The 45,621-nt window shown below is 66.1% G+C and carries 49 protein-coding genes and 2 tRNA genes (1 of these 51 running past the window's edge); 21 read left to right on the top strand and 30 right to left on the bottom strand.

Annotated features, from left to right (window positions below):
* The 7 genes in view from cobF to cobS are tightly spaced (at most 25 nt apart) and all read left to right on the top strand, a layout consistent with a single transcriptional unit that may run on beyond the window.
* A protein-coding gene (gene cobF, locus ACP7BL_RS14240; RefSeq protein WP_426258640.1) for a precorrin-6A synthase (deacetylating) crosses the window boundary here: on the top strand, positions 1 to 405 show its 3' portion. 360 nt of this gene lie to the left of the window's left edge; 405 of the gene's 765 nt are visible here — the last part of the coding sequence; its start codon lies off the left edge, out of view; its stop codon occupies positions 403 to 405.
* Positions 395 to 1,021: a cob(I)yrinic acid a,c-diamide adenosyltransferase gene (gene cobO, locus ACP7BL_RS14245; protein WP_426258641.1), complete on the top strand. Its 627-nt coding sequence runs from the start codon at positions 395 to 397 to the stop codon at positions 1,019 to 1,021. The genes cobF and cobO overlap by 11 nt, the downstream gene beginning before the upstream one ends.
* A complete protein-coding gene (bluB, locus tag ACP7BL_RS14250) occupies positions 1,018 to 1,665 on the top strand; it encodes a 5,6-dimethylbenzimidazole synthase (RefSeq protein ID WP_426258642.1) in 648 nt (215 codons plus the stop codon). The genes cobO and bluB overlap by 4 nt, the downstream gene beginning before the upstream one ends.
* Before the next feature lie 25 nt (positions 1,666 to 1,690).
* The gene (locus ACP7BL_RS14255) at positions 1,691 to 2,098 is read left to right on the top strand and encodes a DUF1636 domain-containing protein (protein ID WP_033966163.1); all 408 of its coding nucleotides are present in this window, start codon (positions 1,691 to 1,693) and stop codon (positions 2,096 to 2,098) included.
* Positions 2,095 to 3,111 (top strand): nicotinate-nucleotide--dimethylbenzimidazole phosphoribosyltransferase, encoded by a 1,017-nt coding sequence (gene cobT, locus ACP7BL_RS14260; protein WP_426258643.1) that lies wholly within the window; start codon positions 2,095 to 2,097, stop codon positions 3,109 to 3,111. The genes ACP7BL_RS14255 and cobT overlap by 4 nt, the downstream gene beginning before the upstream one ends.
* Positions 3,108 to 3,677, top strand: coding sequence for a histidine phosphatase family protein (locus tag ACP7BL_RS14265; RefSeq protein ID WP_426258644.1), 570 nt, complete (start codon positions 3,108 to 3,110; stop codon positions 3,675 to 3,677). The genes cobT and ACP7BL_RS14265 overlap by 4 nt, the downstream gene beginning before the upstream one ends.
* Complete coding sequence (cobS, locus tag ACP7BL_RS14270) at positions 3,674 to 4,393, top strand: adenosylcobinamide-GDP ribazoletransferase (protein WP_426258645.1); 720 nt, start codon at positions 3,674 to 3,676, stop codon at positions 4,391 to 4,393. The genes ACP7BL_RS14265 and cobS overlap by 4 nt, the downstream gene beginning before the upstream one ends.
* Here the strand turns inward: cobS and ACP7BL_RS14275 are convergent.
* The 3 genes from ACP7BL_RS14275 to ACP7BL_RS14285 are packed head-to-tail and all read right to left on the bottom strand — an operon-like array spanning position 4,373 to position 7,744.
* Positions 4,373 to 5,833 carry a cobyric acid synthase gene (locus ACP7BL_RS14275; RefSeq protein WP_426258646.1) on the bottom strand — a complete coding sequence of 487 codons (1,461 nt, stop codon included), beginning with the start codon at positions 5,831 to 5,833 and terminating at the stop codon, positions 4,373 to 4,375. The two genes, cobS and ACP7BL_RS14275, sit on opposite strands and share 21 nt — an antisense overlap.
* Positions 5,821 to 6,762, bottom strand: a complete 942-nt coding sequence (gene cbiB / locus ACP7BL_RS14280) for an adenosylcobinamide-phosphate synthase CbiB (protein ID WP_426258647.1) — start codon at positions 6,760 to 6,762, stop codon at positions 5,821 to 5,823. Before cbiB ends, ACP7BL_RS14275 begins: the two co-directional genes overlap by 13 nt.
* The gene (locus ACP7BL_RS14285) at positions 6,755 to 7,744 is read right to left on the bottom strand and encodes an aminotransferase class I/II-fold pyridoxal phosphate-dependent enzyme (RefSeq protein WP_426258648.1); all 990 of its coding nucleotides are present in this window, start codon (positions 7,742 to 7,744) and stop codon (positions 6,755 to 6,757) included. Before ACP7BL_RS14285 ends, cbiB begins: the two co-directional genes overlap by 8 nt.
* Before the next feature lie 105 nt (positions 7,745 to 7,849).
* On the opposite strand from ACP7BL_RS14285, the gene cobU reads away from it, so the two are divergent.
* Positions 7,850 to 8,371 (top strand): bifunctional adenosylcobinamide kinase/adenosylcobinamide-phosphate guanylyltransferase, encoded by a 522-nt coding sequence (gene cobU, locus ACP7BL_RS14290; RefSeq protein ID WP_426258649.1) that lies wholly within the window; start codon positions 7,850 to 7,852, stop codon positions 8,369 to 8,371.
* Positions 8,372 to 8,383: 12 nt separating this feature from the next.
* On the opposite strand, the gene ACP7BL_RS14295 is transcribed toward cobU, so the two are convergent.
* The 7 genes from ACP7BL_RS14295 to ACP7BL_RS14325 all read right to left on the bottom strand — a co-directional run bounded on the left by ACP7BL_RS14295 (position 8,384) and on the right by ACP7BL_RS14325 (position 13,930).
* Positions 8,384 to 8,459 (bottom strand) — tRNA-Val (locus tag ACP7BL_RS14295).
* Between the two features lie 85 nt (positions 8,460 to 8,544).
* Positions 8,545 to 9,549, bottom strand: a complete 1,005-nt coding sequence (locus tag ACP7BL_RS14300) for a hypothetical protein (protein WP_426258650.1) — start codon at positions 9,547 to 9,549, stop codon at positions 8,545 to 8,547.
* 161 nt (positions 9,550 to 9,710) lie between these two features.
* Positions 9,711 to 10,613, bottom strand: coding sequence for a hypothetical protein (locus ACP7BL_RS14305; protein WP_426258651.1), 903 nt, complete (start codon positions 10,611 to 10,613; stop codon positions 9,711 to 9,713).
* A 54-nt stretch (positions 10,614 to 10,667) separates the two neighbouring features.
* Positions 10,668 to 12,128 carry an NAD(P)(+) transhydrogenase (Re/Si-specific) subunit beta gene (locus ACP7BL_RS14310; RefSeq protein WP_426258652.1) on the bottom strand — a complete coding sequence of 487 codons (1,461 nt, stop codon included), beginning with the start codon at positions 12,126 to 12,128 and terminating at the stop codon, positions 10,668 to 10,670.
* Between the two features lie 109 nt (positions 12,129 to 12,237).
* Positions 12,238 to 12,549, bottom strand: a complete 312-nt coding sequence (locus ACP7BL_RS14315) for an NAD(P) transhydrogenase subunit alpha (protein ID WP_033965836.1) — start codon at positions 12,547 to 12,549, stop codon at positions 12,238 to 12,240.
* Positions 12,550 to 12,671: 122 nt separating this feature from the next.
* A complete protein-coding gene (locus ACP7BL_RS14320) occupies positions 12,672 to 13,799 on the bottom strand; it encodes an NAD(P) transhydrogenase subunit alpha (RefSeq protein ID WP_426258653.1) in 1,128 nt (375 codons plus the stop codon).
* Between the two features lie 2 nt (positions 13,800 to 13,801).
* The gene (locus ACP7BL_RS14325; protein ID WP_086010570.1) at positions 13,802 to 13,930 is read right to left on the bottom strand and encodes an aa3-type cytochrome c oxidase subunit IV; all 129 of its coding nucleotides are present in this window, start codon (positions 13,928 to 13,930) and stop codon (positions 13,802 to 13,804) included.
* 212 nt (positions 13,931 to 14,142) lie between these two features.
* On the opposite strand from ACP7BL_RS14325, the gene ACP7BL_RS14330 reads away from it, so the two are divergent.
* Together ACP7BL_RS14330 and ACP7BL_RS14335 are read left to right on the top strand one after the other, a co-directional pair.
* The gene (locus ACP7BL_RS14330; RefSeq protein ID WP_341204242.1) at positions 14,143 to 15,567 is read left to right on the top strand and encodes a sigma-54 dependent transcriptional regulator; all 1,425 of its coding nucleotides are present in this window, start codon (positions 14,143 to 14,145) and stop codon (positions 15,565 to 15,567) included.
* An 89-nt stretch (positions 15,568 to 15,656) separates the two neighbouring features.
* The gene (locus ACP7BL_RS14335) at positions 15,657 to 15,992 is read left to right on the top strand and encodes a hypothetical protein (RefSeq protein ID WP_033965839.1); all 336 of its coding nucleotides are present in this window, start codon (positions 15,657 to 15,659) and stop codon (positions 15,990 to 15,992) included.
* Between the two features lie 35 nt (positions 15,993 to 16,027).
* Here ACP7BL_RS14335 and ACP7BL_RS14340 read toward each other — a convergent pair whose 3' ends face one another.
* The 7 genes from ACP7BL_RS14340 to glmM form a co-directional block, all read right to left on the bottom strand.
* On the bottom strand, positions 16,028 to 16,912 hold the full coding sequence (locus tag ACP7BL_RS14340; RefSeq protein ID WP_033965840.1) for a bestrophin family protein: 885 nt from the start codon (positions 16,910 to 16,912) through the stop codon (positions 16,028 to 16,030).
* A 42-nt stretch (positions 16,913 to 16,954) separates the two neighbouring features.
* Positions 16,955 to 18,013 (bottom strand): dihydropteroate synthase, encoded by a 1,059-nt coding sequence (gene folP, locus ACP7BL_RS14345; RefSeq protein ID WP_426258654.1) that lies wholly within the window; start codon positions 18,011 to 18,013, stop codon positions 16,955 to 16,957.
* Positions 18,014 to 18,119: 106 nt separating this feature from the next.
* On the bottom strand, positions 18,120 to 19,259 hold the full coding sequence (locus tag ACP7BL_RS14350) for a site-specific DNA-methyltransferase (protein WP_033965847.1): 1,140 nt from the start codon (positions 19,257 to 19,259) through the stop codon (positions 18,120 to 18,122).
* Between the two features lie 228 nt (positions 19,260 to 19,487).
* The gene (locus tag ACP7BL_RS14355) at positions 19,488 to 20,099 is read right to left on the bottom strand and encodes a ribonuclease HII (protein ID WP_426258655.1); all 612 of its coding nucleotides are present in this window, start codon (positions 20,097 to 20,099) and stop codon (positions 19,488 to 19,490) included.
* The gene (locus ACP7BL_RS14360; protein WP_426258671.1) at positions 20,092 to 21,414 is read right to left on the bottom strand and encodes a bifunctional hydroxymethylpyrimidine kinase/phosphomethylpyrimidine kinase; all 1,323 of its coding nucleotides are present in this window, start codon (positions 21,412 to 21,414) and stop codon (positions 20,092 to 20,094) included. The genes ACP7BL_RS14355 and ACP7BL_RS14360 overlap by 8 nt, the downstream gene beginning before the upstream one ends.
* A gap of 85 nt (positions 21,415 to 21,499) precedes the next feature.
* Positions 21,500 to 21,745, bottom strand: coding sequence for a DUF1272 domain-containing protein (locus tag ACP7BL_RS14365; RefSeq protein ID WP_126846027.1), 246 nt, complete (start codon positions 21,743 to 21,745; stop codon positions 21,500 to 21,502).
* Positions 21,746 to 21,860: 115 nt separating this feature from the next.
* On the bottom strand, positions 21,861 to 23,201 hold the full coding sequence (gene glmM, locus ACP7BL_RS14370) for a phosphoglucosamine mutase (protein WP_126846025.1): 1,341 nt from the start codon (positions 23,199 to 23,201) through the stop codon (positions 21,861 to 21,863).
* Positions 23,202 to 23,274: 73 nt separating this feature from the next.
* Between glmM and ACP7BL_RS14375 the strand changes: the two genes are divergently transcribed.
* Together ACP7BL_RS14375 and ACP7BL_RS14380 are read left to right on the top strand one after the other, a co-directional pair.
* Positions 23,275 to 24,561 (top strand): dicarboxylate/amino acid:cation symporter, encoded by a 1,287-nt coding sequence (locus ACP7BL_RS14375; protein WP_426258656.1) that lies wholly within the window; start codon positions 23,275 to 23,277, stop codon positions 24,559 to 24,561.
* Positions 24,558 to 25,553 carry an aldo/keto reductase gene (locus ACP7BL_RS14380; RefSeq protein WP_426258657.1) on the top strand — a complete coding sequence of 332 codons (996 nt, stop codon included), beginning with the start codon at positions 24,558 to 24,560 and terminating at the stop codon, positions 25,551 to 25,553. Before ACP7BL_RS14375 ends, ACP7BL_RS14380 begins: the two co-directional genes overlap by 4 nt.
* Here the strand turns inward: ACP7BL_RS14380 and ACP7BL_RS14385 are convergent.
* Positions 25,550 to 26,245, bottom strand: coding sequence for an NnrU family protein (locus ACP7BL_RS14385; protein WP_426258658.1), 696 nt, complete (start codon positions 26,243 to 26,245; stop codon positions 25,550 to 25,552). The genes ACP7BL_RS14380 and ACP7BL_RS14385 overlap by 4 nt on opposite strands.
* Positions 26,246 to 26,255: 10 nt before the next feature.
* Positions 26,256 to 28,049: a peptide MFS transporter gene (locus ACP7BL_RS14390; RefSeq protein ID WP_426258659.1), complete on the bottom strand. Its 1,794-nt coding sequence runs from the start codon at positions 28,047 to 28,049 to the stop codon at positions 26,256 to 26,258.
* Positions 28,050 to 28,165: 116 nt separating this feature from the next.
* Here ACP7BL_RS14390 and ACP7BL_RS14395 point away from each other — a divergent pair, with 116 nt between their 5' ends.
* Both ACP7BL_RS14395 and ACP7BL_RS14400 read left to right on the top strand, forming a co-directional pair.
* Positions 28,166 to 28,744, top strand: a complete 579-nt coding sequence (locus ACP7BL_RS14395; RefSeq protein ID WP_426258660.1) for a nitroreductase family protein — start codon at positions 28,166 to 28,168, stop codon at positions 28,742 to 28,744.
* Positions 28,745 to 28,783: 39 nt separating this feature from the next.
* On the top strand, positions 28,784 to 29,140 hold the full coding sequence (locus ACP7BL_RS14400) for a GntR family transcriptional regulator (RefSeq protein WP_010406195.1): 357 nt from the start codon (positions 28,784 to 28,786) through the stop codon (positions 29,138 to 29,140).
* A 150-nt stretch (positions 29,141 to 29,290) separates the two neighbouring features.
* On the opposite strand, the gene ACP7BL_RS14405 is transcribed toward ACP7BL_RS14400, so the two are convergent.
* Both ACP7BL_RS14405 and ACP7BL_RS14410 read right to left on the bottom strand, forming a co-directional pair.
* Positions 29,291 to 30,127 (bottom strand): arylamine N-acetyltransferase family protein, encoded by an 837-nt coding sequence (locus tag ACP7BL_RS14405; RefSeq protein ID WP_426258661.1) that lies wholly within the window; start codon positions 30,125 to 30,127, stop codon positions 29,291 to 29,293.
* Positions 30,124 to 31,845, bottom strand: coding sequence for an acyl-CoA dehydrogenase (locus tag ACP7BL_RS14410; RefSeq protein WP_426258662.1), 1,722 nt, complete (start codon positions 31,843 to 31,845; stop codon positions 30,124 to 30,126). Before ACP7BL_RS14410 ends, ACP7BL_RS14405 begins: the two co-directional genes overlap by 4 nt.
* A 48-nt stretch (positions 31,846 to 31,893) precedes the next feature.
* Here ACP7BL_RS14410 and ACP7BL_RS14415 point away from each other — a divergent pair, with 48 nt between their 5' ends.
* Positions 31,894 to 32,952, top strand: coding sequence for an L-threonylcarbamoyladenylate synthase (locus tag ACP7BL_RS14415; RefSeq protein ID WP_426258663.1), 1,059 nt, complete (start codon positions 31,894 to 31,896; stop codon positions 32,950 to 32,952).
* Positions 32,953 to 33,016: 64 nt separating this feature from the next.
* On the opposite strand, the gene msrA is transcribed toward ACP7BL_RS14415, so the two are convergent.
* Positions 33,017 to 33,562, bottom strand: a complete 546-nt coding sequence (msrA, locus tag ACP7BL_RS14420; protein WP_426258664.1) for a peptide-methionine (S)-S-oxide reductase MsrA — start codon at positions 33,560 to 33,562, stop codon at positions 33,017 to 33,019.
* 66 nt (positions 33,563 to 33,628) lie between these two features.
* Here msrA and galE point away from each other — a divergent pair, with 66 nt between their 5' ends.
* Both galE and ACP7BL_RS14430 read left to right on the top strand, forming a co-directional pair.
* The gene (galE, locus tag ACP7BL_RS14425) at positions 33,629 to 34,621 is read left to right on the top strand and encodes a UDP-glucose 4-epimerase GalE (RefSeq protein WP_426258665.1); all 993 of its coding nucleotides are present in this window, start codon (positions 33,629 to 33,631) and stop codon (positions 34,619 to 34,621) included.
* Positions 34,622 to 34,692: 71 nt separating this feature from the next.
* The gene (locus ACP7BL_RS14430; protein WP_137902453.1) at positions 34,693 to 35,460 is read left to right on the top strand and encodes a helix-turn-helix domain-containing protein; all 768 of its coding nucleotides are present in this window, start codon (positions 34,693 to 34,695) and stop codon (positions 35,458 to 35,460) included.
* A 41-nt stretch (positions 35,461 to 35,501) separates the two neighbouring features.
* On the opposite strand, the gene ACP7BL_RS14435 is transcribed toward ACP7BL_RS14430, so the two are convergent.
* The 3 genes from ACP7BL_RS14435 to ACP7BL_RS14445 all read right to left on the bottom strand — a co-directional run bounded on the left by ACP7BL_RS14435 (position 35,502) and on the right by ACP7BL_RS14445 (position 39,303).
* Positions 35,502 to 37,664 carry a TonB-dependent receptor gene (locus tag ACP7BL_RS14435; RefSeq protein ID WP_137902454.1) on the bottom strand — a complete coding sequence of 721 codons (2,163 nt, stop codon included), beginning with the start codon at positions 37,662 to 37,664 and terminating at the stop codon, positions 35,502 to 35,504.
* A gap of 152 nt (positions 37,665 to 37,816) precedes the next feature.
* Positions 37,817 to 38,314, bottom strand: a complete 498-nt coding sequence (locus ACP7BL_RS14440) for a phosphatase PAP2 family protein (RefSeq protein ID WP_033966791.1) — start codon at positions 38,312 to 38,314, stop codon at positions 37,817 to 37,819.
* A 92-nt stretch (positions 38,315 to 38,406) separates the two neighbouring features.
* Positions 38,407 to 39,303 (bottom strand): LysR substrate-binding domain-containing protein, encoded by an 897-nt coding sequence (locus ACP7BL_RS14445; RefSeq protein ID WP_033966793.1) that lies wholly within the window; start codon positions 39,301 to 39,303, stop codon positions 38,407 to 38,409.
* Positions 39,304 to 39,410: 107 nt separating this feature from the next.
* Here ACP7BL_RS14445 and ACP7BL_RS14450 point away from each other — a divergent pair, with 107 nt between their 5' ends.
* Positions 39,411 to 40,196 (top strand): SDR family NAD(P)-dependent oxidoreductase, encoded by a 786-nt coding sequence (locus ACP7BL_RS14450; RefSeq protein WP_033966802.1) that lies wholly within the window; start codon positions 39,411 to 39,413, stop codon positions 40,194 to 40,196.
* A gap of 78 nt (positions 40,197 to 40,274) precedes the next feature.
* Here ACP7BL_RS14450 and ACP7BL_RS14455 read toward each other — a convergent pair.
* Positions 40,275 to 40,350, bottom strand: a tRNA-Lys gene (locus ACP7BL_RS14455).
* A 36-nt stretch (positions 40,351 to 40,386) separates the two neighbouring features.
* On the bottom strand, positions 40,387 to 40,863 hold the full coding sequence (folK, locus tag ACP7BL_RS14460; RefSeq protein WP_137902455.1) for a 2-amino-4-hydroxy-6-hydroxymethyldihydropteridine diphosphokinase: 477 nt from the start codon (positions 40,861 to 40,863) through the stop codon (positions 40,387 to 40,389).
* Positions 40,864 to 40,886: 23 nt separating this feature from the next.
* Between folK and ACP7BL_RS14465 the strand changes: the two genes are divergently transcribed.
* Together ACP7BL_RS14465 and ACP7BL_RS14470 are read left to right on the top strand one after the other, a co-directional pair.
* On the top strand, positions 40,887 to 41,549 hold the full coding sequence (locus ACP7BL_RS14465; protein ID WP_033966803.1) for a uracil-DNA glycosylase: 663 nt from the start codon (positions 40,887 to 40,889) through the stop codon (positions 41,547 to 41,549).
* 45 nt (positions 41,550 to 41,594) lie between these two features.
* Complete coding sequence (locus ACP7BL_RS14470; RefSeq protein WP_137902456.1) at positions 41,595 to 41,846, top strand: hypothetical protein; 252 nt, start codon at positions 41,595 to 41,597, stop codon at positions 41,844 to 41,846.
* 6 nt (positions 41,847 to 41,852) lie between these two features.
* Here ACP7BL_RS14470 and ACP7BL_RS14475 read toward each other — a convergent pair whose 3' ends face one another.
* Together ACP7BL_RS14475 and aguB are read right to left on the bottom strand one after the other, a co-directional pair.
* Positions 41,853 to 42,419, bottom strand: coding sequence for a DUF4337 domain-containing protein (locus tag ACP7BL_RS14475; protein WP_426258666.1), 567 nt, complete (start codon positions 42,417 to 42,419; stop codon positions 41,853 to 41,855).
* A gap of 31 nt (positions 42,420 to 42,450) precedes the next feature.
* Entirely contained in the window at positions 42,451 to 43,302 is an 852-nt protein-coding gene (gene aguB / locus ACP7BL_RS14480) for an N-carbamoylputrescine amidase (RefSeq protein WP_426258667.1), read from the bottom strand.
* A gap of 143 nt (positions 43,303 to 43,445) precedes the next feature.
* Here aguB and ACP7BL_RS14485 point away from each other — a divergent pair, with 143 nt between their 5' ends.
* On the top strand, positions 43,446 to 44,675 hold the full coding sequence (locus tag ACP7BL_RS14485; RefSeq protein ID WP_426258668.1) for an NRAMP family divalent metal transporter: 1,230 nt from the start codon (positions 43,446 to 43,448) through the stop codon (positions 44,673 to 44,675).
* 71 nt (positions 44,676 to 44,746) lie between these two features.
* Here the strand turns inward: ACP7BL_RS14485 and ACP7BL_RS14490 are convergent, their stop codons facing one another.
* A complete protein-coding gene (locus ACP7BL_RS14490) occupies positions 44,747 to 45,559 on the bottom strand; it encodes an IS110 family transposase (RefSeq protein ID WP_426258672.1) in 813 nt (270 codons plus the stop codon).
* Positions 45,560 to 45,621: the final 62 nt, after the last annotated feature.

Consider the following 45,621-nt stretch of genomic DNA (forward strand, 5'->3'; position numbering starts at 1 on the left):
ATCGCGGAGCGGTTGCGGGCGAGCGGCCTGCCGCTCCGCGTGCGCGTCGTGCCGGGACTGACCAGCCTGCAGCTGCTCACCGCCGCGCACGCCATCCCGCTCAATGCCCTCGCGGGTGCCGTCACGATCACCACCGGGCGGTTATTGCGCGCCTGTGGCTGGCCCGACGCGGCCGACACGGTTGTGGTTATGCTCGACAGCGGCTGCGCGTTCGAGGTGCTGGAGCCGGACGGCATTTCGATCTGGTGGGGTGCCTATGTCGGGATGCCACAGGAAACGCTGATCCACGGACCGCTCGCCACCGTCGCGCCGCGCATTGCCGCCGCGCGAGCCAACCTGCGCGCGCGCAATGGCTGGATCATGGATATCTATCTCTTACGAAAGAACCGCGCCGATGTCGCTTGACCCCGAAGACGCTGCGTCGGCGAACGAAGCGCGGCACACCGAGAAGATGCGCAAAAAACAGGCCGCGCAAGCCAGGATCGTCGCGGGGAAGACCCGCGAAAAGGGCCTCCTGATCGTCCACACCGGCAAAGGCAAGGGCAAGACCAGCGCCGCGCTGGGCATGGTCGTGCGCGCGATCGGGCACGGCATGAAGGTGGGCGTCGTCCAGTTTGTGAAGGGCGCGATGCAGACCGGGGAAGCGCGCGTCTTCGCCGCCTTTCCCGACAATGTCGAATTCAAGCCGATGGGCGAGGGCTTCACCTGGGACACGCAGGACCGCGCGCGCGATATCGCCGCCGCGCGCCGTGCGTGGGACGAAGTGCAGCGCATGATCGCGGACCCCGCCTATCACATGGTGCTGGCCGACGAGATGAACATCGCGTTGCGTTACGAGTATCTGCCGCTCGACGAGGTGCTGGCGGTGCTCGCTGCCAAGCCCGAGAGGAAGCACGTCATCGTCACCGGCCGCAATGCGCCCGAGGCGCTGATCGACGCAGCCGATCTCGTCACCGACATGACGATGGTCAAGCACCCGTTCCGCGCGGGCGTAAAGGCGCAGGCGGGGATCGAATTTTGACCGAAGGACCGCCCGCCTTCGATGTCGCGTTTCAGGCGCGCTTCGGCAACCTGCTGCGCTGGCGACGCGATGTGCGCCATTTCGATCCGCGCGCGGTGGCGGAAGCGGACATACGCGCCATCCTGCATTCGGCCGCTTTCGCGCCGTCGGTCGGCAATGCGCAGCCGTGGCGCTTCGTGCGGGTGCGCACGCGTGCACTGCGCGACGCGCTGGCCATCCATGTCGATGCGCAAAAGGCCGAAGCGGCAACGCGTTATCGCGGCACCGAACGGTACGATCGCTATCAGGCGCTGAAGCTGCACGGCTTGCGCGAGGCCCCCGAAGTGCTGGCGGTCTTCTGCGACGAGCAACCCGCCGCCGGGCACGGCCTCGGCGTCGCGACCATGCCCGAAATGCTGCGCTATTCGTGCGTCATGGCGATCCACACGCTGTGGCTGACGGCGCGGCTGCGCGGCATCGGCATGGGCTGGGTATCGATCGTGGATCCGCTGGAGGTTCAGGCGCTGCTCGACGTGCCGACGGACTGGTCGCTGATTGCAGTGTTGTGTGTCGGCTACCCGAGCGAGGCCTCCCTTACGCCCGAACTCGAACGGCACGGCTGGCAGGCACGCGAACCCATGGACGACCGGATTTTTGAACGATGACCGCCACAGGAAAGACCCCGACCTTATGCTGACCCCCGTCGAGGATGGCCCCGCCATCGTCGCCTGCAACACCTGTCGCCACAGCGCCGATGCGAAAGAGGATGCGGTCGGCCTGCGCGGCGGCGCGCGGCTGGTCGCGGCGTTACGCGAAGCACAGGCTGGTGACCCACGCTATGCAGGCATCGCCGTGCAGGAAATGCCGTGCCTGTTCGCCTGTGCCGAATTCTGCACCGTGCATCTGCGCGCGCCGGGCAAGGTCGGCTATGTGCTGGGCCGGTTCACGCCGGATGCCGATGCCGCAACCGCCTTGCTCGACTACGCGCTGGCCTATGCCGAGAGCGAGCATGGCCGCGTGCCCTTCAAAGAGTGGCCGCAGGGCGTGAAGGGGCATTTCATCACCCGCACGCCACCGCCGGGCTTTGTCGCGCAATGAGCGGTTTTGCCACACCCGCCGCGTTCGATGCCGCGCTGGCCAATTTACCCGAGCCCGATGCGACGGCAATTGCGCAAGCACGCGCGCGGCAAGCGGCATTGACCAAGCCACCGGGGTCGCTCGGCCGTCTGGAGGATCTCGCGCTGTTCATGGCCGGGTGGCAGGGCACCGCGCGACCGCGCATCGCGCACGGGCGCGCCGCCATTTTCGCCGGCAATCACGGCTTTGTCGCGCATGGCGTCAGCGCCTTTCCCGCCAGCGTCACCCAGGCGATGGTCGCCAATTTCGCGAAGGGCGGCGCGGCGATCAATGCCCTGGCGGCGGCGGCGGGGCTGGAGCTTTCGGTGGTCGCGCTGGAGCTCGATCGTCCGACGGCTGATTTCACGCAAAGCCCCGCAATGACGGAGGGCGAATGCCTGGCCGCCCTTTCCGCCGGGGCCACCGTGGTTAAGCCGGGGCTCGACCTGCTGGTGGTCGGCGAGATGGGCATCGGCAACACCACCGCCGCCGCCGCCCTGTGCGCGCGCAGCTTTGGCGGCGCGGCGGCGGACTGGGTCGGGCCGGGAACCGGTGTCGACCCGACCGGCATCGCCCGCAAGGTCGCGGTGGTCGAACGCGCGCTGGCGTTCCACGCGGGGGCACCGCGCACCCCCTTTGAAAGGTTGCGACGACTGGGCGGGCGCGAAATCGCCGCGATTGCGGGTGCCATACTTGCCGCGCGGCGGCAGCGCGTGCCGGTGGTGCTCGACGGCTTCATCACCTGCGCCGCGCTGGCACCGCTGGCCGTGCACGCGCCTGCCATCACCGATCACTGTATCGCCGGGCACTGTTCGGCCGAGCCAGGGCATGTCCGCGTGCTGCGCCATTTGGGACTGGAACCGCTGCTATCGCTCGGGATGCGGCTGGGTGAGGGCAGCGGCGGCGCGGTGGCCGTGTCGGTCATCCGCAGCGCGCTCGCCGCGCATAACGGCATGGCGACCTTTGCCGAGGCGGGGGTGGCGGAGGCGTTGTGAGCAGCTTCGTCCTGCATCTCCTGCGGCATGGCGAGCCGGAAGGCGCGGGGCGCTTGATCGGCCACACCGACGCGACCCCGCTGCCGCCTGGCATCGCCGCGTGCGTGGCGCAGGCGCGCGAGCTGGATGTCACGGTGCTGATCGCATCGGACCTGTCGCGCGCCCGGCGTGCGGGCGCGGCAATTTCGGCGATGAGAGGGATCCCGCTAGTGATCGATCCGCGTTGGCGCGAATTGGACTTCGGGCAGTGGGACGGCCTGCCCCCCAACGCAGTGGACGGTGCCGCGCTCTCGCGCTTTTGGGACGATCCCGATGGCTGCGCGCCGCCGGCGGGCGAGCGCTGGTCCGATCTCGTCGGGCGGGTGGCGCGGGCGCTGGCCGATCTGGCGGCGGCTCCAACTCTGGTGGTGACGCACGCCGGGGCGATGCGGGCGGCGCTGGCGGTGCTGTGCGGCTTCGATTCCCGCCAGAGCTGGGCAATCGATCTGCCCTATGCCAGCCTGTTGTCGTTGCGCGTGTGGCCCGGTGAAACGCGCGCTGCGCAGATCATTGGCCTGCGCCCATGAAAAGCCTGCTCCTTGCCATCCAGTTCCTCACCCGGCTGCCCACCCCGCGCGTGGCGGCGAGCGAGCGCGATTTTGCCCGATCGATGCGCTGGTTCCCCGCCGTCGGGCTGATCGTCGGGGCGCTGGTCGCGGGCGCGGCGGGGCTGGGCGCGCAGCTGGATGGCTGGGTGGCGGCGCTGGCGGCGGTAACGGTGTGGGTGGGGGTGACCGGGGCGCTGCATCTCGATGGGCTGGCGGACCTCGCCGATGGCTGCGGCGCTGCGCACAAGGACCGCGCGCGCTTGCTGGCGGTGATGGCGGATCCGCATGTCGGCAGCTTCGGCGTGGTCGTGATCGTGCTGCAATTGCTCGCCAAGCTGGTGCTGGTCCACGCCCTGATCGCGGCGGGCGATGTTTTCCCTGCGTTGATCCTGCTGCCCTTTGCCGCGCGCATCGGGCCGCTGGTGTGGGCGCTGTGGCTGCCGCCGCTGCATGCAGGGCTTGGCGCGCGCTTCGTCGAGCATGTGCGCATATCGCACATCGTCGGATGGTCCGTCCTGCTCGCGGCCAGCGCCGTGGCGGTGCCCGCGATCCTGCTCGTGCTGCCGTTGATTGGCCTGTGGGGCCTGTGGTTGCGGCGAACGCTGGGTGGTGTTTCGGGCGATTGCCACGGCGCGGGGATCGAACTCGTCGAAACCGGGTTACTGGTCGCGATCTTAGTCCTGCGCCATCTGTGACACCGCGACCAGCGCGTCGATGTCGAGATGGATTTCGAGCAAAGCGGCAATCTCGTCCAGTGCCCGGTCAACCGCAGCGTGCTGGTCGATGCCACGGCCCGTCCCCCCGATGCGCGCGAGCCATGCCGCGCGCTGACCGGCAAGATCGAGCAGACCATGGACGTAGCTGCCCGCGATGCGCCCGTCGGCGCTGATCGCACCGTCGCTCCGTCCATCGGCCATGCGGGCAACCGGGCGAGCGGTATCGGGGCCCGTGGTTTCGCCCATATGAATTTCGTAGCCCTGGAACGGCGTACCAAGCGCAGTGCCATTCACCCGCTCCAATGTCTTGCGCCCGGCAAGAACGGTATCGACCTTCAACAGGCCCAGCCCGGGCACGCGGCCGGACGAACCTTCGACCCCGTGTGGATCGCTGATCGTGTCGCCCAGCATTTGATACCCGCCGCACAGGCCCAGCACATGGCCACCGCGCCGGTAGTGCGCCAGAATATCGATGTCCCATCCTTCGGCGCGTAGGAACGCAAGGTCGGCGATGGTCGCCTTCGACCCGGCCAACACCACCATAGCGGCTTCCGCCGGGATTGGCTGTCCGGGCGCGATCATCCGCACCTCCACATCCGGCTCCAGTTTCAGCGGATCGAGATCGTCGAAATTGGCGATACGCGGCGTGATCGGGCAAGCGATGACGATTCGCTGTTGTTCGCTGACGACCGGGCGTTCGAGAATGACCGCATCCTCGCTCGGCAAGCGCGCTGCCGGGGCGAGCCACGGCACCACGCCGAAGCCGCGCCAGCCCGCCAGTTGCTCGATCTGGCGATAGCCGTCCTCGAACAGGGCCGGATCGCCGCGAAACTTGTTGATCAGAAATCCCCGGATCATCGCCGCGTCGTCGGGGTCGATCACCGCGCGCGTGCCAACGATCGCCGCAATCACGCCACCGCGATCGATGTCACCGACCAAGACCACCGGCACTCCGGCCGCGCGCGCAAAGCCCATATTGGCGATATCCCCGGCACGCAGGTTGATCTCGGCAGGCGACCCGGCCCCCTCCACCACCACCACGTCGCATTCGGCGCGCAGCCGGTGGTAGCTCGCCAGCACATCCTCCAGCAGGGCCCCGCGCGCCTGGCGGAAATTGCCCGGGCGCAAGGTGCCGCGCACCTGACCGTGCACGATCAATTGCGATGTATGATCGGCTTGCGGCTTCAGCAGCACCGGATTCATGTCGGTGGTCGGCTCGGTACGGCAGGCGATCGCCTGGGTCGCCTGTGCCCGCCCGATCTCGCCGCCATCGGCAGTGACGGCAGCGTTGTTCGACATGTTCTGCGGCTTGAACGGGCGCACGCGCAGCCCGCGATTGGCAAGCGCGCGGCACAGCCCCGCCACCAGCACCGATTTGCCGACGTCCGAACCCGTCCCCTGCAGCATTACAGCGCCCATGCCAGCCCCCCTGCAATTCCCCACAGCAACAGGCACGCCCGGCGATAGATCGCCAGAGCCCGGCGAATGTCGGCGGCACCCGCATCGCTGCGGCCGCGCGCGCCGATCCAGGGCTTGTCGTACAATACGCCGTCATAAGCGACCGGGCCGACCAGACGCAGATCGAGCGCCCCCGCCATCGCCGCCTCGGTCCACCCGGCATTAGGGGAAGAATGCTTGCCCGCATCGCGCGCCATCGTCCGCCAGCCTTTGCCGGCGGCAAGGCAAATTACCATCCCGGCAAGGCGCGCGGGGATCAGGTTTACCGCATCGTCGATCCGCGCTGCCGCCCAACCGAAGGCGCGCCAACGCTCCTCGCGGTGGCCGATCATGCTGTCGGCTGTGTTGATCGCCTTGTACATCCACACACCCGGCAACCCCAAAACCAGCAACCAGAAAAGCGGCGCGGCAACGCCGTCGCAAAAGCTTTCGGACAGGCTTTCGATCGCGGCACGGCTGACCCCGGCGGCATCGAGAGCATCTGGATCGCGCCCCACGATCTGCGCAACGGCAGTACGCGCGGTGGGCAAGTCCCGTTGCTCGAGCGCCAGGGCAACCGCACGGACATGGTCATCCAGGCTCCGCTGCGCCAGCGCCGGAAAGGCCAGCAACGCGCAGGCCAGCCACCCGACCGGGCCAAGCCCCTCCAACACTGCCCGTTGCAGCAACCAGCTCGCCCCACCGACCGTCCCGATCAGCAGCGCCATCGTGAGAACCCCCAGCGTCCGGCGCGACGCAAAGGAACGGTCGGGACGGTTCCATGCCTGCTCACACCCGTCGAGCATCCGGGCGAACAGGCCGATCGGGTGACCGATCCGCCGGTACAGCCATGCGGGCCACCCGATCGCCGCATCGAGGGCCAGCGCCACCAGCGCGACCGGTTCAGCCACCGGCCAGAGCCCGATCGAGGCGCGCGAGATCTCCGCGCGACGCTGGCACACCCAGCCGCAACCAGCGCGGATCATAGTCGAAGGGTCGCGTCAGAATGCCGGTACGCGCCAGGCGGTCGAACAACGCGCTCGCCTCACACTGCACCAGCCGGAACTGCGGCGATGCGCCGATCGGCTCCAGTCCGTGGCGGCGCAACACGCGATCCAGCGCCGCTACACGCTCGAACAGGGCAGCGCGGGCGCTGGCGATCCAACCACTATCACCATAAGCCGCCGTGCCGATCGCGATCGCAGCGGCGGACAGCGGCCAACTGCCGACGGTCTCGCGCCAGCGCGCGATTATTGCAGGCGGCCCCACGCCAAAGCCCAGGCGCACGCCCGCCAGACCGAAGAACTTGCCGAACGAACGCGTCACCAGCACCGGCTCGTTCCCGTCGAGCAACGGCACGATGCTGCCGCCGTCCTCCGCATCGATGAACGCCTCATCGACCACCAGCCACCCGCCGCTGCGCGCCAGCCGCCACGCCAGCGCCATCACATCGGCAGGCGCAAGCAAGCGCCCATCGGGGTTCGAGGGGTTAGCCAGCACGATCGTGCCGCCCTGCGCCGCCCTCTCCATCGCGGCTTCGAAGGAAATAGGGGCGCTCCCCGGCAACGCTTCGGCATGGGTGCGATAGCCCGGCCAGATGTGGCGGAAGGGCCCGGGGAGACCCAGCGTCGCTAAACCGCGCAAGCCGAATTCGGTGCCGGGCAGCGCCAGAACCTGCGGCCCCCGCGCCGCGAAATAGCGCATGGCGGTCGTTTCAAGCGCATGAAGCGCGGCGTCGTCCGGCAAGCGCGTCCAGTCGAAGGTCAGCGCGTCGGCCCCCGGCCATGGCTCTGGGTTGATCCCGGTCGATAAATCCAGCCACGGTGTCGGCGCGTCGCGATAATGGAGCTGCGCTTCCGCAAGCCGACCGCCATGTATCGTCCATTCCCGCAAGCGCGCATTATCCTGTCGTCTGGTCCTACCCGCGCTCGATCGAACGGTGCAGAGTGCCGCGTCCGCGCTATAGGGCAACGGGACTCTGTTGGAACCGCCAAAGCGATGTCGATTGCATTCACACGGACACAATTGATCCTGGGCGGCGCGCGCTCGGGCAAGAGCGCCTTTGGCCAGCGCCAGGCGGAAGACCTCCCGGGGACGCTGCTCTATGTGGCCACCGCGCAAGCGCTCGATAGCGAGATGGACGATCGCATCGCGCGGCATCGCGCCGAACGGGGGGGGCGCTGGCAAACGCTCGAGGCACCGCTCGCGCTGGCCGAGGCGATTGCCGCGCACAGTCGCCCCGAAACCGTCCTGCTGATCGATTGCCTGACGCTATGGGCTTCCAACCTGTTGTTCGCAGAGGCTGATCTGGCCTCCGCGATCGACCACCTCACCGCCGCTATCGCCGCTGCGCCGGGAAAAATCCTGCTCGTATCCAATGAAGTCGGCCTCGGCATCGTGCCCGACAATGCGCTCGCGCGCCGCTTTCGCGACATGGCTGGCACGATCAACCAGGCGATCGCGCGCACCGTCGATTCGGTGGTGTTCGTCGCCGCCGGCTTGCCGTTGGTGCTGAAATAGCCCTGCAGGGCGTGGTGGGCGATGACGGGCTCGAACCGCCGACATTCTCGGTGTAAACGAGACGCTCTACCAACTGAGCTAATCGCCCGCGAACCCGCTTGCGGGAACGAAGAAGCGCCCTGTGCCATCACCCGGCCGACACTGCAAGCCTCCGCACCCACGCCGCCTTACGATTACGCAATGGCAGCGCCGATCCGTTGCACCGCCCCGACATAAGCGCGCATCGCCGCACTCGCGCGGGCGGACAGCGCCATATAGGCGCGGCGGCGATCGAACGGGTCGGGCTGACGCTCGAACAGCCCGGCATCGGTGAGTTTGGCGATCCAGCGCAACGCGGTGGTCGGCGCAACGGCGGCGGCGATGCAGAGGCTGGAGACCGAGACCTGCGACCGCTCCAGCTCGGCGGCGAAGAGATCGAGCAGCATGTCCCATGCCGGGTCCTCGAACAAGCCGCCCGCAAAATGCTGGTCGCGCAAGCGCCGCGCGCGAATCGCGTCGCGAATCTCGCGCGCGGTGATATCGGGTGCGGCTGCCGCGCTTGGGGCTGGGCCGCGATAGCGCATGCCATGCTCGCCGACATAGCCCGTCTCCCGCGCGGACTCGCGCCCGGGTTCGCGTCCGGACTCGCGCAGTGTCGGATCGGCTACATCCCCCGCCAACCGCGCCAGCGTCTCGGCGATTCGCGCGACCTGCTCGTGCAATTGCCGCAATCGCTCGGCTTCAGCCTCACGGCCACTATCGCGGACCCCGCCAGCGCCGCCGCCCGCGACGATCACGGCAGCGACATATTCGGCCATCGTCGGCGCGCATAGCAGCTCGATCCCAGGGGCCGCGAGCGCCGCCGAAATGCTGTCGATCTGCTCGAAATCGAGCACGATGATCACCCGTTGGCCCCCGCCCCGGGCGAACGCGTCGAGCAAGGGCAGGACCACCGCAAGCTCCGCCTCGCCCACTCCGCGGGCGTCCGCCACGACAATTCCCGCCGACCCCGGCTGATTGAGGCGCTCGGTGGCACCGCGCCAGTCGGTCCACGCCCGGCTCCCGCCGCGAACGGCGTCGAACACCTCCTCCACAGCCGCGCGGTGCCGCTCTTCTACGATCGCCAGAATATCCGGGGCCCGGTGCCAATCCGCGCTGGTTGGGAACGTTCCCCCGGTCGCTCGTCCATCGTCGCCCATCGCTGCCGCTCCGCTACGCCGGGCTAGCGCCGCGGCTGAGTACGCAAATTACGTATACCCGCGCGGCGGAACAGCGAAAGCCGACCCATTTCGGGGGAAAAGCCCGGCCAAAGCTGCGTATTTGCGTGTCTTTGCTCCGTAACGGAGCAAAGCCTCAGCGTTCATTCGTAGACGGCAGCGATGTCGGCAAAGTCATCCTCGCGCAATCCGGTCGCCGCCGCGCCCGCCACACCCGCCGCCAGCGTGATCCAGAGCGTCATCAGCACCGCACCGAGCACCCAGCCCAATATGGTCAGGCCGGTAATCGCCCCGAATTGCTGCTCCATCTGGTGCCGCTGTGCGGCCTGCACCGCCTCGGGGCGGAAGCCGCCCTGTGCCATCTCCGCAATGTAGCTGCCCTGGGTAATAGCAAGCACCACCACCGACACCACGGTCACGATCAGCCCGACCACGAAATAGGCCCCGAACAGCGTCCAGAACCGCCCCTTCGTCAGGTTCCACGATTCGCCGATCATGATCTTGCCGCGCTGCATCGTCAGCGCGAAGGCGAGCGAGAAGCGCACATAGAAGAAGATCAGCACCGCAAACACGATCAAACCAAGAAGGACGAACACCGGCACCGCCGCCGCGCGCGCCGCAACCGCCACCACACCGCCGATCACGCCAATCACCAGCGCCAGCAGCACGTACAGCAGAAAGAAGCCGACCGAGAGCACCAGCGCCACCAGCACCATACGCACTTCGTCCATGCCGAGACGCAGATAGGCAAAGCCGCTTTCCGCCGGGCGCACAGCGGCGCGCAACGCGGCTGTGTACAGCACCAGCAGGCCGATCATCAGCAGCAGGTACAGGCCGAACATCTGGCTCATCCCCGCCATCGCCACGGCCGGATTGGGTGCGCTACCCGCCGCTTGCGCCGCGATCAGCCCCGCCATCGCCGGGCGCAGCGCCAGCACGACGGCGACGTTCATCACCAGATACAGACCAGCCCAAACCGCCACCGCGCCGACCCGCTCCCGGATCAGGCGAAAACCTCCGCCGATAATATCGCCAACCGTCACCATCGCCCAAACCCCCGTTCGCGTTTCAGATCAACAGTTTGGCTGAAGTACGCTGGCTTAGTCCAGCGATTTGACGATCTCTTCGACCATCTTCTTGGCGTCGCCCAGCAGCATCATGGTGTTGTCCATGTAGAACACGTCATTGTCGACGCCCGCATAGCCGACCCCGCCCATCGAACGCTTGATGAACAGCACCGTCTTGGCCTTGCCGACATCGAGCACGGGCATGCCGTAAATCGGAGAAGTCTTGTCGGTCTTGGCCGCGGGGTTAGTCACGTCGTTCGCGCCGATCACGAAAGCGACGTCGGTCTGCGCGAATTCGCTGTTGATATCCTCCAGCTCGAACACGTCGTCATACGGCACGTTTGCTTCGGCCAGCAGCACGTTCATGTGGCCCGGCATACGCCCGGCCACGGGATGGATCGCATATTTCACGCGCACGCCATGGGCCTTCAACTTGTCGCCCATTTCGCGCAACGCATGCTGCGCCTGGCTGACCGCCATGCCGTAACCCGGCACGATGATAACCTGTTCGGCCTGTTCGAGCAGGAAGGCGGCGTCCTCGGCCGATCCGCGCTTCCACGGCCGCTGCTCCTTGGGCGCGCCGCCCGCCGTCGCGGTTTCGCCGCCAAAGCCGCCCGCGATCACGCTGAGGAAGCTGCGGTTCATCGCCTTGCACATGATGTAGCTGAGGATCGCGCCCGACGACCCGACCAGCGCGCCGGTGATGATCATCGCGGTGTTGTGCAGCGTGAAGCCCATCGCCGCCGCCGCCCAGCCCGAATAGGAGTTGAGCATCGACACCACCACCGGCATGTCCGCCCCGCCGATCGGCACGATCAGCAGGAAGCCGATTGCGAAGCTGAGCACGGTGATCGTCCAGAACACCCATGCGCTCTGGTCGACGGTGAAATAGCCGACCAGCCCCAGGATCGCGGCGAGCACGCCGAGGTTGATCACATGCCGCCCCGGCACCAGGATCGGCGCGCCGCCCATATTGCCGTTGAGTTTCAGGAAGGCGATGACCGAGCCCGAAAAGGTGATAGCGCCGATCGCGACGCCGAGGCCCATTTCGATGCGGCTTTGCGGGAAGATCAGGCCATCCACGGCAATGCCAAACGCACCCGGATTGAGGTAGGCCGCGCATGCCACCAGCACCGCCGCCAGCCCGACGAGCGAGTGGAAGGCGGCGACAAGCTGCGGCATGTCGGTCATCGCGATCTTGCGCGCCGTGGTGATGCCGATCGCCGCGCCGATGCCGATTGCTGCGAGGATTTCGATCAATGTCAGGCCGTCAACGTGCGCGATGAAGCCCAATTGACCGAAGTCTTGATAATCTTTGAAAGGCACATGCGTCACCAGCGTCGTCACCACCGCGATGGTCATGCCGATGATGCCCATGCGGTTGCCGCGCTGGCTCGTCGCCGGGCTGGACAGCCCGCGCAGCGCGAGGATGAAGCACACCCCCGCGACGAGGTAAGCGAGCGATGCCCAGGGATTGACCGTTATCTGTTCCACTTGCCTTCAACCCCTTACCGTCACCCCGACCTTGTGCCGGGGTCCACCGCGCCATCAGCCCCGGCGTCAGTGGATGAGTGGACCCCGGCATAAAGCCGGGGTGACGAAATCAATGTTTGGCGGCCGCGCTCGGCACCTTCTTCTTGTACATCGCCAGCATCCGCGCGGTGACGGCGAAGCCACCGAAGATGTTGACGCTCGCCAGCACCACCGCGAGCAGCCCGAGCCATTTCGACGTCGCCCCGCCCTCACCGATCCCGGCCGCCGCCGCCGCGATCAGCGCGCCGACGATGATCACCGAGGAAATCGCATTGGTCACCGCCATCAACGGCGTGTGTAGGGCGGGGGTGACCGACCAGACGACATAATAGCCGACGAAACAGGCCATCACGAAGATCGAAAGGATCGAGATAAAGTCCATGGCCGATCAGAACCTCTCAAATTTCAGGATGCTCGCCCGTATCGCAGAGAAAAAAGAAGAAATGCGGGCGGGCTTGCACCCGATCACGGGTAGCGAAACCGGGGGGTGTAGGACAGCAGCGCTCATACCGCCGGGAGCAACCGCGCGTTGACGATCTTGCCGCCTTGCGTCAGCCGGATCGCATCGCCGATCTCGGCATCGAGCACGGGCTTGCCCGCCTCCTTGTCCCAAAAGGCGCTGAGGAAATTGAACAAATTGCGCGAGAACAAGGCCGAGGCATCCGCCGCCAGCCGCGACGCGACATTGCGGTGGCCGACGATCGATACGCCGCTCACCACCACGGTTTCGCCCGCCACCGCGCCCTCGACATTGCCGCCGCTTTCGACCGCGAGATCGACAATCACCGACCCCGGCCGCATGCTCGCCACCTGCGCCGCCGAAATCAGCCGTGGCGCGGGGCGTCCCGGAATCAGCGCCGTCGTAATGACGATGTCCTGCTTGGCGATGTGCGACGACACCAGTTCGGCCTGCGCCGCCTGATATTCCGGGCTCATCTCGCCGGCATAGCCGCCCGAGCCTTCGCCCTCGATCCCCGCAACGCTTTCGACGAAGACGGGCTTCGCCCCCAGCGACAGGATCTGCTCCTTGGTCGCCGAGCGCACGTCGGTCGCCGAGACCTGCGCGCCGAGGCGCCGTGCGGTGGCGATCGCCTGCAACCCGGCAACGCCCACGCCCATCACGAACACGCGCGCGGCGGAGACGGTGCCCGCTGCCGTCATCATCATCGGAAAGGCGCGGCCATAGACGCTGGCCGCATCGAGCACCGCTTTGTAGCCTGCGAGATTCGACTGCGACGACAGGATATCCATCGATTGCGCGCGCGTAATGCGCGGCATGAATTCCATCGCCAGCGCTTCGAGGCCCGCAGCGGCATAGCCCTCGATCCGCGCACGGTCGGCAAAGGGGTTGAGCGCGGCGGCAAGCCATGCGCCGGGAGCGACACCGCTCAGCGTATCGGCGGCAGGCCCCTGCACCGCCAGCACGATCTCGGCCCCCGCCAAGGTCGCCGCGCGGTCTCCCAGCGTTGCACCCGCGGCGGCATAATCGGCATCGGCGATCGAGGCGGTCAGCCCCGCGCCGCTTTCGACCGCGACGCTCGCGCCGAGCGCGATGAATTTTTTGACGGTTTCCGGAGTGGCGGCAACGCGGCGCTCGCCCTCGGCGGTTTCACGCAGGACAGCGATCTTCACGCTTATTTGCCCGAGATCAGCCACACCACCACGAACGCGATGATGAAGCACGCGATCGCACCATATTTCAGGACAGCAATGACCTTTTCATAGGTCGCGCGGTGAACTTGCAGCTCGCTATCGGCAGCCATCGTTTCTCCCCTCGAAGATCCGGGGTTACCCCCGCTTCGGACCCGTGCTTAGCCCGCGCAGGCTAGCCCCTCAACCCCTCATAGGTTTGTTACAGCGCTACCTTGGTATCGGTCGACTTTGTCCCACCCGTCCCATGACGGGGCGTTTAAGCCCGCTTTCATACCTTGTCGCTATGGCTGGCGGCTGGATTTGGCACGCATTGGGGTAAAGCATGACGCGCAACGGACAGCGCCTGCTGATGTTGATCGACGACGAACCTGCGCAGCGCCGCCTAGTCGCGGCGATCGCGGTGCGGCGCGGTTGGCGCGCGGTGTTCGCAGCCGACGGCGAAATGGCGATCGCGATGCTGGGCACGCCGGACGGGATGCAGCTCGATGCCGTGCTGCTCGACCAATGGGCCCCCGAGGCCGATCCGACCGCCCTCATCGAGGAAATCCGCACCCGCCGCCCCGATCTGCCGCTGCTGTTGCTGACCGCCAATGGCTCGGTCGCGCAGGCCGTCGCCGCAATGCGCAGCGGTGCCACCGATTTTCTGGTGAAACCGCTCGCGCCCGAACGGCTGCTTGGCGCGCTCGACGCGGCGGTCGCGGGCAAGGCGGCGGGTGAATTGCGACCATTGACCGAAAAGATCCCGGCGCTGCTGGCGTTTGACGAGATCGTCGGTTCCGCGCCGGATTTCCGGGCCGCGCTCGCCATCGCTGCCAAAGCGGCGCGGGCGCGCGTGCCGGTGCTGCTGGAGGGCGAGAGCGGCGTCGGCAAGGAAGTCGTCGCCGAGGCGATCCATGCCGCGTCGCCGCGCAACAAGAAGCCGATGGTCGCGGTCAATTGCGGTGCCTTGCCGCCCAACCTCGTCGAATCCGAGCTGTTCGGCCATGAAAAGGGCGCGTTTACCGGCGCGTTCGAGCGCAAGATCGGCCGCTTCCAACTCGCCGATGGCGGGACGCTGTTCCTCGACGAAATCGGTGAAATGCCGCTCGATGCGCAGGTCAAATTGCTGCGCGTGCTGCAATCGGGCGAGATCCAGCCGATCGGCGCACGCCACGTCCGCGAAGTCGATGTTCGCGTCATCGCCGCCACCAACAAGCGCTTGATCGAGGAAGTCGAGGCCGGGCGCTTCCGCGAAGACCTCTATTACCGCCTCAACGTCGTGCAGGTGACGATCCCGCCTTTGCGCGAACGCACCGGCGATATTCCGGCGCTCGCCCGCCATCTGCTCGCGCGGATCGCGCAACAGCCGGGGTTGCGCCAGCTTGGCATCACCGACGATGCGCTCGCCTTGCTGGGACGGTATGACTGGCCCGGCAACGTGCGCCAGCTCCAGAACGCCTTGTTTCGCGCCGCCGTGCTGTGCGACGGATCGGCGCTGACGCGCGCGGACTTCCCGCAGATCGCGGCGCTTGGCGGGCAGCGCCACACCACGCCGACCCCGGTGCCGATGGCGACCAGCGGCGGCGTCACGCTGTTCCATGCCGATGGCAATTTGCGCGCGCTCGAGGAAATCGAGGCCGATGTCATCCGCCTTGCGATCGGCCATTATCGCGGGCGCATGACCGAAGTGGCGCGACGGCTCGGCATCGGCCGCTCGACGCTGTACCGCAAGCTTGGCGAATTGGGGATCGACAACGCCGCAGCCTAACCGCGCCTGTACGATCGCTTCACCGCAAATTCAGGGCCGATGCGGAAATATCCGCAGCGCTGTGTGTTACAGCGTCGAGGAGATTACCCATGTCGAAGAAATCCGTTTTCGCGGCGCTGGCCGCGCTCTCGCTGGTCCCGGCGGCCATGCCGACCATGGCCGTCGCGCAGGATCGTGACGACCGTCGCTATGATCGTCGCGACGATCAGCGGACCTATCGCGGCGAGGACGGCCGTTATTATCGCTGCAAACGCAGCAGCGGCACCACCGGAGCAATCGCCGGTGGCGTTGGCGGCGCGGTCGCGGGCAATGTGCTCGGCGGCGGCGTGCTCGGCACGCTGGCGGGCGGCGTTGGCGGTGCCCTGCTCGGCAAGCATCTCGACAAGAAGCATGACGCGGCACAGAATCGCAAGAACGGCTGCTGATTGTGGTGGGGCGGTAGGCGACTACCGCCCTTTTCCTACCAGAGGATCCCTTTGACGGGACGCATCGGTTCGGGGGCTGGATCGCCCAGCGCTTGCAGCAAGTCGATCTCGATCGTGCGGCACATCGCGCTCAGCGGCACGTCGTGCACGGTATTGGCGAAGGGATCGACCAGATCGTCGCCAATGCGCAGCACCGCGAGGAACATCGCCCCCGCCACGGTCGAACCGATCGGCGTGGCAAATTCCAGCGTCTCGACCAGCCCGATCGGCAGCAGCACGCAGAACAGCCGGGTGAACAGCTCGGGGAAGAAGCGGTACTGATTGGGCAAAGGCGTGTTCTTCAACCGCTCCATCCCGCCTTGCGCGTTGGTGATATCGACCAGGATCCGCTCGATCGCCGCTTGTTGCACCGTGTCGATCCAGCCGAGCACGCGCGCATGGTCGATCCGGCGGCCGGTGCCGTCGAGGATGCCATTGGCGGTGTTGGTGCGCGCGAGCGAGGGCTTGGCTTCGTCCGGGGACAGGAAGCGCTCTACCTCGGGCCTGGGGTCCTGCCGCCGCAACTGACAGCGCAGGACGTTCACATAAGTCACATGACGCAGGATGATCGCGCGCTGCAGATCCCGCCCTTCGGCGTCGGGCAGATAACTCCGCACCGTTCGGGCAAGGCTGCGCGAGGCGTTGATCATCGCGCCCCACAGCACGCGCCCCTCCCACCAGCGCTGATAGGCCGAGGTGCTGCGAAAGCCGAGAAACAGCGCCAGCGCCGACCCGAACAGCGTCAACGGCAGCGACGGCGCGTGGAACGGGAGCAAATAATAGCCCCCCGTCACCACCACATCCCAGACGAACAGCACGAGCAGCGGTCGCCACACCTCGGCGAAAATCTGGCGCAGGCGCGGGCCGGAATCGATAATCATGGGCGTCTTCCCTCCAACCTGACGGCTGGGTTAGCCGTGCCGCTAGCGTCCGACCAGTGCCCGATCGCGCAAGCCACGCCAGACGCGCACTGCCTGCGCCGTCTCCGCGACATCATGCACCCGCAGCAGCTGCGCGCCCGCCGCCACCCCCGCCATCGCCAGCGCGATCGATCCGCCCAGGCGCTCGCGCGCGGGCGCTTCATTGGACAGCGCGCCAATCAGGCGTTTGCGGCTGGCACCCAGCAGGATCGGACAGCCAAGGCCGTGCAACAGCGCAAGGCCATTGATCAGCGCGAGATTGTCCGACAGCGATTTGCCAAAGCCAATGCCGGGGTCAACGAGGATCCGGGAGCGGTCCACCCCACCCGCGACCACCGCCGCAATCCGCGCCTCGAGCCAGTCGAACACCTCGAGCAGCACGTCCCGATAGCCGACACTGCCATGGCCGCCCTTGGCCGGATCGGGCGAATGCATCAGCACGACCGGGCATCCGGCCTTCGCCACCACCTCCAGCGCGCGATCATCCCACAATAACGCGGCGACATCGTTGACGATCGCGGCGCCTGCGCCCAGCGCCGCCTCCATCACGCCAGCCTTGCGCGTATCGATCGAAACGAGCGTGCCGCTGCGCGCGAGCCGTTCGATCACCGGCACGACACGCGTGATCTCATCGCCTTCCCACACCGTCGCGGCCCCGGGCCGGGTCGATTCGCCGCCGACGTCGATCAGCGCCGCGCCCGCCTCCGCCATCGCCACGCCCGCACTGGCGGCGGCGGCCGGATCGTCATGAACTGCGCCGCCATCCGAAAAACTGTCGGGCGTCACATTGAGGATGCCCGCAACCATCGGCTGATCGAAGCGCAACGTCCGCTCGCCCAGCACCAAAGGCGCGCGCGGCGCGGTGATCGCGGCGTGGAGCGAGGCAGCACGCTCGTCGCGCAGCAGCGGGCCAAGCTCGGCCACCGGCACGGTGCGCCGCCGCCCGTCCTCAATTACCTCATAAGCGGAGAACCACAGCATCCCGCCCGCCAGCCGCGCGACCGCGCCGTCGCGATCCACCGGGGTATCGACAAACTGGATCGGGCGGAGGTGGAGGGTCATAGTACGTCACCCCGGACTGTTCCGGGGTCCACCGTGGTGCCATCCCCGCGCGATGTTCTTTGCGGCACCGTGGATGCCGGAACAAGTCCGGCATGACGGTGTGCGGCTAAGGCTGGGTCGCCAGCAGATAGGTCTGGCGCAGCACGTCGATCGGCTTCAGCCCCTCGGGCGTTTCATAATGCCAGAAGGTCCAGCCGTTGCAGGCGGGCGCGTTCTGCAGCGTCGAGCCCAATTTGTGGATCGACCCGACCGCGCCGCACACGCTTTCCAAACTGCCATCGGCGCGCACCAGCGCGCGGTGGCGGCGCTTGGCATCGCACAGCACATGACCCGCCGTCAGATACCCATTTTCGACCAGCACGCCGAACGCCACCTTGGGCGCGGCCTTCGGGCTTTGCATCGTCTTGAGCGAGGATTCATCCAGCGGCAGCGCCGCAGCGATGCGTTCGCGCGCGGCGGCGATATAGTCGTCCTCGCGCTCGATCCCGATCCAGCGCCGTCCGAGCCGCTTGGCGACCGCGCCGGTCGTGCCGGTGCCGAAGAACGGATCGAGCACCACGTCGCCCGGCTTGGTGCAGGCAAGCAGGATGCGATAGATCAACGCCTCGGGCTTCTGCGTCGGATGGACCTTGACCCCGTCCTTCTTCAGCCGCTCCTGCCCGCCGCACACCGGAAATTCCCAGTCGCTGCGCATCTGCAATTCGTCGTTCAGCGTCTTCATGCTGCGATAGTTGAAGGTGTATTTGGCCTTCTCGCCCATCGACGCCCAGATCAGCGTTTCATGGGCGTTGGTGAAGCGCGTGCCCTTGAAATTGGGCATCGGGTTGGCCTTGCGCCACACGATGTCGTTGAGGATCCAATAGCCGAGATCCTGGATCGCGGCACCGACCTTGAAGATATTGTGATAGCTGCCGATCACCCAGATCGCGCCATTGTCTTTCAGGATCCGCTTCGCCTCGACCAGCCATTCGCGCGTAAACTTGTCATAGGCGCTGAGCGAATCGAACTTGTCCCATTCGTCGGTCACCGCATCGACATGGCTGCCATCGGGCCGCGACAGGTCGCCGCCGAGCTGCAGATTATAGGGAGGATCGGCGAAGATCAGGTCGACCGATTTGGCCGGCAACGCGCGCATCGCCGCGATGCAATCCCCCTGCAGGATCTGGTCGAGCGGCAATTCGGCCATCGGCACGCGCGGCACCGTGTCGAGCTTCGTCCCGACCCTGATCTTTTCCAAAACGCCCATCATGCCCGCCTTTATTCGCTGTCGCGCGCATCCCTGCGAATGTGGGGACTCCCGTCAAGCGAACATTGGTTAACGAAAACCTCTGCCAAATCGTTAACAAGGCGGAACATTTCGGGAAGCAGGGCAGATGTTGAGTCCGGAGTTATCCACAGGCCCAACCGCTGGGGTGTCGCCGCGAGGACTCACTTGCGATAAAAAAGATGGCCCCGGAACGAATTCCGACCCGAATCACACCAGCAGCGTTTCCCGCGCGCGATAGGCCTCCGCGACCGGCGCGAAGCTGCGGCGGTGGAGCGGACACGGGCCATGCTCGCGCAGCGCGCGCAAATGGTCGGGCGCGCCATAGCCCTTGTTGCTGTGCCAGCCATAATGCGGATGCGCCTCGGCATGCGCGAGCATGATTGTGTCGCGGGTATGCTTGGCGATGATCGAGGCGGCGGCGATCGACAGGCTGATCGAATCGCCCTTCACGATCGGCGTCGCCGCAAAGCCCCATTTGGGCAAGCGGTTGCCATCGACCAGCACATGCCCCGGCGCGCAGCCGAGCGCCTCGACCGCCAGCGTCATCGCCTTCATCGTCGCCCAATAGATATTGAGCGTGTCGATCTCCTCGGCCTCGACAATCCCGATCCCGACGATCGCGCAGGCACGCAACCGGTCATGCAGCCGCGCGCGGTCGGCATGGGCGAGCTTCTTCGAATCATCGATGCCGCGTGGGATACCCTTGGCCGGCAGGATCACCGCAGCGGCGACCACCGGCCCAGCCAGCGGCCCGCGCCCGGCCTCGTCCACCCCGGCGACAGGCGCAAGGCACAGTTTCTCGTGTTTCAGGCTAGGCATCGCGCAAGCGCCATGGCGGATAGCGGCGGTTTTCGCCAGCTTGATAGAGGCAGACCGCATTGCCTGCGGGATCGCGCAGCCGCGCCTCGCGCCAGCCCCAGGGCTGCTCGGTCGGCGGCTGGTCGAACACCACCCCCGCCGTCTGCAATCGCGCGACTTCGGCGTCGAGATCGGCGCATTCGAAAAACACTGTCGGTTCCGCGCCTTGCTCGATCGACAGCGTCGCGCCGCCCGGTGCCTCAAACCGCGCATAATGCGCATCGTCGGTGGCAACGATCTGGGTAAGGCCGAGCGTGCGGTAGAAATCGCACGAGGCAGCATAATCGGACAGACCGAGCGTGATCTGGTTGAGCCGCCGCTCCGGCCCGATATCGAGCCGCACCGCCTGATGCCCCATTGGCCCATGTCCGCCGCCAAGGCCGGGGGCATCGTGCAAGGCAAGCCGAACAAAGTGCCGCGCGCCAGCGATCGCTGCGGTGAGCGACTGCCCCTGTGCCAGCAACGTCGCGATCGCCGACGCCAGCGTGCAGCCGGTGCCGTGGGTGCTGCGGGTTTCGATTCGCGTGGCAGACCAGGACGCGACCTCGCCTTGGGGGCCGATCAACCGATCGACGATCTCGTCCCCTTCGCCATGCCCGCCTTTGACGAGCAAAAATCCCTCTCCCAGCGGGAGAGGGAAGGGGCCCGCGCCGAAGGCGTGGGAAGGGTGAGGGTCTGCTCCAGCCGCCGGGTCACCCTCACCCTTCCGCCGCTGCGCGGCTCCCTCCCTCTCCCGCTGGGAGAGGGATTTTTGCAGTGCCTCCAATTCCGGCAAGTTGGGCGTCACCACCGTCGCGATCCGCATCAACCGCTCGAACGCCGCAATCGTATCGGCATCGGCCAGCACGTCGCCGCTGGTCGCAACCATCACAGGATCGAAGACGATGGGGATGCTTAAGCCCCTCCCTTTCAGGGGAGGGGTTGGGGGTGGGGCCGTGCCTATAGTGGGCGCATCCGGGGAGAGGCCCCACCCCAGCCCCTCCCCTGAAGGGGAGGGGCTAAGGCGTTCAAGATAGTCCGCCACCGCATGCGCGGTCGCCGCCGAGCCGATCATCCCGATCTTCACCGCATCGACCCCAATGTCCGACACGCACGATTCGATCTGCGCGATCACCATCTCGGTCGGTACCGGCAGCACCGCCTGCACGCCCAGCGTATTCTGCGCGGTGATCGCGGTGATCGCGGTCATCGCGTGGCCGCCGAGCATGGTCACCGTCTTGATATCGGCCTGGATGCCAGCGCCCCCACCCGAATCCGACCCCGCGATGATCAGGATGCGCGGGACAAGGCCCCCCTCCCGCGCGCGGGAGGGGTTGGGGGAGTGCCTGTCTTGGTCGGGAAGGTTCGTCACAGGCCCTCCCCTACCCCCTCCCGCGCGCGGGAGGGGAATTAAACCGGCGCACGGTGCTCGCCGGGTGGCGCGCCAGCGCGTCATCGACGCGCGCCGGACGGTCCATCAATTCGCCGCCGCAATTGGGGCAACGATCGTCGAGCGCTTCGGCACATTCGGCGCAGAAGGTGCATTCGAACGAGCAAATGAACGCGCCCGCTTCATCGGCGGGCAAATCCACGCCGCAGCGTTCGCAATCGGGGCGCATTTCGAGCATTTCGTATCTTTCTCCCCTCCCGCTTGCGGGAGGGGTCGGGGGAGGGCTGTCGCGGACGGCACGGGATGACATGCCCTCCCCCAGCCCCTCCCGCAAGCGGGAGGGGAGGACGAAGTTAGCCGGCCGCCACGCGCACGGCGTCGCAAATGCGATCGACCACCGCCTCGACCTGGGCGGGGTCATCGCCCTCCGCCATCACGCGGATAACGGGTTCGGTGCCCGACGGGCGGATCACCAGCCGGCCCTTGCCCTTCAGTTCGGCCTCAGCCTGCGCGATCACCGCCTTCACCGCCTCGGCCTCCAACGGCTTGCCGCCCGCGAACCGCACATTCTTCAGCAATTGCGGCAATGGCTCGAAGCGGTGCAACAACTCGCTCGCCGGAGCCCCCGCCCACACCAGTTCGGCCAGGATCTGCAGCGCCGCGACGAGCCCGTCGCCCGTCGTCGCATAATCCGACAGGATGATATGCCCCGATTGCTCGCCGCCGACATTATACCCTTGAGCGCGCATCGCCTCGAGCACATGCCGATCACCGACCGCGGTCCGCACCAGGCCGATGCCCTGCGCCGCGAGATGCCGCTCGAGCCCGAGATTGGACATGACCGTCGCGACCAGCCCGCCATTCTTCAACCGCCCGCTGCGCGCCCAGCCGCTAGCGATCGTCGCCATCAACTGGTCGCCATCGACGACATGGCCCTTTTCGTCGACCACGATCAGCCGGTCGGCATCGCCATCGAGCGCGATGCCGAGCTGCGCGCCGCTTGCCACCACCGTCTCGCACAGGGTTTGCGGCGCGGTCGAGCCGACGCCGTCATTGATGTTCTTGCCATTGGGCGTCACGCCGATCGCGACGACATCGGCCCCCAATTCCCACAAGGCAGTCGGCGCGACACGATAGGCCGCGCCGTTGGCGCAATCGACCACGATGCGCAGGCCATCCAGCCGCAGATTTTCGGGAAAGGTCGATTTGGCGAAATGGATATAGCGCCCCTGCGCGTCATCCACGCGCCGCGCACGGCCAATTTCGGCGGCAGCCGACAGCGCGATATCCCCGTCGATCAGCGCCTCGATCGCGGTTTCGTCAGCATCAGACAGCTTATAGCCGTCGGGACCGAACAATTTGATGCCATTGTCGAAGAACGGATTGTGGCTGGCCGAAATCATCACGCCCAGATCGGCGCGCATCGACTGGGTCAGCATGGCGACCGCAGGCGTCGGCATTGGCCCCAACAGCACGACGTCCATGCCCACGCTGGTGAAGCCCGCCACCATCGCCGATTCGAGCATATAGCCCGACAGGCGCGTATCCTTGCCGATGACCACGCGGTGCTTGTGGTCGCCGCGGCGGAAGTGCGCGCCCGCCGCCATGCCGACCTGCATTGCCATCGCCGCGGTCATCGGGGCTTTGTTGGTCAGGCCACGAATCCCATCGGTGCCGAAATATTTTCTTGCCATCAGCCCTCATCCATTGGGTTATGCCCGTATCTTCAGAGGTGCGTGATAGCGCCGCTTACGGATAAGGGCGAGTATGTCTGCAACGTTGAATAGCCCGTCGACACGGATCCTCGTGTCGCTGGGCGCTGGATTACTCCTTGGCATTGCTTTTGCCACCTGGCTGCCAGGCGCGGTGCCCGGAGCGACCGCAGTGGCGCAACCGATCGGCTCGGCCTGGCTCAACGCGCTGCAAATGACGGTGATTCCGCTGGTGTTCTCGCTGCTCGTCACCGGCATTGCGTCGACCGCCGAGGCGGCACGCAGCGGCGCAGTCGCGGCGCGCGCGATCAGCATCATTCTGGTGGTGATGGTCAGCAGCGCGGTGGCCGCTGCACTGCTCACGCCGTTGTTCCTCGGCCTGGTGCCGATGCCCGCCGCCTCGGCCGCCGCCTTGCGCGGCGCGCTGGTGAATGTCGGCCCGCCCGGCGCGGTGCCGCCGCTCGGTGAGTTTCTGGCGGGCATGGTGCCCAATAACGTCATCGCCGCCGCCGCCAATGGCGGCTTCCTGTCGCTGATTCTGTTCGCGTTGATCTTCGCCTTTGCGCTCACCCGGATCGATGCCACGGGCCGTACCGCGTTGCTGACCTTCTTTTCCGCGATCCGCGATGCGATGCTGGTGATGATCGGCTGGATCATCTGGATCGCGCCGATCGGTGTGTTCGCCCTCGCCCTGACGGTGGCCGCCAAGACCGGGACGGCAGCGGTCGGCGCACTGTTCCACTATATCGTGACGGTGTCCTCGGTCGGGATCGTGGTCAGCCTGTTTGCGGTGCCCGTCGCCATCTGGGGCGGCCGCATGGCGCTTGGGCGGTTCATCCGCGCCTCGCTGCCGGTGCTGGCGGTCGCGCTCAGCACGCAATCCTCGCTCGCCAGCCTGCCCGCGATGTTGCGCAGTTCGGAAGAGATGGATGTACCGGTGGCCACTTCGGGCGTGGTGCTGCCGCTCGCCGTTGCGATGATGCGCGCGACTGGCCCGGCGATGAACCTGGCGGTGGCGATCTATGTCGCGGCGTGGTTCGGCGTGCCGATGACCTTCGCAACGCTGGCGGCAGCGACCGTGGTCGCCGTGCTGACCTCGCTCGGCTCGGTCAGCCTGCCGGGGCAAATCAGCTTCATCAGCGCGATTGCGCCGATTGCGGTGACGCTCGGCGTGCCCGTCGCCCCGCTTGGGCTGCTGGTTGCGGTCGAGACGATGCCGGATATTTTCCGAACCCTCGGGAACGTCATCTTCGATCTGGCGGTTACGCTGACCGTGGCAGCGCGTGGGGACAAGGTCCCGCTATCCGCCGCCGACACCTTGCTGCAGGAACACCCTTCATGAAATATCGCACGCTTGGCCCCGATCTCACGGTTTCCGCACTTGGCCTCGGCTGCATGCCGATGGCGGGCGTCGGCCCCAATATGTACGGCGCGGCGAACGAAGCCGAGAGCATCGCCACGATCCACCGCGCGATCGAGCTGGGCGTGACGCTGTTCGACACCGCCGAAGTCTATGGTCCGCTGATCAACGAGGAACTGGTCGGCCGCGCCATTCGCGGAAAGCGTGACGGGCTGGTGATCGCGACCAAATTCGGCTTCCGCTTCGGCGACGACGGCAAGGTATCCGGTGTCGACAGCACCCCCGCCAACATCCGCCGCGCGTGCGAAGGCTCGCTCCAGCGGCTTGGCATCGACACGATCGACCTGTTCTACCAGCACCGCGTCGACCCGAACGTGCCGATCGAGGACACTGTCGGCGCGATGGCCGAGCTGGTGCGCGAGGGCAAGGTCCGCTTTCTTGGCCTGTCCGAGGCGAGCGCCGCCACGCTGCGCAAGGCAGCGGCAGTGCATCCGATCGCGGCGCTGCAATCCGAATATTCGCTGTGGGAGCGCGATATCGAGGAGGAGATTTTGCCCGCCTGCCGCGAACTCGGCACCGGTTTCGTGCCCTATAGCCCACTCGGGCGCGGTTTCCTGACCGGTCAGATCACGTCGCGCGACGATCTGCCCGAGGGCGATTATCGGCGCAACGACCCGCGCTATTCGGAAGAGAATTTCGCGGAAAACCTCAAGATCGTCGATGTCGTCAAGCAGACCGCCGCCGCCCACGGCGTCAGCGGGGCGCAAGTCGCGCTCGCCTGGTTGCTGGCACAAGGCGACGATATCGTGCCGATCCCCGGTTCCAAGCGCCGCGCGACGCTGGAGGACAGCATGGCGGCGGTGGAGGTCAGCTTGACCGCCGAGGATCTGGCCGCGCTCGACCGCGCCGCGCCGCGCGGCGGCACGGCGGGGCCGCGTTATGGGGCCCCGATGATGAAGATGGTGCGGCTCTAGCGGTAAACCCAGCGCCATAGCCCCGCCGCCACGCCGGCGATGGGGATATGCGCCCAGGTTGCGGCCAGCCAGATCACTACCCCGCCCGCAAGGTCATGCGGGCGGAAGCCGCCGAAGCGCGCGCGGCGCTGCGCGATGGCGAGGAACGGCCAATAGCTCGTCTTGCGTTCCCAATCGCGCCACAGATCGGGTTGCAGCGCCTCCTTCTTGCGGTCCTGCAGCGCCGCGCCGACCAGCGCCAGCACGATAATCGCCACCGCGACGATGATGTTGGCGGCGATCGGATAGACCGCGATGTGGCACAGCCCCCACAAAGCGAACGCCCACAGCATCGGGTGCCGCGTGATGCTGAACACGCCGCGCGCCGCAGCCGGAGCGGCCGCGACGGGTGGCCCGGGCAGCGCGGGATTGCCGAGCAGCGATCCCATCAGCAGCACGCTCGCCAGCAACATCACCAGCGTGACGGGGCCCCAAATCCCCTCTCCCACCGCCCATAAAGGCGCGGTGGCAGGGGCGGCACGATAGGCATGCGCCAGCCAGCCGAGCGTGGCGAAGGCGACCAGTGCGTAGACCCCCATGAACCCGTTCGCGCCAACCGCCTTGACGAGGGGGCTGCGCAGCGGATGCGACAGCAGGAAATGCGTTCCAACGAAGGCCGCTGCCGCGGCGATCACCATCTCCGTGCCATCCATCGCGCTTCCCCTATTTGACGCCGTGCATCCACTTCTTCAGCGGCCAGGCCAACAATAGCAGAAGAACGCCCAACGCCATCGCAACTTCGGCGATGGTCGTGAAGGTGCCCGTATAGGTGTCGAGGCTGACCTTCAGGTTGGTTACCTCGCCGCCGACCGTATCGACGCTGGCGAACTGCGCGACGATCCCGGCGACATATTGCGCGCAGGAGATCGACAGGAACCACACGCCCATCATCAATCCGACGATCCGCGCGATCGACAGCTTGGTGATCATCGACAGGCCGACGGGTGAAATGCACAATTCCGCAACCGAGTGGATCAAGTAGAGCCCGGCCAGCCACCATATGCCGACCTGGAAATTGGGGCCGGCAAACCCCGCGCCCAGCACCAGGAACAGGAAACCCGCACCGACCCCGATCAGCGCGATGCCGAACTTGACCGGAATCGATGGCTCCAGCCCGCGCTTGGCAAGTGCCGTCCACAAAACGCTCATCACCGGCGCAAGCGTGACGATAAAGAAGGCGTTGAAGAACTGCGTCTGCGGTGCCGAGATCGCGAAATCGCCGAACAGCCGCAAATCAGTATTGCGATCGGCGAACAGCGTCAGCGACGAACCGGCCTGCTCGAACAGCGTCCAGAACACGACGTTGAACACGATCAACACCATCGCCGCCAGCATCATCTGGAATTCGCGGCGGTCGCCCACCACGAACGACCAGATCAGGATGCCCGGGATCGAAATGAGGAAGGTGCCGAACAGCAACTTGCCCATCAGCGACAGCGACGCAAGATAGCCGATAAAGCCCGAGCCCGGCACCGGCGGCACCGCATTCATCAAATTGGTGAACAGGAAATACAGGACCGGCACCGCGACCAGCGCACCGATATAGATCGGCAGCGCGCGATCGGGCCCGCTGCGCACCGGAGCCTCGCCATAACCGTTGAGCTTGCCACCATCGAACTGGATCAACGCATAAGAAATCAGCATGCCGACCGCTGCGAGGCCGAAGCCCGCCCACCAACCGAAGGTGTCGGCGAGGATCGGACACAGGATCTGCGATCCGAGCGACCCGAGATTGATTCCCATATAGAAAATGGTGAAACCCGAATCGCGGCGACGATCGCCTTGGGGGTAAAGCTCGCCGACCATCGTCGAGATGTTGGGTTTGAAGAAGCCGTTGCCGACCGAAATCAGGCTAAGCGCGAGGAGCATGATCGTCACGAACAGCGGGCTGCGCTCGGCATCCGATTTGAAGCCGTCCTTGGCGATCGTCCGCGCGGTGCTGCCGTCGGGCGCGAGCAAGGAGACGGTGCCGTCGTCATTGCCCTTCACTTGCAGTCTTTTGCCGTGGTCGACGATGTAGCGCTGTTCGGTGCTGCCCTTGGCTTCGACCTGCACATCATAGCGCTGGCCGTCGATTGTCGCGAACGGCACTGCCGTCTGCCCACCGAAGCACAAGGTGAAATAGCCGACCGCCATCATGATCGCGCCGAACTTCACCGACCGCTTGGAGCCGAGATACTGATCGGCGAGATAGCCGCCCACCAATGGGGTCAGATAAACGAGTGCGGTGAAGCCTCCGTACAAACCGGTCGCGGCACGATCGCCGAACACGAAATGCTTGGTGAGGTACAGCGTGAGCAGCGCGCGCATGCCGTAATAGCCGAAGCGCTCCCACATTTCGGTGGTGAACAGCCGGGCGAGCTGGCGCGGATGGCCGAACCACGTCGCGCCCGTCGCCGGATTGACGTGCGTAATATCCGGCTCGCGCGGGGTGTCCGCGGTCGGGGTATCCACCATGTAAGAAGCTCCCTGAAATGGCGCAGTGTCCGTAAAGCCGACACCGTTGGTTACCGCAGAGACTAACGCCAATCGTGGGTGTGTAAATATGCCTGCGTGGCCGCTATGGGATCGCGATGCTCAACGACCGCACCAGCCCGCTCTCGCTTCTCGCCACCCGCCGCTCTGGCCGCCCGCGCGATTTGGTCGCGCCCGGCCCCGATGCGGCGCAGCTTGACCAGATCCTCACCATTGCCGCGCGCACGCCCGACCACGGCAAGATCGCCCCGTGGCGCTTCGTGGTGGTGGCCCCCGAACAGCGCGACGCGCTCGCCAACGTCATCACCACCGCCTATCGCGCCGAACGCCCGCAGGCCGCCACGACCGAGATCGCCGCGCTCGAGCAATTCGCGCACCAGGCCCCCACGCTCGTCGTCTTGCTCTTTTCGCCGCGCACCACCAGCCATATCCCGCTGTGGGAACAGGAACTGTCGGTCGGCGCAGTCGGCATGAACCTGCTGCACGGGGCGCATGCGCTGGGTTTTACCGGCGGCTGGCTGACCGGCTGGCCGAGCTATTCGGACGCGGTGCGCAATGCGTTCGGCGCAGAGCCGGAACGGATCGCCGGATTCTTCTTTCTCGGCACGCCCAGCCGCCCGCTGGAGGAGCGCCCCCGTCCCGATCCGAGCGCGATCATCACAAAGTGGGATGGCTGAAGTACTGGACAGAAACGACCATTGCTGTATTAGGGTAGCATGACAGCGTTGAACAGCGAAGACAGCCCGGTCTATATCAAGCTGCGCGGCACCATTTCCGCGGCGATCCTGCGCGGGGACTTTCGCGCGGGTGACCAGCTCCCATCGGTCCGCGCGCTTGCCGCCGAACATGGCGCCAACCCGCTGACCGTCGCCAAGGCCTATCAGAGTTTTCAGGACGATGGCTATGTCGAGGTGCGGCGCGGCGTCGGCATGTTCGTGCTGCCCGGTGCCGCCGAAAAGCTGCGCGCGGCCGAGCGCGAGCATTTCGTCAAAACCAGCTGGCCGCGCATCGCCGCGCATATCGATCTGCTCGGGCTCGATGCCGCGGATCTGCTGGAACGCGAAAAGGCCTAAACACACACACACTCCGTTCGCACCTGTTACAACCGTTCGCCCTGAGCCTGTCGAAGGGCACCTTTCCGTAAGGGAGCACCGTCGCAAGCCGTGCGCAGGGGCTTCGACAGGCTCAGCCCGAACGGATCTGAGGAAGAGTGCCGCGTTTGGCTACGCCTCCACCACCCCCAGCGCCGCCACGTCCTCGGCGCTCAGCGTAATGCCGAACATCATGCTGAGGCGCATCCGGTAGACGCGCGGATCGGTGATGATCGCTTGCGTTTCCTCGCCCCCCGCACGGCGGCGATAGCGCGCGTCGGTCAGCGACGCCAAGCCGTTGGGTAGCACGATGCTGACCACGCCGACCTGGCGAAAGCGACTTTGGGGCGCGGTCGACGTCCAATGGTTGCTGAGCGCGAGATCGGTGGGATGCACCGGCACGGGCGCGAAACTATATTGCGGTTGAAACCCGCTGCCGGTGCCGCGTCCGTCGGTGGTGGCCGCATCGCCGTCGCGCAGCAGCATCCAGCCATGCGCATCGTTCTGCTCAAGCCGGAAGGTCGCACCATCGGGCGCGGTCACCTCTGTCCCGGCGATCAGCGGCATCGGCGGGGTATAGCTGCCGCCGAAACCGGCATCGGCAATCCAGAGCTCTTCGCCGAGCGTGACGAGGCTGAAGGTGTGCGTCAGCGGTGGCACATCGGTCGCCCCCAGCCAGACCCGCGCGAGCACCGGGCTGGCGACGAAGCCCAACGCCGCCAGCGCATCGAGGAACAGCCGGTTATGCTCGAAACAATAACCGCCGCGCCCGGCCGTCACCAATTTGGCGAAGACGGAGTCGCTGTCGATCGCAATGCCGCGCCCGAGCAAGACGTCGAGATTCTCGAACGGAATCGCCAGACGGTGCGCGCGCTGCAACGCTGCCAGACCGTAGGAATCGACGGTCGGGCGGGCAGGCAGGCGGATGCGGGCGAGATAGGCGTCGAGATCGAAGGCGGTCTCGCTCATGCAGCGAAAGCCTCCGCCGTTACCGAATAGAGCACGTCCGCCGTGGCGGTTGCCGCCGCCTTCAGCCCCAGCGCCTCGGGCACGATCTGTGCGACATAGAAGCGCGCGGCCGCCACCTTCATGCTCAGGAACGCGCGGTCGCCTTCGGCGGTGGCGGCGATCCGGCCCGACCGCTCCATCAGCCAGCCGCACACCGCGACCGACAGCATCGTCAGGAAGGGATAGCTCGCGGCCAATTTGTCATCGGCCGACAGCCCCGCCATGCCGCGCCCGATCTCGTCACAGGCGTCGATCAGCGTGCGCAGCCCGGCATCCTCGGCTTCGGCGCGCATATCGGCGATCAGGCGCGCAAACACCCCGCCATTGTCGAGCCCGAGCTTGCGCCCGACCAGATCGGCCGCCTGAATGCCGTTGGTGCCTTCATAGATCGGAGTGATACGCGCATCGCGGAAGAACTGCGCCGCGCCCGTCTCCTCGATATAGCCCATCCCGCCATGCACCTGGATGCCGAGGCTGGCGACTTCATTGCCGATGTCGGTGCCATGCGCCTTGGCCAATGGGGTCAGGATATCGAGCCGCTCCTGCCCGCCCGCTTGGCCGAGCGTCGCGCGGTCGACTTGGCTCGCGGCATAATAGACCAAGGCGCGCGCCGCCTGGGTCTGCGCCTTCATGCGCAGCAGCATGCGGCGCACATCGGGATGCTCGACGATCTTGACCGGCTCGGCGCTGCCCGATCCGGCGCGCGGCGATTGCACGCGCTCCAGCGCATAGCCGACCGCCGCCTGCGTCGCGGCCTCGGCGACCTGCACGCCCTGCAAGCCGACATTGAGCCGGGCATTGTTCATCATCGTGAACATCGCGCGGATCCCGCCAAACTCGCCGCCGATCAGCTCGCCGATGCAATCGTCGTTATCGCCGAAGCTCAATACGCAGGTCGGCGAGGCGTGCAGCCCCATCTTATGCTCGATCGAGACGACGCGGACGTCGTTGAAGTCCCCCGGCGTGCCATCGGCGTTCAGCCGGTACTTTGGCACCAGGAACAGCGAAATTCCCTTGGTCCCGGCGGGGGCGCCCGGCGTGCGCGCGAGCACGAGGTGGACGATGTTGGGGGCCATGTCATGGTCGCCGAACGAGATATAGATCTTGGTGCCCTTGATGCTCCATTTGCCGTCACCGAGCGGCTTGGCCTGGGTGCGCAGCGCGCCGACATCGGAGCCCGCCTGCGGCTCGGTCAAGTTCATCGTGCCGGTCCATGCGCCGGTGGCGAGGTGCGGCAGATACTGCGCCTGCTGTTCGGGGCTGCCATGATGCGCCAGCGCCTCGATCGCGCCGACCGTCAGCGTAGGCGCCAGCGCAAAGCCCATATTGGCGCTGCCGAGCGTATCGAGCACCGCGGTCTGGATCGCAAAGGGCAGGCCCTGCCCACCAAACTCTTCCGGCACGCCGATCGTGCCCCAGCCGCCCTCGACATAATCCTGATAGGCCTTCACGAAGCCCTCGGGCATCACCACGCCTTCAGGCGTCCATTTCGCGCCAACCGTGTCGCCCGCGCGCAGCAGCGGTGCCCATTCGCCCGCCGCCAGTTGCCCAACGCCTTCGAGCACGGCATCGACCACGTCATCGCTGGCAGCAGCGAAACGGTCGGTGGCGGCGAGATCGGCAATGCCGACGACATGATCGAGCACGAAGCGCTGATCGGCGGTGGCGGGGGTGAACATCGGGCATCCTCTTATGCAACAGGCTTTGCCCGGCTATAGCCCGCGATAATGACCACGCCAAACCCGCCTTGCGCGACGCAGACCTTACCCTACGGCGCGGCTGCCATCGCCGCCGCCGCCGCGCTGATCGCGGAGGGCCAGCCGGTCGCGATCCCGACCGAGACGGTCTACGGCCTTGCCGCCGACGCCACCGATTCGCACGCGGTCGCGCGGATCTACGCGGCGAAAGGGCGACCGAGCTTCAACCCGCTGATCGTGCATGTGCTCGATCTGGCGGCAGCGCAGGCGATCGCGACGTTCGATGGGACCGCACTGGCGCTGGCCGAAGCGTTCTGGCCGGGGCCGCTAACGTTGGTGCTGCCCGTCCGCGCCGATGCCGGGATTGCCGCTTTGGTGACGGCGGGCCTGCCGACGATCGCGCTGCGCGTGCCCGCCCACCGCGCGATGCGTGCGCTGCTCGCCGCCACCGCCAAGCCGCTCGCCGCGCCCTCGGCCAATGCCAGCGGCGCGATCAGCCCGACCCGCGCCGAGCATGTCGTTGCGAGCCTCGGCGGGCGCATTCCGCTGGTGGTGGACGACGGCGCGACCGAGGCGGGGCTCGAATCGACGATCGTGCTGGGGCGCGAGATCCTGCGACCGGGGCCGATTACGGCGGATGCGCTGGCTGGGGTTCTTGGCACCCTCCCAACCCCGGACGATCACCCCGGCGAACGCCGGGGCCCAGTCGCGAGCGGGGAATCATTGCGTGCAGCACCCGCCACAACCGCCATCTCTCCTGGGCCCCGGCTTTCGCCGGGGTGGAGGGAGGGGGCAACAATCGTCGCCCCCGGCCAACTCGCCAGCCATTATGCGCCGCGCAAAGCGCTCCGCCTCAACGCGACCGAAGCGACGGACGGAGACTATCTGATCGGCTTCGGCACAATCGCGGGCGACACCAACCTGTCGCCCACCGCCAACCTCATCGAAGCCGCCGCCAAGCTGTTCGACGCGCTCTACCAGGCCGACGCATCACCGAGCACGACCATAGCGATCGCGCCAATCCCGAACGACGGCATCGGCGAAGCCATTAACGACCGTCTGCGGCGCGCGGCGCACCGCGACACCTGACACCCTCCGCGTCCTCCGCGCCTCTGCGCGAACAAACCTTCTGTTCGCGCAGAGAGAAGAAGCCCTAAGCGCTCACCGCCGCCTTGGACCGCGCGGCGAAGCTCTTGCGCAGCTTGGCGAGCTTGGGCGGGATCACCGCCAGGCAATAGGGGTTCCGCTGGCCTTCGCCTTCCCAATATTGCTGGTGGTAATCCTCGGCCGGATACCATTCGCCCATCGGCTCGATCGTGGTGACGATCGGGGCCGGCCAGTCCGCCGCCGCGCGCGCCTTGGCCGCCTCGGCCTCGGCGCGCTGCGCGTCGTCCGCCGGGAAGAGCGCCGAGCGATATTGCGTGCCGACGTCATTGCCCTGGCGGTTGAGCTGCGTCGGATCGTGCGTTGCAAAGAACATGTCGAGGATGTCGCCATAGGACACCTGATCGGTATCGAAAGTCACGCGGATCGCCTCGGCATGGCCGGTATCGCCCCCGCACACCTGCTTGTAGGTCGGATGCGGAACGCTGCCGCCGATATAACCGCTTTCGACGCGCTCCACGCCGATCACGTCCTTGAACACCGCCTCGGTGCACCAGAAACATCCGCCTGCCAGGGTTGCGACTTCGCTTGCCATCATTCGCTCCTCGTTTAGGGCTGCAAGATAGGGACGCGGGGCCCGGACAAAAAGAGCGAGGGTAGAATGCTGGACGGATCGGTACTGGTAACGGGCGGAGCGGGCTATATTGGCAGCCATGCGGTGCTGGCGTTGCTCGATGCGGGGCACCGCGTCGTGGTGTATGACAATCTCAGCACCGGCTTTGACTGGCTGGTCGACCCCCGTGCGACGCTGGTGCGCGGCGAGATCGAGGATGATGCGCACGTCCGCGCGACGCTGGGCGACCACGGCGTGCAGGCGGTGATGCACTTCGCCGGATCGATCATCGTGCCCGAATCGGTCAGCAATCCGCTGAAATATTATCGCAACAACACCGTCGCCAGCCGCGCGATGATTGAAAGCGCGGTGGTTTCGGGCGTGAAGCACTTCATCTTTTCCTCGACCGCCGCAACCTATGGCACACCCGCCAAGGTGCCGGTGGCCGAAACGGACCCGACCGTGCCAATCAACCCCTATGGCACCTCCAAGCTGATGACCGAGGCGATGCTGCGCGATGTCGCCGCCGCGCATCCGATGAACTATGCCGCCTTGCGCTATTTCAATGTGGCGGGGGCCGATCCGCAGCAGCGCAGCGGGCAATCGACCATCGGGGCGACCCACCTCATCAAGATCGCGGTAGAGGCGGCGCTCGGCAAGCGCGAGACCGTCGGGGTCTATGGCACCGATTACGACACGCCCGATGGCACTGGCGTGCGCGACTATATCCATGTCAGCGATCTGGCGGCGGCGCATGTCGCGGCGCTCAACCTGCTGATCGCCGAACCGGGCAAGAGCCACACACTGAATGCCGGTTATGGCAAGGGGTTCTCGGTGCTCGAAGTGCTCGACGCGGTCGACCGCGTCACCAACCACAAACTCAACCGCGTCATTGAGGGTCGCCGCGCGGGCGATGCGGGCGAACTCGTCTCCGATAATCGCGCGATCCTGGCGACGCTCGACTGGACGCCCAAGCGTGCCGATCTCGATCTCATCGTGCGCGATGCGCTGGCGTGGGAACGCAAGTTGGGCGATCGCTAGACCGCCGCGCGCACCCACGAATTTTTGGGGGTAGTCGCGCTACCGTCCGCGACCTAGGCCAAGGCATGGAGATGCCGGGGAAAGACGCCTTTTGGGCGCTCACCGAAAAGGAAAAGCAGACGCTTCGCCTGATCGTGCGCGGGCATGACGCGAAATCGGTCGCGCGCAACCTTGGCCTGTCGGTCCATACAATCAACGAACGCCTGCGCGATGCGCGGCGGAAGATGGCGGTTTCGAGCAGCCGCGAGGCCGCACGCCTGTTGCTCGACGCCGAGGGCGGCGCGGGGTTTCTGCCCCCCGATTTCTTAGGGGACGTGCGAATCGGGGACGACGCAACCGCCCCCCACGACGATCAGGACGGCACGCCGGTCGTCGGCGCGGGGCGCACCTACCGCCCCTCCTCCCGTCTGATCGGAGTCGTTCTCATGACGCTTGTCCTGTCCCTCCTGGTGCTTGTCGCGCTGCCGCAGAGCCCCACGACCGCGCCGCCAACCGCGACCATTGCACCGGCACATGCCGAGGCGGTGGCGGCGGCGCTCAACTGGCTCGACCTTGTCGACCATTATGACTGGGACGCGAGCTATCGCGGCACCGGCCCGGCGTTCCGCAAGCAGAACACGTTGCAGGTCTGGTCGCGGACCTCGCAGCAGGTTCGCGTGCCGCTTGGCGCGGTGATCTCGCGGGGATTCGTCAGCGAGGAGGACGTCCCGGCACCGCCGGCCGGCTATACGATGGTCAAATTCCGCACCAGCTTCGCCAACAAGGCCGACGCGATCGAAACGGTCACGCTCGATCGCGTCGATGGCCGCTGGCAGATCGTCGGGGTAACCATCGGCTGATGGTGCGCTCCCCCTCCCGCACGCGGGAGGGGGACACGGCATCAGATCGTCTTGCTGATCCCGAACAGGAAGCCGCGGCGCGCACCGAATTGCGGTGCGCCCACGCCCACGCCCGACCCATCGCGGATTTCATAGACGCGGTCGGCCACGTTGATGATGTCGGCACGGATCGTCACGCCCGGCCCCTTGAACTCATGGCTCGCGGTCAGGTTGAACACCGCATAGGGCGTCAGCTTGCCGCCATTGGGCACGTCGCCATCCTTGCGCAGGCCAGACCCGTAAATCATGCTGCCGCCCACGCGGCTGTCGCGCAGAAAGCCCTGATCGAACCGGTACGACACGCCCGCCGACCCGGTATAGGTCTGGTCGTGGTCGAGATAGATGTAGTTCTTCGCAATATAGGCCAGGTCATCGGGCGAAAAATTGAACTGGCCCGACGCGATCGAAAACCCTTTCGCCTTGGCGTAGGAAAAATTGGCATAAGCCAACAACGGGCCGTGCTGATAGGAAATATTGCCTTCGATCCCGTCGATCCGCCCGCGCGCATAATTGAACGGCGTCAGGATGATCGGCGCACCGAACTGGCCTTCGTCGACCAGATTTTTCGAGCGCCGGTGGTACGCGTCGATCCCGAGCGTGACCCGCCCGATCTTCTGTTCGGCACCGATATCGAAATAGTCCTGCCGCTCGGCAAAGGGCACGGTGGCGAGCGGCGGGTTGACGCCGTCATCGCCCGGTGCCTGCGCACTGGTGCCGCGATACTTCAACACGCTGTTGGTGGCGACATTGGAGAAGGGCGCAGGCGAGAAATAGCGCGCGTAGCCGGCATGGAGCGTCAGCCCCTTGGACGGTGTGAGCACGGCATTAATGCGCGGCGAGAACTGCGATTCGGAACGATAGCCGTCATAATGGTCGAAGCGCCCACCGAAATTGACGATCAACGGCGCGGCGATCTTCCATTCGTCCTGCAGATAGACGCTGTAGGTCATTTCGGTCTTGGCACCATTGTCGACGACCGTGATCGGCTGGCCGATTTGCGCGCCTGTGCCATCCACCGGGAACACCTGGCTCGAGGTCTGGCTGTTGCTGCGGTCGCGCGACACGATCACGCCGCCGCGCAGGGTATGCGCATCGCTGGCGCGGTACACACCCTCGACCTGACCGCCAAAGGTGAAGTCCTGCTTGAACGCCTTTTGCGCGATGCCGTTGAACAGCAATTCGCCGAGCGTATCGGGTGTGTAGCGCAAGCTGGAATAGCGCGCGAACAGCGATGCCTGCAGCGTGACCGGGCCGGCATCGTGCAACAGGCTGGCAAGGCCAAAGGCAGTGCGCTCGTGCTGCCGCTCATCGAGAGTGTCGCTGAGAAAATTGGTAACGCCGCCAACGTTATAGCCGTGGCTGGGGGTGAGGCCGCGCGGATTGGGAATCTGGAAGCTCTGGTCGGAATAGCCGCCCATGAACGACACGCGATTGTTCTCGTTCAGCGTGTGGTCGACATAGACGAAGCCCTGATATTGGTCGGTGTCGTCGTGCAGCGGGGTGCGGCCGCCATCGACCGCCTCGATCCCGATATTGCTGTGCTTGTAGCTGCCGGTAACGAAATAATTGGTTTTGCCCGTCGAGCCGCCATAGTCGAAGCTCGGCTGGATGGTGTCGTTGGTGCCGCCATAAAGCGACACTTCGCCACCATTTTTGAAGCCATTCTTGGTGGTGATGTCGATGATGCCCGCCGTGCGCAGCCCATATTGCGCGGGCAGCGCGCCGGTGCGCAGATCGAACCGCTCGACCAGGCGCGGGCTCAGCGTCTGCCCGAACACGGCGACGCCTTCGGGCAGGATCGTGCCGTTGATACGATATTGCAGGTTGTTATGGTCATCGCGCACATGGAACTGGCCGCCGCCATCCTGCACCACGCCCGGCAATTGCAGCAGGATCTGGTTGAGCTGCTGATTGTCACCGCCGGGCAAGGCGCGAATCGTCTCGCTGGTGATGGTGTAGGTCGTCGCACCGAGGCTAGGCTGGATCGAGGCGCGCGCGGCATCAAGCCGCCCGGTCACGACGATATCCGGTCCGCCGTTGGTCTTGTCGGTCGCGGCACCCGGCGCATCCGCCGTCGCAGCCGGAGCGGCTACCGTATCGGCATAAGCAGTGGCAGGCACGAAAAACAACAGAGCGGCGCTGGACAACAAGGTGGCTCGAAACATGCGGGGGACGGCCTTTCAGAGAACGATGCTGCAGTGCGATAGATGTTATGTAATACTATATCAAGGTCAATTCGTCGTCTCCCGGAAACGATTCGACCGTGTGGGCGGGTGCGCCGTACAAGATTGCTGCGCGATGAATGAAGCGGCGGAACTTACGGCCGCTGAGCGCGGGTGTCCGCCCCCAATTTGCGGCCAAGCGCCCACCAGCCGAGCGCCCAAATCGTACCGAACACCCAGCCGCCAACGACGTCGCTCGGCCAATGCACGTGCAGATAGAGACGGCTGACCCCGATCAGCACCACCAGCACCGCCGTTGCCGCGAGAATATAGACACGCGCCGCGTGTCCATGCACCGTCTGCACCAGCAGCAACGCCAAGGTGAGGTAGACGATCGCGCTGTTGGCGGCATGGCCGCTCGGGAAGCTGGCCGAGGACACCGCAACGAGCCGTTCGTCGAGCGGCGGTCGCACCCGCGCGACCAGCCCCTTGATCAGCGTCACCGCGATCGACCCCGACGTCGTCCCGACCACCACCAGCACCAGCGTCAACCAGCGCCGCTGCACCGCAAGAAAGCCGCCCGCCAGCACCACCGCCAGCAACAGCACAGTGCCGCCGCCCAATGCCGTTACGTCCACCATTATCTGGGTCATCACTGTCGCTCCCTGCGGGTGGAACGCCGTAGCACCGTTTTGGATACCGCAAACACGACCCATTTGCGCTCCATTCTGCGACTCGCGACGAATCAGCCGGGCAGGATCAGCGCTTCGTCCAGATAGTCGAGCAACGCCCGCACGCGCGGGGCAAGACGGTCCTGCGCCGAATAGAGGGCATGGATATCCTCGCCATCGCCCGGATTATAGGCGGCCAACACTTCGACCAACCGCCCGCCGCGTAAATCCTCCGCGACGTGAAAGCGGGAGAGGCGCGCGATCCCGCCACCGGCCACCGCCATCAGGCGGACGACATCGCCCGAATTGCCGAGAAAACAACTTTCAACCACGCGGTGCACGACACGCTGGCCAAGCCGAAATGGCCAGCCATCGACCGATCGCCGAAAGCTGAACTGCAGGCAGCGATGCGTATCGAGATCGTCTGGCGTTTGCGGCATGCCATAATGCGCGAGATAGGACGGGCTGGCGACCAGCAGCATCTTGCTGTGCCCAAGCTTCTTCGCGCGCAAGCGGGTGTCGCGCAGCGGCCCGATCCGGATCGCAATGTCGGCGCGTTCCTCCACCAGATCGACGAGTGCATCCGACAAAGCGAGATCGACCAGGACATGGGGATAGCGCGCCGTGAAGGCGGGCAGCAGCGGCAGCAGGCACTGCGTACCGAACGGCACCGACGCATTGACTCGCAGCGTCCCGCGCGGGGTCTGCGTCTCGCGCCCCAGGCCGCTTTCCACCTCGGCCATGTCCGCGACCAGCCGCGCCATGCGCTCGCGATAGGTTTCGCCTTCGACGGTCAAGGCAAGCGAGCGCGTCGTCCGGCGCAGCAGCACGACGCCCAGCCGCGCCTCGAGCCGGGCGACGCTGCGGCTGACCGCCGACGGAGTCAGCCGTAGCTCTTTGGCAGCGGCGGCAAAACGGCCCGCGCGCGCCGCCGCCAGGAAAACCTCGATATCGCCAAGCCGGTTGTCCATCGGTTTTCATGATATCGAATCACTTCTGAAATGTAATCCCGCATTCTAATCACGAATGTACGGTCGCCTTACGTTTGCAGCATCCACAACAACGCAAGGAAATGACGATGGACCTGCAACTCAACGGCAAGACGGCGATCGTGACAGGGTCGACCGCCGGGATCGGTCTTGCGATCGCCAAGCGGCTCGCGGCGGAAGGGGTCGCCGTGATTGTCAGCGGGCGCGACCAGGCCAAGCTCGACGCGGCAGTCGCGGAAGTCGCCGCGCTCGGCACGGTGCGCGGCGTGCTCGCCGACGTCGCCACGGCCGAGGGTGCCGCAACATTGATTGCCGCCGCGCCCGAGGTCGATATTCTGGTCAACAATCTCGGCATTTACGAAGCGAAACCGTTCGTCGAGGTCAGCGATGCGGAATGGCATCGCTTTTTCGAAGTCAACGTGGTCAGCGGCATCCGCCTCGCCCGGCATTATTTCCCGCGCATGCTGGCGCGCGATTGGGGCCGCGTGATCTTCATCGCCAGCGAGAGCGGCCTGCTGCCCCCCGCCGAGATGATCCATTACGGCATGACCAAGACCGCGCAATTGTCGATTGCGCGCGGCCTGGCCGAACAAACGCGCGGAACCGGGGTGACCGTGAATTCGGTGTTGCCAGGGCCGACCCGCTCCGAAGGGATCGTCGATTTCATCCAGTCGGTGGTCGAGAATAAGGACGCCTCAGCGGCCGAGCAGGAGGTCGAATTCTTCGAGAAGCTGCGTCCGCTCTCGTTGATCCGCCGCCTGATCGACGCCGACGAAATCGGCTCGATCGTGACCTATCTGGCCAGCCCGCTCGCCGCCGTTACCAACGGTGCGGCGATCCGCGCCGAAGGCGGGATCATTCCGACGATCGCATAACGTCCAGCCCCGCTGCCGGTGGCGTTTGCCGCCGACAGCGGGGCAGCGATGCAAGGAACTGCGACCGATCTTTGGGAATGGTGGGCCCGTCGGGACTCGAACCCGAGACCTACAGATTAAAAGTCCGTTGCTCTACCAACTGAGCTACGGGCCCACTCGGCGCTTGCGTTAGGAGCGCGTTCGGGCGCGGTCAACCCAGGGGTTGCGGCTTGTTCAGCCGCGCATGAAGCTGCCGGACGGTCCGGCCCGCTACCGGATCGCGCCAATTGGGGGCGATCGTGCGTAATGGATCAAGCACAAAGCCGCGCTCGCGAAAGGCGATATGCGGCACGGTCAGCCCTGCCGTCGACCACATTCCCCCCGACCACAGCACGATGTCGAGGTCGATCACCCGCGCGCCCCAACGCGCGCCACGCCGCCGCCCGAACGCGCGTTCGATCGCTTTCAATCGAGCGAGCATCTGCGGCGGCGTCAGCGCACTCTCCAGCAGCACCGCCGCATTGGCGAAGCGCCGGATCGACGGCCCGAGCGGCGCGCTACCGATAATCGGGGACGTTGCGACTACGCCGTCCAGCGCGGCGATCGCCGCGCGCACTTCGGCGACCGGGCCGCCGTGGCGGCCACACCGGTTGGACCCGAGGGCGATGGCATAGGTTGAGCTTTGCACCGAAACACGCCTATCGCACCTTGATGAACTTCGCACCCAGCCCAATCCCCGAAACCGAACCCCCACGCGATTGCCCGCGCTGCCCGCGCCTCGTCGCCCTGCGCGAAAGCCTGCAGGCCGAGCATCCCGATTGGTGGAACGGCCCCGTCACCGCCTTTGGCGACCCTGCCGCCTGGCTCGGCATCATCGGCCTCGCGCCCGCGCAATATGGCGCGAATCGCACTGGCCGCCCGTTCACCGGGGATCGCTCCGCGCCCTTGCTGTTCGGCACGCTCGCCAAATTCGGCCTCGCCACCGGCGAGTATGAAGGCAAGCCCGACGATACGCTGGCGCTCGACGGCGCGATGATCCTCGACGCGGTCAAATGCCTGCCGCCCGAGAACAAGCCGACGCCCGAGGAAATCCGCACCTGCCGCCCCTTCCTGGAGGGGCAGGCGGCGGCACTCCCGCACGCGCGCATCTTAGTGGCGCTGGGCCAGACCGCGCACCAGTCAGCGGTCAAGATGCTCGGCGGCAAGCTGCCCAAATGCCGCTTCGGCCACCTTGCCGAACACCGCATGCCCGATGGCCGTATCCTGATCGATAGCTATCACTGTTCCAGCTACAATCAGAATACCGGGCGGCTGACGACCGAGATGTTCGAAGCAGTGTTCGCGCGGGCGCTGGAACTGCGGGACTCGCAGTAACGGCGTTTTGCGGTTATGATCCGGCCTTCTGAACGGAGGCTTTCAATGCGGATTGTCCCTTTGATGGTGTTGGCACCCATGATGATCGCGGCCGCGCCCGAGGCCCGAACGGCTGCGGTCAAGCCGATGTGTCAACATTACGGTGCCATCGTGGCTAGTGACACGCTCCCCACCGCCAGCATTCGCCCGCTTGGGCAAGAACCGCCCGCGCAGCAAATCGCGGCGGTGCTGCGCACGGTCGATGGCTGCCAGAAACCGCTGGTGGTGCGCGCCGAAGTGGGGACGCCGCGCCGCTGACGCGTTTCAGCCGAGGAAATTGCTCAGCACATCGGGGTGGAACGCCCAGCCGGCAAAGCCGCACACCCCCATAAACAGACCGAAGCTGCCGAACACCCACCCGGCCACGAGCAACCAGAAACTCTCGGCCAGCGCCGCCACCGCCGCCATCGAAATGGCGGTGGCGATCAGCGCCTCGCTCGCGTCGAACTGGTCGTCATGGACGTTCAGCGCGTCATAGCGGTCAGCCAAGCCCTGCGCCTGCTTGGCCAGCACCGGCACTTCGGCGCGATATTTGGCGATGTCGCGGTCAAGCCCGGCGATCGCGCTGGCCGCTGCCGCCCGCGCGGCGGGTGTGGTCGAGAGCACCACCAACTCGGCGCGCGCGGTTTCGTTGATGTGGATCTTGGTCTTGGTCGCTTGATACTGCGCCCAGTGATCGACCGAATCGGCTTTGGCCTGCGCCATGTTCTGGACGATGTTGCCGTCCTTGATGTTGCCCAGCCCCATGAACACCGACAGGATGACGACGGTCATCGCCACCCAGCGGTTGAGCCGCTTGTCCTTGGCTTCGGCGCTGACTTCGATTTCCATGGACAGATCCTAGCGCATGACGGTGGGAAGCTCAGATGTCCTGCACCAACCGCGCGTAAAGCTCGGGCCGCCGGTCGCGGAAGAAGCCGAAGGCGGCGCGGTGGCGCTTGATGCGGTCGAGGTCGAGCGTGGCCACGATCACCCCGGTTTCCTCGCGGCCGAGTTCGGCCAGGATGTCGCCGCGCTCGTCGGTGATGAAGCTGGTGCCGTAGAAGGTCTGACCATGCTCCACGCCAACGCGGTTGGCGGCGACCACGGGCACGACGTTGGACACCGCATGGCCAACCATCGCGCGCCGCCACAGCCGCGCGGTGTCGAGCGAGGTATCGTGCGGCTCGCTGCCGATCGCGGTCGGGAAGAACAGCACTTGCGACCCCATCAGCATCAGCGCGCGCGCGGTTTCGGGATACCATTGGTCCCAGCAAATGCCGACGCCTAGCGTCGTGGCATCTGGCCCCGGCCACACCTTGAAGCCGGTATTGCCGGGCCGAAAATAGAATTTCTCCTCATAGCCCGGCCCATCGGGAATATGGCTCTTGCGATACACGCCCTGCACCGCGCCATCGGGGCCGACCATCGCCAGCGAATTGTAATGGTGCGGGCCATCGGCCTCGAAGAAGCTGGTCGGGATGGTGACGCCCAGTTCACGCGCGAGCGCCTGCATCGCCAACACCGCCTTGTGCTCGCCCACGGGCTTGGCGTTCGAAAACAGCCCTTCATCCTCGACCCGGCAAAAATATTCGCCCTCGAACAATTCGGGCGGCAGGATGACCTGCGCGCCCTTGCCCGCCGCCTCGCGCACGAGGTCGGAGACATGGGCGATGTTGGCGTCCAGATCGGACGTGAAGGCGAGCTGCAGCGCGGCGACGGTGATTTCGGTCATGCCGCGCCATATAGGGGAGTGGGTGCGGGGCTGCCACTGTTCAAACGCACCGCCATCTCGCTTCCGCGCGCACGACCTGTTAGCCCTCTGTTATGCCAAGCCCTTCTCACGATCGCCCCGACGACGCGCCCCCCGCAAACATATTGGCCGCCCTTGGCCCCGGCCTCGTTACGGGTGCCGCCGATGACGATCCGAGCGGCATTGCCACCTACAGCCAGATCGGTGCGCAATTTGGCTATGGCCTCGCCTGGACGATGCTGTTCAGCTACCCGCTGATGGTGGTGACGCAGGAGATCGCGGCGCGCATCGGCCTCGTCACCGGCTGCGGCATCGCGCAGAATCTGCGGCGGCATTATTCTCCCTATCTGCTGCGCGCGGTCGTGCTGCTGCTGCTGGTCGCCAATGTCATCAATCTCGGTGCCGATCTCGGCGCGATGGGGGCGGCGTTGCGTCTGCTGCTTGGCGGGCCGGAGCTGGTTTATACGATCGCCTTCGGCGTCGTGTGTATCGTCCTGGAAACCTTCGTCAGTTACCCACGCTATGCCGCAATCCTGAAATGGGCGACGCTGTCGCTTTTCGCCTATGTCGCGGTGGTGTTTGCAGCGCAGGTGCCGTGGTCGATCGCGCTGAAAAGCACCGTACTGCCAGGCATGACGTGGGACGCCGACCATGCGATGGCGCTGGTCGCGATCCTCGGCACCACGATTTCGCCGTACCTCTTCTTCTGGCAAAGCGGGCAGGAGGTGGAGGAAATGCACCGCCGCAATGCCAAGCCCTTGTGCATCACCCCCCGCGCGGCCGGCCCGGAGCTCGCGCGCGTGCGCAACGACACGGTAATCGGGATGGGCTTTTCCAACCTGATCGCAATCTTCATTATCTTCGCCACCGCCGCCACGCTCAACGCGCACGGGGTGACCGATATCAAGACCTCGTCGCAGGCCGCCGAAGCGCTGCGCCCGATCGCCGGGGTGTTTACCTTCGCGCTGTTCGCCGTTGGAATCATCGCGACGGGGATGCTGGCCGTGCCGGTGCTGGCTGGGTCGGCTGCGTACGGCGTGTCCGAGATGCTGGGCTGGACCTCGGGCCTGCGCCGCAAACCGCGCGAGGCGCGTGCCTTTTACGCGACCATCGCCGCTGCCACATTGGGCGGGGTCGCGCTCAACTTCACCGAGATCGACCCGATCAAGGCGCTTTACTGGAGCGCGGTGGTCAACGGCGTGCTGGCCGCGCCGCTGATGGCGGTGATGATGCTGATCGCCACCAACCGCCGCATCATGGGCCGGCTGACGCTGCCCTGGCCGATGATCGTCATCGGCTGGATCGCCACAGCCGTGATGGCAGTGGCATCGCTGGCGTTTTTCGTTTTGCAATAAGAGGGAGGCCCCACGACCATCGTACCCCCTGTCCGTTCGTTTCGAGCGTAGTCGAGCATCTGTGTTGGCGGTCAAGGGGTGACGTTCGTCCAGTGTCGATTTTCAGTGATGAGGGTGTTTGCAAGGACGACGATTTTGCGGGCGACGGCCGCGAGCGCCAGTTTGGCGGGTTTGCCGCGTTCGATGAGGCCTTGGTAGAATCGTTTGAGATCGGCGTTGCGGCGGCTGGCGCTCAGCGCCGCCATGTAGAGAGCGCAGCGGAGCTGGGCACGCCCGCCATGGATGCGGCGCTTTGGCTGGGATGTCCCGCTATCACGCGCAAAGGGAGCGAGCCCGGCAAGGGCTGCGGCCTGCTTGGCGGTGATGCGGCCGAGTTCGCCGAGCGGAGCGAGGAAGGCGAGCGAGGTGACGGGGCCGACGCCGGGGATTGAACGCAGGATGCGGGCCTTGCGGTCGAGCTCGTGATCGGCCCGGATCATGGTTTCGATCGTGCTATCGAGCCGGGCGATATGGCGCTCGAGCGTGCGCAGGCGGGTGGCGAGTTCGCGCCGCAGGAAGGCACTGGTGGCAGCGGCGAGGCGATTGCCGAGCGCGGTGCGTTCAGCGATTGCGGCTTGGCGGGCGCTGGCGAGTTCCTGAAGCTCCTCCTGCGCCGGTGTCGGCGGGGCGACCGGATCGGGGCCAAGCCGCTCGGCCATGCGCGCCAGCATCGCGGCATCGATCGCATCGGTCTTGGCGAGCGTGCCGGACGCCTGGGCGAACAGCCGCGCACGCAGCGGATTGGCGAGCGCGACCGGCAGGCCGGCTTCATGCAGCCGACGATGGACGGGACTGTCAGGATTTCCGTGTGTGGGCGGGCATAATGGGTAAAGAGGAGATCCCATATGTCCCGACGCAAAGAACCTGCGATACCGAATGAGCTTCTCGACCAGTTGCTGGCGGGCGG

The organism is Sphingomonas sp. DC1600-2 (genome assembly GCF_049897605.1).
Lineage (GTDB): Bacteria > Pseudomonadota > Alphaproteobacteria > Sphingomonadales > Sphingomonadaceae > Sphingomonas.

Bases quoted from the DNA above. Each gene is read 5' to 3' on its own strand.
- cobO (WP_426258641.1), top strand. From the start codon at position 395: ATGTCGCTTGACCCCGAAGACGCTGCGTCGGCGAACGAAGCGCGGCAC.
- ACP7BL_RS14255 (WP_033966163.1), top strand. From the start codon at position 1,691: ATGCTGACCCCCGTCGAGGATGGCCCCGCCATCGTCGCCTGCAACACC.
- cobT (WP_426258643.1), top strand. From the start codon at position 2,095: ATGAGCGGTTTTGCCACACCCGCCGCGTTCGATGCCGCGCTGGCCAAT.
- cobS (WP_426258645.1), top strand. From the start codon at position 3,674: ATGAAAAGCCTGCTCCTTGCCATCCAGTTCCTCACCCGGCTGCCCACC.
- ACP7BL_RS14275 (WP_426258646.1), bottom strand. From the start codon at position 5,833: ATGGGCGCTGTAATGCTGCAGGGGACGGGTTCGGACGTCGGCAAATCG.
- cobU (WP_426258649.1), top strand. From the start codon at position 7,850: ATGTCGATTGCATTCACACGGACACAATTGATCCTGGGCGGCGCGCGC.
- ACP7BL_RS14300 (WP_426258650.1), bottom strand. From the start codon at position 9,549: ATGGGCGACGATGGACGAGCGACCGGGGGAACGTTCCCAACCAGCGCG.
- ACP7BL_RS14305 (WP_426258651.1), bottom strand. From the start codon at position 10,613: ATGGTGACGGTTGGCGATATTATCGGCGGAGGTTTTCGCCTGATCCGG.
- ACP7BL_RS14315 (WP_033965836.1), bottom strand. From the start codon at position 12,549: ATGGACTTTATCTCGATCCTTTCGATCTTCGTGATGGCCTGTTTCGTC.
- ACP7BL_RS14325 (WP_086010570.1), bottom strand. From the start codon at position 13,930: ATGGCTGCCGATAGCGAGCTGCAAGTTCACCGCGCGACCTATGAAAAG.
- ACP7BL_RS14330 (WP_341204242.1), top strand. From the start codon at position 14,143: ATGACGCGCAACGGACAGCGCCTGCTGATGTTGATCGACGACGAACCT.
- ACP7BL_RS14335 (WP_033965839.1), top strand. From the start codon at position 15,657: ATGTCGAAGAAATCCGTTTTCGCGGCGCTGGCCGCGCTCTCGCTGGTC.
- ACP7BL_RS14340 (WP_033965840.1), bottom strand. From the start codon at position 16,912: ATGATTATCGATTCCGGCCCGCGCCTGCGCCAGATTTTCGCCGAGGTG.
- folP (WP_426258654.1), bottom strand. From the start codon at position 18,013: ATGACCCTCCACCTCCGCCCGATCCAGTTTGTCGATACCCCGGTGGAT.
- ACP7BL_RS14350 (WP_033965847.1), bottom strand. From the start codon at position 19,259: ATGGGCGTTTTGGAAAAGATCAGGGTCGGGACGAAGCTCGACACGGTG.
- ACP7BL_RS14355 (WP_426258655.1), bottom strand. From the start codon at position 20,099: ATGCCTAGCCTGAAACACGAGAAACTGTGCCTTGCGCCTGTCGCCGGG.
- ACP7BL_RS14365 (WP_126846027.1), bottom strand. From the start codon at position 21,745: ATGCTCGAAATGCGCCCCGATTGCGAACGCTGCGGCGTGGATTTGCCC.
- glmM (WP_126846025.1), bottom strand. From the start codon at position 23,201: ATGGCAAGAAAATATTTCGGCACCGATGGGATTCGTGGCCTGACCAAC.
- ACP7BL_RS14375 (WP_426258656.1), top strand. From the start codon at position 23,275: ATGTCTGCAACGTTGAATAGCCCGTCGACACGGATCCTCGTGTCGCTG.
- ACP7BL_RS14380 (WP_426258657.1), top strand. From the start codon at position 24,558: ATGAAATATCGCACGCTTGGCCCCGATCTCACGGTTTCCGCACTTGGC.
- ACP7BL_RS14385 (WP_426258658.1), bottom strand. From the start codon at position 26,245: ATGGATGGCACGGAGATGGTGATCGCCGCGGCAGCGGCCTTCGTTGGA.
- ACP7BL_RS14390 (WP_426258659.1), bottom strand. From the start codon at position 28,049: ATGGTGGATACCCCGACCGCGGACACCCCGCGCGAGCCGGATATTACG.
- ACP7BL_RS14395 (WP_426258660.1), top strand. From the start codon at position 28,166: ATGCTCAACGACCGCACCAGCCCGCTCTCGCTTCTCGCCACCCGCCGC.
- ACP7BL_RS14400 (WP_010406195.1), top strand. From the start codon at position 28,784: ATGACAGCGTTGAACAGCGAAGACAGCCCGGTCTATATCAAGCTGCGC.
- ACP7BL_RS14405 (WP_426258661.1), bottom strand. From the start codon at position 30,127: ATGAGCGAGACCGCCTTCGATCTCGACGCCTATCTCGCCCGCATCCGC.
- ACP7BL_RS14410 (WP_426258662.1), bottom strand. From the start codon at position 31,845: ATGTTCACCCCCGCCACCGCCGATCAGCGCTTCGTGCTCGATCATGTC.
- ACP7BL_RS14415 (WP_426258663.1), top strand. From the start codon at position 31,894: ATGACCACGCCAAACCCGCCTTGCGCGACGCAGACCTTACCCTACGGC.
- msrA (WP_426258664.1), bottom strand. From the start codon at position 33,562: ATGGCAAGCGAAGTCGCAACCCTGGCAGGCGGATGTTTCTGGTGCACC.
- galE (WP_426258665.1), top strand. From the start codon at position 33,629: ATGCTGGACGGATCGGTACTGGTAACGGGCGGAGCGGGCTATATTGGC.
- ACP7BL_RS14430 (WP_137902453.1), top strand. From the start codon at position 34,693: ATGCCGGGGAAAGACGCCTTTTGGGCGCTCACCGAAAAGGAAAAGCAG.
- ACP7BL_RS14435 (WP_137902454.1), bottom strand. From the start codon at position 37,664: ATGTTTCGAGCCACCTTGTTGTCCAGCGCCGCTCTGTTGTTTTTCGTG.
- ACP7BL_RS14440 (WP_033966791.1), bottom strand. From the start codon at position 38,314: ATGACCCAGATAATGGTGGACGTAACGGCATTGGGCGGCGGCACTGTG.
- ACP7BL_RS14445 (WP_033966793.1), bottom strand. From the start codon at position 39,303: ATGGACAACCGGCTTGGCGATATCGAGGTTTTCCTGGCGGCGGCGCGC.
- ACP7BL_RS14450 (WP_033966802.1), top strand. From the start codon at position 39,411: ATGGACCTGCAACTCAACGGCAAGACGGCGATCGTGACAGGGTCGACC.
- ACP7BL_RS14465 (WP_033966803.1), top strand. From the start codon at position 40,887: ATGAACTTCGCACCCAGCCCAATCCCCGAAACCGAACCCCCACGCGAT.
- ACP7BL_RS14470 (WP_137902456.1), top strand. From the start codon at position 41,595: ATGCGGATTGTCCCTTTGATGGTGTTGGCACCCATGATGATCGCGGCC.
- ACP7BL_RS14475 (WP_426258666.1), bottom strand. From the start codon at position 42,419: ATGGAAATCGAAGTCAGCGCCGAAGCCAAGGACAAGCGGCTCAACCGC.
- aguB (WP_426258667.1), bottom strand. From the start codon at position 43,302: ATGACCGAAATCACCGTCGCCGCGCTGCAGCTCGCCTTCACGTCCGAT.
- ACP7BL_RS14490 (WP_426258672.1), bottom strand. From the start codon at position 45,559: ATGGGATCTCCTCTTTACCCATTATGCCCGCCCACACACGGAAATCCT.